Origin of the sequence: Pseudomonas sp. MWU13-2100 (assembly GCF_023242365.1) — a bacterium.
Lineage (GTDB): Bacteria > Pseudomonadota > Gammaproteobacteria > Pseudomonadales > Pseudomonadaceae > Aquipseudomonas.
The window spans coordinates 1-49647 of the sequence record NZ_JALLIX010000048.1 but is presented as its reverse complement, the minus strand read 5'-3'; the positions used below and the strand labels follow the sequence as shown (position 1 = coordinate 49647).

Below are 49647 nucleotides of genomic sequence, written 5' to 3'. Positions count from 1 at the left end.
TGTCCCGTGTCCGACGCAGGACCAGTGGGAGCGGAGCTTGCCCGCGAAGCTTCTGGCGGTCTTGAGGAGCGCATCGCTGGCAAGCCAGGCTCCTACAGGATTGTATCGTACGCAAATCCCGTGTCCGACGCAGGACCTGTGGGAGCGGAGCTTGCCCGCGAAGCTTCTGGCGGTCTTGAGGAGCGCATCGTTGGCAAGCCAGGCTCCTACAGGATCGTGTCGTACGCAAATCCTCTGTCCGACGCAGGACCTGTGGGAGCGGAGCTTGCCCGCGAAGCTTCTGGCGGTCTTGAGGACCCGCTCGCAATCAGCCTTCGAGCTTGCTCTTCAGCAGTTCGTTGACTTGCTGCGGGTTGGCCTTGCCCTTGGACGCTTTCATCGCCTGGCCGACAAAGAAGCCGAACATCTTGCCGCGCTTGGCTTCATCCGCCGCCCGATACTGCTCGACCTGCTCGGCGTTGGCCGCCAGCACTTCGTCCAGCACCTTCTCGATGGCACCGCTGTCCGTGACCTGCTTCAGGCCACGGGCCTCGATCACCTCGTCGGCGCTGCCTTCACCATTGGCCATGGCCTCGAAGACCATCTTGGCGATCTTGCCGGAGATGGTGTTGTCGCTGATCCGCAACAACATACCGCCCAGTTGCTCGGCCGTGACCGGCGCCTGGTCGATGTCCACGCCCAGCTTGTTCAGCAGGCTGCCCAACTCGACCATGACCCAGTTGGCCGCCAGCTTGGCGTCACCGCCGATGCTCACGACTTTTTCGAAGTAGTCCGCCTGCTCGCGGCTGGAAGCCAGCACGCTGGCATCGTAGACCGACAGACCGAACTGTGCCTGGAAGCGCTCGCGTTTCTGCGGTGGCAGCTCCGGCAACTGCGCGCGGACTTCATCGAGGAACGCATCCTCGATCACCACCGGCAACAGGTCCGGGTCGGGGAAGTAACGGTAGTCGTTGGCTTCCTCCTTGCTGCGCATGGCGCGGGTCTCGTCCTTGTTCGGGTCGTACAGGCGGGTCTGCTGGATCACCCGGCCGCCGTCCTCGATCAGTTCGATCTGGCGTTGTACTTCGGTGTTGATCGCCTTCTCGATAAAACGGAACGAGTTGACGTTCTTGATCTCGCAACGGGTGCCGAACTCGACCTGGCCCTTGGGCCGGACCGAGACGTTGCAGTCGCAACGCAACGAACCTTCGGCCATGTTGCCGTCGCAGATGCCCAGGTAGCGCACCAGCGCATGGATCGCCTTGACGTAGGCCACGGCTTCCTTGGCGTTGCGCATGTCCGGTTCGGAAACGATTTCCAGCAGCGGCGTGCCGGCCCGGTTCAGGTCGATGCCGGTGGCGCCGCTGAAGTCCTCGTGCAGGCTCTTGCCGGCGTCTTCTTCCAGGTGCGCTCGGGTGATCCCGACGCGCTTGACCGTGCCGTCTTCCAGGGTGATGTCCAGATGGCCCTTGCCGACGATCGGCAGTTCCATCTGGCTGATCTGGTAGCCCTTGGGCAGGTCCGGGTAGAAGTAATTCTTGCGCGCGAACACGTTGTGCTGGCCGATCTCGGCGTCGATCGCCAGGCCGAACTTCACCGCCATGCGCACCGCTTCCTGGTTCAGCACCGGCAACACGCCGGGCATGCCCAGGTCTACCAGGCTCGCCTGGGTATTCGGCTCGGAACCGAAGGTGGTGGCGCTACCGGAGAAAATCTTCGATTGGGTGGCGAGCTGGGTATGAATCTCCAGCCCGATCACGACTTCCCATTGCATGTGTTTCTCCTCAGAAGCCTTCAGGTGTGCGGGTGTGCCAGTCAGTGTTGAGCTGATACTGGTGCGCAACGTTGAGCAGACGGCCTTCCTGGAAATACGGGGCCAGCAGTTGCACGCCCACCGGCAAGCCGTCGACGAAACCGGCCGGCATGGACAGGCCCGGCAGGCCCGCGAGGTTGGCGGTGATGGTGTAGACGTCTTCCAGGTACTCGGCGACCGGGTCGCTGTTTTTCGCGCCGATCTTCCACGCCGGGTTCGGTGTGGTCGGGCCGAGAATGATGTCGACCTCGTTGAAGGCGGCCATGAAGTCGTTCTTGATCAGGCGCCGGATCTTCTGTGCCTGCAGGTAGTAGGCGTCGTAGTAGCCGGCCGACAGCGCGTAGGCGCCGACCAGGATGCGGCGCTGGACTTCCGCGCCGAAACCTTCGCCACGGGAACGCTTGTACAGGTCGGTGAGGTCTTTCGGGTCTTCGCAGCGATAGCCGAAACGCACGCCATCGAAGCGCGACAGGTTCGACGAGGCTTCCGCCGGGGCGATCACGTAGTACGCGGGGATCGCGTGCTGCATGTTCGGCAGGCTGATCTCCTTGATGATCGCGCCGAGTTTTTCCAATGCCTTGATGCTGGCCTGGATCAGTTCGGCGATGCGCGGGTCGAGGCCGGCGCTGAAGTATTCCTTCGGCACGCCGATGCGCAGGCCCTGGATCGAGGTGCCGAGGCTGGCGGAGTAATCCGGTACCGGCTCATCAATGCTGGTGGAGTCCTGCGGGTCGAAGCCGGCCATGCCTTGCAGCAGCAGGGCGCAGTCTTCGGCGGTGCGCGCCAGCGGGCCACCCTGGTCGAGGCTGGAGGCGTAGGCGATCATGCCCCAGCGCGAGACGCGACCATAGGTCGGTTTCAGCCCGGTGAGGTTGGTCAGCGCCGCCGGCTGGCGGATCGAGCCGCCGGTGTCGGTGCCGGTGGCCGCCGGCAGCAGGCGCGCGGCAACCGCCGCCGCCGACCCGCCGGACGAACCGCCCGGCACATGTTCCAGGTTCCACGGGTTTTTCGCCGGGCCGTAGTAGCTCGATTCGTTACCCGAGCCCATGGCGAATTCGTCCATGTTGGTCTTGCCCAGGGTCACGGTGCCGGCGGCGGCCAGCTTGGCGACCACGGTGGCGTCATAGGGCGCCTTGAAGTTGTCGAGCATCTTCGAGCCGCAGCTGGTGCGGATGCCCAGGGTGCAGAACAGGTCCTTGTGGGCAATCGGCGCGCCGAGCAGGGCACCGTTCTCGCCGGCGGCACGGCGGGCGTCGGCGGCCTTGGCCTGGCTCAGGGCCAGGTCCTCGGTGAGGCTGATAAAGCTGTTGAGCTGCGGGTCGAGCTCGGCGATACGCGCCAGCAGGGTCCGGGTCAGCTCTTCGGAGGAGAATTTCTTGTCGGCGAGGCCACGGGCGATCTCGGCCAGGGTCATCTGATGCATTGCAGGCTCTTTCCCTTTAGTCGATGACTTTCGGAACCAGGTACAGGCCGTTTTCGACCGCTGGCGCGATGGACTGATAAGCCTCGCGGTGATTTCGCTCGGTGACGACGTCGGCGCGCAGGCGCTGATTCGCTTCCAGAGGGTGGGCAAGCGGTTCGATGCCGCTGGTATCGACAGCCTGCATCAGGTCGACCAGGCCCAGAATGCTGTTCAGGGCTTCGGTGGTGCGTGGAAGATCGGCTTCGACCAGGCCCAGGCGGGCCAGGTGAGCGATTTTTTCCACGTCGGAGCGTTCAAGCGCCATGGGGATCTCCAGTGGAAAACCGGACGGAAGGTGTCCGTTCGGTTAGGCAATACACAATAAAGAGTGTCAATAAGTGCGGGCGCGACTTACGATTGTCGGAACACTACCGCATTTCTACGGTCACATGGCCGCGATTGTATGGGATGGTGCTCGGAAAAACGCCTAATTTAACATATTGGCGCCTTGCCCAAAATCCCCGTCGTTGTTAGAGTTTGCCGCACTTTTTTACCCACGCGTTGCCCAGGGTCCCTTTCCAATGTTCAAGAAACTGCGTGGCATGTTTTCCAGCGATCTCTCCATCGACCTGGGCACAGCCAACACCCTTATCTACGTGCGCGAGCGCGGTATCGTCCTGAATGAGCCATCGGTTGTTGCGATTCGCACCCATGGCAACCAGAAGAGCGTCGTCGCCGTCGGCACCGAGGCCAAGCGCATGCTCGGCCGTACGCCGGGCAACATCGCCGCCATTCGTCCGATGAAAGACGGCGTGATCGCCGACTTCAGTGTCTGCGAGAAGATGCTGCAGTACTTCATCAACAAGGTGCATGAAAACAGCTTCCTGCAGCCCAGCCCTCGGGTGCTGATCTGCGTACCGTGCAAATCGACCCAGGTCGAGCGTCGTGCCATCCGTGAATCGGCCCTTGGCGCCGGTGCCCGGGAAGTGTTCCTGATCGAAGAACCGATGGCCGCCGCCATCGGTGCCGGCCTGCCGGTGGAAGAAGCCCGCGGTTCGATGGTTGTCGATATCGGTGGTGGTACCACTGAAATCGCACTGATCTCCCTGAACGGCGTGGTCTATGCCGAATCCGTGCGGGTTGGCGGCGACCGCTTCGACGAAGCGATCATCACTTACGTGCGTCGCAACTACGGCAGCCTGATCGGTGAATCGACCGCCGAGCGCATCAAGCAGGAAATCGGTACCGCCTATCCAGGTGGCGAAGTGCGTGAAGTCGACGTGCGTGGCCGTAACCTGGCCGAAGGCGTGCCACGTGCCTTCACCCTGAACTCCAACGAAGTCCTGGAAGCCCTGCAGGAATCCTTGGCGACCATCGTCCAGGCGGTCAAGAGCGCCCTGGAGCAGTCGCCTCCGGAACTGGCCTCGGACATCGCCGAGCGTGGCCTGGTGCTGACCGGTGGTGGCGCCTTGCTGCGTGACCTCGACAAGCTGCTGGCCCAGGAAACCGGGCTGCCGGTGATCGTTGCCGAAGACCCGCTGACTTGCGTGGCCCGTGGCGGCGGTCGTGCCCTGGAAATGATGGATAAGCACACCATGGATCTGCTTTCCAGCGAGTAAGTTCGCTGAGAAGCTCTATGCTGTTCGGCTCACAGGCAGCACTTTGCAGTGCTGCCTGTTGCGTTTATCTTCTGTCAATCTTCATCCAGGCCGGTGTGATGCCGTATGAATAAAATGACTCATTGCCTGGGAGGAGCGGCTCATTAAACCGCTTTTTGCCAAAGGCCCCTCATTGGGCGTGCGCTTGCTGGTGCTGGTCGTGCTATCGGTCTCGCTGATGGTGGTCGATGCCCGGTTCACGCTGCTCAAACCGGTGCGCAGCCAGATGTCGCTGGTGCTGATGCAATCGTACTGGATCACCGACCTGCCGCAACGCTTGTGGCAAGGCGTGGCCAGTCAGTTCGGCAGTCGTACCGAGCTGGTCGCCGAAAACGAAAAACTCCAGACCGAAAACCTGCTGTTGCAAGGGCGCCTGCAAAAACTCGCGGCCTTGACCGAGCAGAACGTACGCCTGCGCGAGTTGCTCAACTCCTCGGCACTGGTCAACGAGAAGGTCGAGGTGGCCGAGTTGATCGGTATGGACCCGAACCCCTTCACCCATCGCATCATCATCAACAAGGGTGAGCGCGACGGTGTGGTCCTTGGCCAGCCGGTGCTCGATGCCCGTGGCCTGATGGGCCAGGTGGTCGAGTTGATGCCCTACACCTCGCGCGTGCTGTTGCTCACCGACACCACCCACAGCATTCCGGTGCAGGTCAACCGCAACGGCTTGCGGGCGATTGCCAGCGGTACCGGCAACCCCGAGCGCCTGGAACTGCGCCATGTCGCCGACACCGCTGATATCAAGGAAGGCGACCTGCTGGTCAGTTCCGGCCTGGGCCAGCGCTTCCCCGCGGGTTACCCGGTGGCGACGGTCAAGGAAGTGATCCACGACTCCGGCCAGCCTTTCGCCATTGTCCGCGCCGTGCCGACCGCCGCGTTGAACCGCAGCCGCTACCTGTTGCTGGTGTTCAGCGACAGTCGTACCCCGGAAGAGCGCGCCAACGAAGCGGCCCAGGCCCAGGAAGCGGATCGCCAGGGCGGTGACGGCGCGCCGGTAGTACCGGCCACCGTGCCCAAGCCCGCGGCCACGACACCGGCCAAGCCGAGCGCACCCGCCGCACCTGCCGCTGCACCGGCAACCCCGGCCAAGCCGGCAGCCCATGCCGTCAAGCCATCCGCTGCCAAGCCCGCCGCCGGCAAACCGTCGGCGGCGACACGGGCAGCCCCCCGGACGGAGCAATAATGGCTGATACCTTTTCCCGCAATGGCTGGATCGTCTGGCTGACTTTCGCCATCGGCCTGCTGCTCAGCGTCTCGCCACTGCCGCAATTCATGGAGATCCTGCGCCCGCTGTGGCTGGCACTGTTGCTGGCGTTCTGGGCGTTGTACCTGCCGCACAAGATCGGCATGGTCACCGCGTTCCTGCTGGGCTTGGCCGAAGACGTGCTCTACGGCACCCTGCTGGGGCAGAACGCATTGATCCTGACCCTCATCACTTTCCTTGTACTGTCGCTGCAACAGCGCTTGCGGATGTTCCCGATGTGGCAACAGAGCCTGGTGCTCCTGGTGATCTTCGGCCTGGCGCAGTTGGTGCAACTCTGGCTCAGCGCCTTGACCGGCAACCGCCAACCGACCCTGGCGCTGGTGCTGCCGGCCCTGGTCAGCGCCTTGCTCTGGCCTTGGGTCAGCTTCGGTCTGCGGGGGCTGCGCCGGCGCTACAAAATCAACTGACGGGATTTGCCTGCCATTTGCGGGTGAGCTGCTGATTCTGCTGACATGGCTCCTATAAAGAGCCCGACACGGAGATGTCTTGATGACCTCGCTCTACCTGGCTTCCGGCTCGCCGCGTCGGCGTGAATTGCTGACGCAGATCGGCGTGCCGTTCAGCGTCATCAGTGCCGAGATCGACGAAACCCCATTGCCTGATGAAAGCCCGCTGGCCTACGTCGAGCGTCTGGCGCGCGGCAAGGCCGCGGCCGGTCGTGCGCGGTTGGGGGCCGGGCAAGCGGCAGCCGGGACCTGCGTGCTGGGGGCCGACACCGCCGTGGTGCTGGACGGTCGGATTCTCGGCAAACCGCTGGATGAAGCCGATGCGCTGGCCATGTTGCAGGCCCTGTCCGATCGCGAACACGAAGTGCTGACTGCCATTGCCGTGCTCGACGGCGAGCGCTGTGAGTCGCGGGTGGTGCGCAGCCTGGTGAAATTTCGTGCAATACACCCAGAAGAAGCTCATCGCTACTGGTCCAGCGGCGAACCGCGGGACAAGGCGGGCGCCTATGCTATTCAAGGCCTGGCGGCGGTTTTCGTTGTGGGCTTGAATGGCAGTTATTCCGCCGTTGTCGGCCTGCCCGTTTGCGAAACCGCAGAACTGCTTGGCCATTTCGGCATACCCTGTTGGCAAAACCTTGTCGTGCGCTGATTGCCGCACGCCCGCGATATGGCAATTTTATTGTGAATACGCCTGAACGAGACCCAGCCATGAGTGAAGAGATCCTGATCAACATCACGCCGATGGAATCGCGCGTGGCGGTGGTAGAAAACGGCGTGTTGCAAGAGGTTCATGTCGAGCGTACGCAGAAACGCGGGATCGTCGGCAATATCTACAAGGGCAAGGTGGTGCGGGTGTTGCCGGGCATGCAGGCGGCGTTCGTCGACATCGGCCTGGACCGGGCGGCGTTTATCCACGCCTCGGAAATCTCCATGCGCGAAGGGCCGGCCGTCGAAAGCATCAGCGCGCTGGTGCACGAAGGGCAGAGCCTGGTGGTGCAAGTCACCAAGGATCCCATCGGCACCAAGGGCGCGCGCCTGACCACGCAACTGTCGATCCCCTCGCGTTACCTGGTGTACATGCCGCGTACCGCGCATGTCGGCATTTCCCTGAAGATCGAGGACGAAGCCGAGCGCGAGCGCCTCAAGCAGGTGGTCAGCGATTGCGTGGCCCGCGAAGGCATCACCGAAGCCGGCGGCTTTATCCTGCGCACGGCGGCCGAGGGTGCCGGGGCCGATGAGATCATGATGGACATCCGCTACCTGCGGCGCCTGTGGGACCAGATCGGCGCGCAGATCAAGACCATCGGCGCCCCCAGCGTGATCTACGAAGACCTGGGGCTGGCCCTGCGCACCCTGCGCGACCTGGTCAGCCCGAGGATCGAGAAGATTCGCATCGACTCGCGGGAAACCTTCCAGAAGACCACGCAGTTCGTCGCCGAACTGATGCCGGAAATCGCCGACCGCCTGGAGCACTACCCCGGCGAGCGGCCGATCTTCGACCTGTACGGTGTCGAGGACGAGATCCAGAAGGCCCTGGAGCGCAAGGTGCCGCTCAAGTCCGGCGGCTACCTGGTGGTCGACCCGGCCGAAGCCATGAGCACCATCGACGTCAACACCGGGGCCTTCGTCGGTCATCGCAACCTTGAAGAAACCATCTTCAAGACCAACCTCGAAGCGGCCACCGCGATTGCCCGGCAACTGCGCCTGCGCAACCTCGGCGGAATCATCATCATCGACTTCATCGACATGGAAGACGAGGAGCATCAGCGCCAAGTCCTGCGGACCCTGGAAAAGCAGCTGGAGCGCGATCACGCCAAGACCAACATCATCGGCATCACCGAGCTGGGCCTGGTGCAGATGACCCGCAAGCGCACCCGCGAAAGCCTCGAGCAGGTATTGTGCGAGCCCTGCGGCAGTTGCCAGGGGCGCGGAAAGTTGAAGACCCCGGAAACAGTTTGCTACGAGATTTTTCGTGAAATCTTGCGTGAGGCCCGCGCCTACCAGGCCGAAGGTTATAGAGTGTTGGCCAACCAGAAGGTCGTCGACCGTCTGCTGGACGAGGAGTCCGGCAATGTCGCCGAGCTGGAAGGCTTTATCGGCCGCACCATTCGTTTCCAGGTCGAGACCATGTATTCCCAGGAACAATATGACGTGGTGCTGCTCTGATTTCCTGTACTGAGAACCTGCAAGCCCGGTCCTGCGTCGACCTGTTCACTGAACCTTGCCTGAGGGGGCACTGACATGGAGCGTCTGACACGCTTTGTTGCCGGCCTGACCCGCTGGAGCATGGGCCTCGGTGCGTTGTTGCTGGTACTGGTGGCATTGTATGTCAGCCTGGGCCGGCAACTGGTGCCGCTGGTGGCCGAGTACCGCACCGAAATCGAAAGCAAGGCCCAGGCCGCCGTCGGCCTGCCGCTGTCCATTGGCAGGCTGGAAGGGCGCTGGCAGGGCTTGACGCCGGTGCTGCTGGCCCACGATGTAAGAGTTGGCGAGGGCGCTTCGGCGCTGTTGCTGGACAAGGTCCAGGTGACTCCCGATCTCTGGGCCAGCCTGCGGGCCCGCGAAGTGCGGATTGCCCATCTTGAGCTCAGTGGCCTGCAACTGAGTTTGAAGGAAGACCAGGACGGCCACTGGGCCCTCCAGGGTTTTCCGGTGCAGGACGACCAGCCGCTGGATCCCGCGCAGTGGCTGACCCGTGCGCAGATGATCAAGCAGTTGTCGGTGCTCGACAGCCAGTTGACCTTGCAGCCGTTCGGCCGATCACCGCTGAGCCTGACTTACATCGGTCTCAACCTGGAAAGCGGTGTGTCCCGCCAGCGCCTCGACCTGCGCTTGAATTTGCCCGACGGCCAACCCCTGGCCCTGAACCTGAAAACCCGCCTGCGCGCCAGCGACTGGCGCAATGGCACGGCGCAAGCCTACCTGAGCCTGCCGCAAAGCGACTGGGCGCACTGGCTGCCGACGCGGCTGACCGGGCAGATGAACATCACCGAGCTCAAGGCCGGTGGCGAGTTCTGGTTGAACTGGGCCAATGGTACGGTGCAGAGCGCCGTGGTCCGGCTCAATGCGCCGCAATTCCGGGGCGCCTATGCCCAGCGCAAGGCGGTCAGCATCGACAACCTGGCCCTCAACGCCTATGTCCAGCACACCGGGCAGGGGTTTGACGTGCAGCTCAACTCCCTGGCGATGAGCCTGGGCAAGACGCGCTGGGAAAGCCACTTGCAATTGCAGCAACTCGCCGCCACCGACAAAGAACCGGAGCGCTGGCACTTGCAGGCCGATCGCCTGGACCTGACGCCGCTCACCCCCTTGCTCGACGCCCTGGCGCCCCTGCCTGAAGGCCTGGCCACGACCATCGATCACCTGAACGTCAGCGGCGCCCTGCGCAACGTGCTGCTGGATTACCGGCCCCAGGAAACCGGCGATCAAAAGCTGAGTTTCGCCGCGAACCTGGAACGGGTCGGCTTCGATGCCTACCACGGCGCCCCGGCGGCGCGTAATGTCAGCGGCAGCATCAGTGGCGACCTCGGCCAGGGCGAACTGCGCATGGACAGCAAGGATTTCTCCCTGTACCTGTACCCGATTTTCAACAAACCCTGGCAGTACCTGCAAGCCAATGCGCGCCTGACCTGGCGCCTGGACCAGGAAGGTTTCACCCTGATCGCGCCCTACATCAAGGTGCTCGGGGAAGAAGGCAAGATCGCCGCCGACTTCCTGATTCGCCTGCACTTTGCCCAGGGCACGGAAGACTACATGGACCTGCGGGTCGGCCTGGTGGATGGCGAAGGTCGTTTCACCCCCAAGTACCTGCCGGCGGTGTTGAGCCCGGCGCTGGACGAATGGTTGCGCAGTTCGATCCTGCATGGCGCGGTGGAGCAGGGCTTCTTCCAGTACCAGGGCTCGCTGAACCACGACGCCGTGGCCGCGGCGCGCAATATCAGCCTGTTCTTCAAGGTCCATGATGCCGAGCTGGCGTTCCAGCCGGGCTGGCCCCATGTCAGCAAGGTCAAGGGTGATGTCTTTATCGAGGACAGCGGGGTGCGGATCAACGCCAGCGAAGGCCAGTTGCTCAACACCCAGGTCAGCGACATCATGGTCAATATTCCCCATGTGCCCAGCGGGCAACACAGCCATATGTTCCTCGACGGCAACTTTGCCGGTGGCCTGGGCGACGGCCTGAAGATTCTCCAGGAAGCACCGATCGGCACTGGCGCGACCTTTGCCGGCTGGCAGGCCACGGGTGACCTGTCGGGCAAGGTGAGCCTCGATGTGCCACTGGTCAAGGCCGAGGAACCGAAGATCCTGGTGGATTTCAAGACCGACAAGGCCACGCTCAAGCTGCCTGATCCGGCGTTGGAACTGAGCCAGCTCAAGGGTGATTTCCGCTTCGACAGCGCCAAGGGCCTGAGTGCCGGAAATATCAGTGCCCAGGCATTCGAGCGGCCCATCAGCGCGCAGATTTTCGCCGACGGCAAACCGGGCAGCCTCAATACCCGGGTGGTGGCCAAGGGGCAGGTGGCGATCAAGAAGCTCAGCGATTGGCTGAATGTCAGCCAGCCGTTGCCGGTCTCGGGTGACCTGCCTTACCAGTTGCAACTGACCCTGGACGGTGCCGACAGCCAGTTGATGATCAACTCCAGCCTCAAAGGCGTTGCCGTCGACTTGCCGGCGCCGTTCGGCATGCCGGCCAGCCTGGGGCGCGACAGCGTGTTCCGCATGACCTTGCAAGGTGCCGAGCGGCGTTACTGGTTCAATTACGGCAACCTGGCCAACTTCACCTTTGCCGCGCCGAGCGGCAGGTTCGGCGAGGGCCGTGGCGAATTGTTCCTCGGCGACGGCTCCGCGCAACTGCCGACGGCCCAGGGCCTGCGGATCCGTGGAGTGTTGTCGGAGCTGGACCTGGAACCGTGGAAAGCCGTCGCTGACCGGTATGCCGGCCAGGACCCGGGCGGCAGTGCCAAGCAATTGCTCAGCAGCGCGGATTTCAAGGTCGGCAAGCTCAGCGCTTTCGGTAGCCGGTTCGACCAGGTGAATCTGCAGATGGCCCGCAGCGCCAATGCCTGGGGCTTGCGGATCGACAGCCAGCAGGCCAAGGGCAGCGTGACCTTGCCGGATGCCAAGGATGTGCCGATTGGCGTCAAGCTGGCCTATGTGCGCCTGCCGGCGCCGGACCCGAGTGTAGTCGCCGATGAGAATGCCCCGGACCCGTTGGCCTCGGTCGATCCCCGACAGATTCCAGCCGTGGACGTGAGCATCGAGCAACTGTTCCAGGGCAATGACCTGGTCGGTGCCTGGTCGCTCAAGGCGCGCCCGACCCCCAAGGGCATCAGGCTCAATGACCTCAATCTCGGCCTCAAAGGCTTGCAACTGCAAGGCTCTGGTGGCTGGGAAGGGCTTCCCGGCAGCAGCGGCAGTTGGTTCAACGGGCGCCTGGAAGGCAAGAACCTGGCGGACGTGCTCAAGGCCTGGAGCTTTGCCCCGACTGTCACCAGTGAGGATTTCCAGGTCGATGTCGATGGCCGTTGGCCCGGCTCGCCGGCCTGGGTCGGGCCCAAGCGCTTCTCGGGCAGTATCGATGCGACCCTGAACAAGGGCCAGTTCGTCGAGGCTGACGGCGGTGCCCAGGCCCTGCGGGTATTTGGCCTGTTGAACTTCAACTCCATCGGCCGCCGCCTGCGCCTGGACTTTTCCGACCTGTTGGGCAAAGGCCTCAGCTACGATCGGGTCAAGGGCCTGCTGGTGGCCAGCGATGGCGTGTATGTGACGCGCAATCCGATCACCCTGACGGGGCCTTCGAGCAACCTGGAACTCAATGGCACCCTCGATATGGTTGCCGACCGGGTCGATGCCAAGCTGCTGGTGACCTTGCCGGTGACCAACAACCTGCCGATTGCCGCGTTGATCGTCGGTGCGCCGGCCATCGGCGGCGCGCTGTTCCTGATCGACAAGTTGATCGGTGACCGCGTGGCGCGCTTCGCCAGCGTCAAATACAGCATTACCGGCCCCTGGAAAGAACCGAAGATCACTTTCGACAAGCCGTTTGACAAGTCGAAGTAAGGCTCCGGCGCAAACGGGTTGCGCCGGCATTTTTCGTACTGGGCATGCCGCTGCATGGAGTAGCATGACGCTATGTCTTTGAAGGAGTGCGCCATGACCTTTTCCGTCATCCAGATGGTCAGCCAGAGCGATGTCCTGGCCAACCTGGCCCAGGCACGCGCGCTGCTGGAGCGGGCTGCCGAAGGCGGGGCCCGGCTGGCCGTGCTACCGGAGAACTTCGCCGCCATGGGCCGTCGCGACATCGCCGAGATCGGCCGCGCCGAAGCCTTGGGTGAAGGACCGATCCTGCCCTGGTTGAAACAGGCCGCCCGCGACCTCAAGTTATGGATAGTGGCGGGCACCTTGCCATTGCCGCCTGTCGACCAGCCGCGCGCCAAGGCCAACGCCTGTTCGCTGTTGATCGATGAGCAGGGCGAGGCGGTGGCGCGTTACGACAAGCTGCATCTGTTCGATGTGGACGTGGCGGATACGCGCGGGCGTTATCGCGAATCCGATGACTATGCTTATGGCAGCCAGGTGGTGGTGGCCGATACCCCGGTAGGACGCCTGGGCCTGAGTGTGTGTTACGACCTGCGCTTTCCCGAGCTCTACAGTGAGTTGCGCAAGGCCGGTGCCGAATTGATCACCGCACCCTCGGCCTTTACCGCTGTGACGGGGGCGGCGCACTGGGAGGTGCTGATTCGCGCCCGGGCCATCGAGACCCAGTGCTACCTGCTGGCGGCAGCCCAGGGCGGGGTGCATCCGGGGCCGCGGGAAACCTTTGGCCACGCGGCGATTGTCGACCCCTGGGGGCGCATCGTCGCCGAACAGGATCAAGGCGAAGCGGTGTTGCTGGCCGAACGCGACAGTAATGAACAGGCGTCCATCCGGGCGCGGATGCCGGTGGCGAGCCATCGGCGCTTTTTCTCGCAGGGCGCGCAGCGACCTGCATCGGAATGACGAAATAAGGCGCAAAACTATGAGCGAGTTGTTGTCCTCAGTCAGCGAACACCTGTTGGCGCCGGGTGGCGTAACCATCGAAAGCCTGCAGGCGGTGCTGGGCGATCTGGCCGGGCCGGGCATCGATGCCGCCGACCTGTATTTCCAGGGGCAGATTTCCGAGTCCTGGGCCCTGGAAGACGGCATCGTCAAGGAAGGCAGTTTCAACCTTGACCAGGGTGTCGGCGTGCGCGCCCAGTCCGGTGAAAAAACCGGTTTTGCCTACAGCAACGCCATTACCCTCGAAGCCCTGGGCTCGGCGGCGCGTGCCGCCCGTTCGATTTCCCGGGCCGGGCAGCATGGCAAGGTGCAGGTGTTCAGCAGCCAGGAAGTGACGCAGTTGTATGCGCCGGATAACCCGCTGGACGTCATGAGCCGTGCCGAGAAGGTCGAATTGCTCAAGCGTGTCGATGTCGCCACCCGTGCCCTGGATCCGCGTATCCAGCAGGTCTCGGTGAGCATGGCCGGGGTCTGGGAGCGGATTCTTGTCGCCTCCACCGACGGCGGCCTGGCGGCGGATGTGCGGCCGCTGGTGCGCTTCAATGTCAGCGTGATCGTCGAGCAGAACGGCCGGCGTGAACGCGGCGGGCACGGCGGTGGCGGGCGTACCGACTATCGTTATTTCCTCACTGAAGACCGGGCCATGGGGTATGCCCGCGAGGCCCTGCGCCAGGCGCTGGTCAATCTCGAAGCGATTCCCGCGCCGGCCGGCACCTTGCCGGTGGTGCTTGGTTCCGGTTGGTCCGGGGTGCTGCTGCACGAAGCGGTCGGCCACGGCTTGGAAGGCGACTTCAACCGCAAGGGCAGTTCGGCCTATAGCGGGCGGATGGGCGAGATGGTTGCGTCGAAGCTCTGCACCATCGTCGATGACGGCACCCTGGCGGGCCGCCGCGGCTCCCTGAGCGTCGATGACGAAGGCACGCCGACCGAGTGCACCACGCTGATCGAAAACGGCGTGCTCAAAGGTTATATGCAGGACAAGCTCAATGCCCGGCTGATGGGCGTGGCGCGTACCGGCAACGGTCGTCGCGAGTCCTACGCGCACCTGCCGATGCCGCGCATGACCAACACCTACATGCTCGGTGGCGAAAGCGATCCGGCGGAAATCATCGCTTCGGTGAAACGCGGCATCTACTGCGCCAACCTCGGCGGCGGCCAGGTCGACATCACCAGTGGCAAGTTCGTGTTCTCCACCAGCGAGGCCTACCTGATCGAAGACGGCAAGATCACCGCACCGGTCAAGGGGGCGACGCTGATCGGCAACGGCCCGGAAGCCATGAGTCGGGTGTCGATGGTCGGCAACGACCTGGCGCTGGACAGCGGCGTGGGCACGTGCGGCAAGGATGGGCAGTCGGTACCGGTGGGGGTTGGTCAGCCGACCTTGAAGATCGATGCGATCACCGTGGGTGGCACGGGGTCGTAGGAAGAGGTGGAGCGTCGGGTGAGCGCCAGATGGGCTCACCCGGGGCGAAGCTCAACGCAGGCCGCGTTGAGTTTCGTCCAGCTCACGGATGTACTTGAAGATTTTACGGCTGGCGGCCGGCGCCTTGTTCTGCGCAAGCTCGTGTTGAGCCTGGCGGATCAGGGAGCGCAGTTGCTGGCGATCAGCGTCCGGGTAGTCGATGACGAACTTTTCCAGAACATCGTCGGCACCTGCGATCAGGCGATCGCGCCAGCGTTCGAGATTGTGGAAACGTTCGTTGTATTGCCGAGTGGAGGCATCGAGTTGGTCCAGCAGCATCAGGATGGCGTCAGTGTCCTGATCGCGCATCAGCCGGCCGATGAACTGGATATGCCGTTTCCGCGCGATATTCGCGGTGTGCTTCGGCGCTTCGGCCAGGGCACGGCGCAAGCCGTCGGTTAGTGGCAGTTTTGCCACCAGGTCCGGCTTGAGTGTTGTCAGGCGCTCGCCGAGATCAACCAGAGCATGCAGCTCGCGTTTGACCTGGGTTTTGCTTTTCTCCCCATCGAGGGAGTCGTCGTAAGAATCAACCATGGTGGCAGTCCGCAAAGAAACGCCGCCATGATAACCAGTCGGGGGCCGCTTGTCCGGCCCGGTCGCTCGAAGACCTTGACCGAAAGCAGAATTTGAGTGGAGAAAGCCATGAGTTCAGCACAAAGCGTCGGCCCGCAGGCATTGCCGGTCCTGCAGGAGCAGGTCGAGCAGATTCTCGCCGAAGCCAAACGCCAGGGCGCCAGTGCCTGTGAAGTGGCGGTATCCCTGGAGCAGGGACTGTCGACTTCAGTGCGCCAGCGGGAAGTGGAAACCGTCGAGTTCAACCGTGACCAGGGCTTCGGCATCACCTTGTACGTGGGGCAGCGCAAGGGCTCGGCCAGCACCTCGGCCAGTGGCCCCGAAGCAATTCGCGAAACCGTGGCGGCGGCCTTGGCCATCGCCAAGCACACCTCGGAAGACGAGCATTCGGGCCTGGCTGATGCCGCCCTGATGGCCAAGGAACTCAAGGACTTCGACCTGTTCCATGCCTGGGACATCAGTCCTGAGCAGGCCATCGAGCGCGCGTTGATCTGTGAGGCGGCGGCGTTTGACGCCGACAGTCGGATCAAGAACGCCGACGGTACCACCCTGAGCACTTCCCAAGGCTGCCGCGTGTATGGCAACAGCCATGGGTTTATCGGCGGTTCGGCCTCGACCCGGCACAGCCTCAGTTGCGTGATGATCGCCGAAGGCGACGGTCAGATGCAGCGCGACTACTGGTATGACGTCAATCGCCAGGGCGAATTGCTCGCGGATGCCGCGAGCATTGGCCGCAAGGCCGCGCAACGGGCGGCCAGCCGCCTGGGTGCGCGTCCGGTACCGACCTGCGAAGTGCCGGTGCTGTTTTCGGCGGAATTGGCCGGCGGCTTGTTCGGTAGCTTTCTCTCGGCGATTTCCGGCGGCAACCTGTACCGCAAGTCTTCGTTCCTTGAAGGCGCGATGGGTCAGCGCCTGTTCCCGGAGTGGCTGACCCTCGACGAGCGTCCGCACCTGATGCAGGGCATGGGCAGCTCGGCCTTTGACGGCGATGGCCTGGCAACCTATGCCAAGCCGTTCGTCGAAAATGGCACCCTGGTCTCCTATGTGCTGGGCACCTACTCGGGCCGTAAGCTGGGCCTGCCGAGCACCGCCAACGCCGGTGGTGTGCACAACCTGTTCGTCACCCATGGGGTTGAGGATCAGGACGCGCTGATCCGGCGCATGGGCCGCGGCCTGCTGGTGACCGAGTTGATGGGCCAAGGCCTGAACATGGTCACCGGGGATTATTCGCGCGGGGCGGCGGGCTTCTGGGTCGAGAATGGCGAGATCCAGTTCCCGGTCCAGGAAGTGACCATTGCCGGCAATATGCGCGATATGTTCAAGCAGATCGTTGCCGTGGGCAGTGATCTGGAACTGCGCAGCCATATCCGTACCGGCTCGGTGCTGATCGAGCGGATGACCGTCGCCGGTAGCTGATAGCTCTGATTAAAAAGGCGCGCCATCCGCTGGATGGCGCGCCTTTTTTTGATCGCTATGACCGCTCGGCGTTATTCGCCTTCGTCGAAATAGTTGGTGATCAGCTTGACCAGCGCGGCCATGGCCTCATCTTCCTGCTCGCCCTCGGTTTTCAGATGAATCCGGGTGCCCTTGCCGGCGGCCAGCATCATCATGGCCATGATGCTCTTGCCGTCGACCATGCTTTCCGGTGTACGCCCGGCGCGGATCTGGCAGGGGAACTGGCCGGCAACGCCGACGAACTTCGCCGAAGCGCGGGCATGCAGGCCCAGTTTGTTGATGATTTCAATTTCCAGAGCGGGCATCGCGGTGGTGGTCCTTTCAGCTAAGGTCGCGGTGGCGGACCTGGACGTTCTTCAGGGATTGTTGCAGGGCCTTGCCCAAGCGTTCGGTGAGGTAGACGGAGCGGTGATGCCCGCCCGTGCAGCCGATGGCAATAGTGACATAAGCCCGGTTGCTGGCGGCAAAACGCGGCAACCATTTAAGCAAATAACTGGAAATATCCTGGTACATCTCCTCGACGTCGGCTTGTGCGGCCAGGTAGTCGACCACCGCCTGGTCTAGCCCGGACTGCTCGCGCAGTTCCGGTTTCCAGTAGGGGTTGGGCAGGCAGCGCACGTCGAACACCAGGTCGGCATCCACCGGCATGCCGCGCTTGAAGCCGAACGATTCGACGAGGAAGGCGGTGCCCGGCTCCGGCTGGTTCAGCAGGCGCAGCTTGATGGTGTCGCGCAACTGATAGAGGTTCAGGTGGGTGGTATTGACCTTGAGGTCGGCCAGGTCCGAGATCGGTCCCAGCAGGTTGCTTTCGTCGCGGATGGCCTCGGCCAGCGAGCGATTGGCGCTGCTCAGCGGGTGGCGCCGACGGGTTTCGGAAAAGCGTTTGAGCAGGGTTTCTTCGTCGGCATCCAGGTACAGCACGTCACAGTGGATATGCCGGCTGCGCACTTCATCGAGCAGTTCCGGGAAGCGCGACAGGTGGCTGGGCAGGTTGCGCGCGTCGATGGAGACGGCGACCAGCGGTTGCGCCAGCTCGGTATGGATCAGCGCGCGCTCGGCCAGTTCCGGCAGCAGGCCCGCCGGCAGGTTGTCGATGCAGTAGTAGCCGTTGTCCTCGAGGACATCGAGGGCAGTGCTTTTACCCGAGCCGGAGCGGCCGCTGACGATGATCAAGCGCATGGTTAGTGACCGTTCTGCTCGTCCAGGACCACCTGATACAGGGCCTGGTTGGAAGTCGCACCGCGCAGCTTGTCACGTACGTCCTTGCGGTCGAGCATGCTGGCAATCTGCCGCAGCAGCTCCAGATGGGCATCGGTGGCGGCTTCCGGGACCAGCAGGACGAACAGCAGGTCAACCGGCGCGCCATCGATGGCGTCGAAATCGATGGGGGCGTCCAGGTGCATCAGGGCGCTGATGGGCGCCACGCAACCCTTCAGGCGGCAGTGTGGGATGGCAATGCCATTGCCGAAACCGGTCGAGCCGAGTTTCTCGCGCGCGACCAGGGCGTCGAAGACATCCTGCATGGCCAGGTAAGGGACTTCTTGGCTGATCAGGTTGGCAATTTGCTCGAGGGCTTTCTTTTTACTGCCGCCCGGCACGTTCACCAGGGAACGGCCGGGGGTCAGGATGCTTTCAAGTCGGATCATGGATGGGTGTCAGCGACCTGTACCTTGGAGCAGGTGCAGGTTCTTTTCCTTATGCTTTTTCAGTTGTCGGTCCAACTTGTCGGTGAGCAGGTCGATCGCCGCATACATGTCGTCATGCTCGGCGTTGGCGACCACTTCACCGCCGTGGATATGCAAGGTGGCTTCGATTTTCTGCTTCAGTTTTTCGACAGCCATGGTCACCTGTACGTTGGTGATCTTGTCGAAATGACGCTCCAGTCGGTCGAGCTTCTCGCCGATGTAAGCACGCAGGGGTTCGGTCACTTCCAGTTGGTGTCCACTGATATTGACTTGCATACAGCCTCTCCTTCGTTGCCAGTGCATAACGCAGCAGGCGATTGCCTGCCACAGAGCACGCTCTGAAACTTAGCGGTTTCAGAACGCAGCCCAGACGCTGTAACGGGGCCCTGTCTACTACATCAGTCGTTTCCGTTCACTGGAGGGGGCGATCCCCAGAGACTCACGGTATTTGGCGACGGTTCGACGGGCCACCTGAATGCCTTGTGCCTCCAGTAAACCAGCGATCTTGCTGTCACTCAACGGCTTTTTCTGATTTTCCGCCGCGACCAGTTTTTTGATGATCGCGCGGATCGCCGTGGACGAGCATTCGCCGCCTTCGGAGGTGCTGACGTGGCTGGAGAAAAAGTATTTCAGTTCGTAGATACCACGGGGGGTATGCATGAATTTTTGCGTGGTGACCCGGGAAATCGTCGATTCGTGCATGCCTACCGCTTCGGCGATGTCATGCAGGACCAGCGGCTTCATCGCCTCGTCACCGTATTCCAGGAAGCCGCGCTGGTGTTCGACGATCTGGGTGGCGACTTTCATCAGGGTTTCGTTGCGGCTCTGCAGGCTCTTGATGAACCAGCGGGCTTCCTGCAACTGGTTGCGCATGAAGGTGTTGTCGGCGCTGGTGTCGGCGCGGCGGACAAAACCGGCGTACTGCGGGTTGACCCGCAGGCGCGGCACCGACTCCTGGTTCAGCTCCACCAGCCAGCGCTCGTTGTCCTTGCGCACGATCACGTCGGGGACGACGTATTCGGCTTCGCTGGACTCGATTTGCGAGCCCGGGCGCGGGTTGAGGCTCTGCACCAGTTCGATGACCTGGCGCAGTTCGTCTTCCTTGAGCTTCATGCGCCGCATCAACTGGCTGTAGTCGCGGCTGCCGAGCAGGTCGATGTAGTCGCTGACCAGGCGCTGGGCTTCGGCCAGCCAGGGCGTGCGGGCCGGCAGCTGGCGCAATTGCAGCAACAGGCATTCGCCCAGGTTGCGCGCGCCGATGCCGGCCGGTTCGAATTGCTGGATGCGATGCAGTACCGCTTCGATCTCGTCCAGCTCGATATCCAGTTCCGGGTCGAAGGCATCGAGGATTTCCTCGAGGGTTTCGTCCAGGTAGCCCTGATTGTTGATGCAGTCGATCAGGGTCACGGCGATCAGTCGATCGGTGTCGGACATCGGCGCCAGGTTCAGTTGCCAGAGCAGATGGCTCTGCAGGCTCTCACCGACCGAGGTGCGGGTGGTGAAGTCCCACTCGTCGTCATCGTTGCTCGGCAGGCTGCTGGCGCTGGTCTGGTAGACATCTTCCCAGGCGGTGTCGACGGGTAGTTCGTTGGGAATGCGCTCGTTCCAGTCGCCTTCCTCGAGGTTGTCCACCGTCGGCGCGGTTTCCTGCTGGAAGGAGGGTTCCTGGATTTCAGTGTTGGGTTTGTGCTCGGCGTTGTCGGCCAGCGGGTCGGTATTGTCGAAGTCGTCGCCTTCTTCCTGGCGTTCGAGCATCGGATTGGACTCCAGGGCCTCCTGGATTTCCTGCTGAAGGTCCAGGGTCGACAATTGGAGCAGGCGGATGGCCTGTTGCAGCTGCGGTGTCATCGTCAGCTGCTGGCCCATTCTCAGGACTAGCGATGGTTTCATGGCAGGGGCTTAACACCTTATTCGCCGGCGCGCATGCGCCATCCACTCTACAGGGCGCCGGGGCGCCAAACATAAGCAAATTATATGCCTGAAACCCGAGCCTTTGCCTAGAGCGCTGTAACAATAAAATTCTTGTGGTTTTTATTGAACAGGTTGCGCTCTGGCGCTTGATCCGTTACCTCGATGTTTACAGGCGGAATTCATGGCCCAGGTAGACTTCCTTGACCAGTTCGTTGGCCAGGATAGTGGCCGAATCGCCTTCGGCGATCAGCTGTCCATCATTGACGATATAGGCGGTTTCGCAGATGTCCAGGGTCTCGCGGACGTTGTGATCGGTGATCAGCACACCGATGCCCTTGGCCTTGAGGTGATAGATGATCTGTTTGATATCGCCAACGGAAATCGGGTCGACCCCAGCGAAGGGCTCATCGAGCAGGATGAATTTCGGCGCGGTAGCCAGGGCGCGGGCGATTTCCACGCGACGCCGTTCGCCACCGGACAGGCTCATGCCGAGGTTGTCGCGGATGTGGCTGATGTGGAACTCCTGCAGCAAGCTTTCCAGCTCCTTGCGGCGGCTGTTCTTGTCGAGTTCCTTGCGGGTCTCGAGGATCGCCATGATGTTGTCCGCCACCGACAGCTTGCGGAAAATCGAGGCTTCCTGAGGCAGGTAGCCGATCCCGGCGCGTGCACGACCGTGCATCGGCTGGTGGCTGACATCCTGGTCGTCGATCAGCACACGACCCTGGTCGGCCTGGACCAGGCCGACGATCATGTAGAAGCAGGTGGTCTTGCCGGCGCCGTTGGGGCCGAGCAAGCCGACGATCTGCCCGCTGTCGATCGACAGGCTGACATCACGCACCACCTGGCGACTTTTGTAGGCCTTGGCCAGATGCTGGGCTTTCAGGGTTGCCATTACTGCGCCTTCTGCTGGTCGGTTTTCGGCTTCGGCTGGATGACCATGTCGATGCGTGGGCGCGGGGCGGTGATCTTGCTGCCGTTGGCGCGACCGGCCTGGGCGATCTGCTTCACCGTGTCGTAGACGATTTTCTCGCCTTCGGTGGTGTTGCCGTCGTTGATCACCTTGGCCTTGTCGATCAGGATGATGCGGTTCTGCTGGGCGTGATACTGGATCGTCACGCCATAACCCTGCACCGGCTTCGGATCACCGACTTTCTGCAGTTGCTCGAAGTAGGCCAGGTTGCCCACGGAGGTCACCACGTCGATGGCGCCGTCCTTGGTCCGGGTCAGCGTCACGGTGTTGCCCTTGACGATCATCGAACCTTGGGTAATGACCACGTCACCCTTGTAGGTGGCGATGCCTTGCTTGTCGTCCAGTTGAGCGTCGTCGGCCTGGATGCGGATCGGCTGCTGGCTGTCGGTCGGCAGTGCCCAGGCGTTCACGCTTCCCAGTGCCGCACCGAGGCCAAGCAAAATAGGGAGGGTTTTAACGAGACTCATACTGTCCTCTTACATTGGACAGCAGGTGTATCCGGCTGTCGTTCAAATACGCTTTCATTCCATTGCCAGTGGTCACGCCGTCGGCCCCGTCGATTCTAACGGCTTGCTCGGTCTGCGCATATTGCTTCTGTGGGAATACTGTCATTCGGCTGCTGGTAATGATGACTTCCCGCTGTAGTTCGTCGGTTCGTGCCACCCGTACCGAGTCGATCAGCTCGATTTCGGTGCCGTCCGGGTTGACCTCGGCGTGCTCGCTCTGGACATGCCACGGATAGACTGTGCCGCGGTAGATGTGCATGTCGGGCTTGGTCACCAGGGTCACGTCGGAAGCCTTGAGGTGTTCGACCTTGTCGCCGGTCAAGTCGTACTGTACGCGACCGTCTGGCATGTACTGAATGCTGTGGGCGTTGATAGCGTAGTAGTCGATCTGGGTTTCATCGACTGGCGCCACCGGGCGATCGAGGAAGCGTTCCGGGCTGATGTTCCAGTAGCCAACGGCCGCGAAAATAGCGGCGATGACTGCGAACAGCAGAATATTGCGAATTTTCTTGCTCAGCATAAATAGCTCTACAGGTAGGCGGCGTGAGCCGCTTCAAGGCTGCCCTGGGCTTGCAGGATCAGCTCGCAGAATTCGCGGGCGGCGCCATCGCCGCCCCGGGCCCGGGTGATGCCGTGGGCGTGTTCGCGGACGAAGCCGGCGGCGTTGGCTACGGCCATGCCCAGTCCGACGCGGCGGATCACCGGCAGGTCCGGCAGGTCGTCACCCAGGTAGGCGACCTGTGCATAGCTTAGATTGAGCTGGGCGAGCAGAGCGTCGAGCACCACCAGCTTGTCTTCGCGGCCCTGGTAGACATGGGGGATGCCGAGGTTCTGCGCGCGGCGCTCGACCAGTGCGGTCTTGCGACCGCTGATAATAGCGGTTTGCACGCCGGCGGCCATCAGCATCTTGATGCCCTGGCCGTCTAGGGTGCTGAACGACTTGAATTCGCTACCGTCTTCGAGGAAGTACAGGCGACCGTCGGTCAGCACGCCGTCGACGTCGAAGACCGCCAACTTGATGGCCTTGCCACGTTGCAACAGATCGTCATTCATTTACATCACTCCCGCGCGCAGCAGATCGTGCATGTTCAGGGCGCCCACCGGGCGATCTTCGCTGTCGACCACCACCAGCGCGCTGATCTTGTGGTCTTCCATGATTTTCAGGGCTTCGGCGGCAAGCATCTCGGCCCGGGCGGTCCTGCCGTGGGGCGTCATGACGTCTTCGATCAGGACCGTGTGGATATCGATGGGGCGGTCCAGGGTTCGGCGCAGGTCACCGTCGGTGAAGATCCCGGCCAGGCGCCCGTCGGCTTCGACGATCACGGTCATGCCGAGACCTTTGCGCGTCATTTCCATGAGCGCGTCTTTCAGCAGGGTGCCACGCAGTACTTGTGGCAACTCGTCGCCGGCATGCATGACATTTTCCACTTTCAGCAGCAGGCGCCGGCCCAGGGCGCCGCCCGGGTGGGAAAAGGCGAAGTCTTCGGCGGTGAAGCCGCGGGCCTCGAGCAGGGCCACCGCCAGGGCATCACCCATCACCAGGGCCGCGGTGGTGGAGGAGGTCGGCGCCAGGTTCAGCGGGCAGGCCTCATGCTCGACATGCACGTTCAGGTTGACTTCGGCGGCCTTGGCCAGTGGTGAGTCGGGGTTGCCGGTCAGGCTGATCAACTGGATGCCCAGGCGTTTGATCAACGGCAGCAGGGTGATGATTTCCGCGGTCGAGCCGGAGTTGGACAGGGCCAGGATGATGTCGTCTCGGGTGATCATGCCCATGTCGCCGTGGCTGGCTTCGGCGGGGTGGACGAAAAACGCCGTGGTGCCGGTGCTGGCCAGGGTCGCGGCGATCTTGTTGCCGATGTGTCCGGACTTGCCCATGCCGACCACGACCACACGGCCTTTGCTGGCCAGAATCATTTCGCAAGCGCGTACGAAATCAGCGTCGATATGGGCGAGCAGGCCTTCTACGGCTTCTCGTTCGAGGCGGATGGTGCGTTGTGCTGATTGAATCAGGTCGCTGGATTGGCTCATGTCAGAAATCGTATAGCCTGATGAAAAGGCGCGATTATAGCGGCAATGCCCTCGTCACTCACACTAGATCATTGCGTTTTGCGTGGTGCCTGTAGGAGTTTGCCTTCAGTTTTTGTCTCGCAAGCCCTCAAGCCCGGCTGTATTTATCCTGAACAAGGGTGGCTTCGGCCTTGGGCGGCTCGTATCAGCGGTGATATAGTTCGCGGCTAGTTCGGCCCGCTCAGGAAGTATGCGCCTCTTTCAAGAGAGGTCTGGTGTCCGAGTCCGAGGCTGCATCGCAAGGAGTTTAGATGAGCGCCGATAACGCCTACGCGGTCGAGCTGAAGGGTGTGACCTTCAAGCGCGGTGCGCGCAGCATCTTCAATAATGTCGACATTCGTATCCCGCGAGGCAAGGTCACCGGCATCATGGGGCCTTCCGGGTGCGGCAAGACCACCCTGTTGCGGCTGATGGGCGCGCAACTGCGCCCCAGCGGCGGCGAAGTATGGGTCAATGGTCAGAACCTCCCCACCCTGTCGCGCGGCGATCTGTTCGACGCGCGCAAGCACATGGGGGTGCTGTTCCAGAGTGGTGCGCTGTTCACTGACCTGGACGTTTTCGAGAACGTTGCCTTTCCGTTGCGGGTTCACACTGAACTGCCGGAAGAAATGATCCGGGACATTGTGCTGCTCAAATTGCAGGCAGTCGGTCTGCGCGGAGCGGTCGACCTGATGCCCGACGAGTTGTCCGGCGGTATGAAACGGCGTGTGGCCCTGGCCCGGGCGATTGCCCTGGACCCGCAGATCCTCATGTACGACGAACCGTTCGTCGGCCAGGACCCGATCGCCATGGGTGTCCTCGTGCGCCTGATCCGTCTGCTCAATGATGCCCTGGGCATCACCAGCATCGTGGTGTCCCACGATCTGGCCGAAACCGCCAGCATCGCCGACTACCTTTATGTGGTCGGTGATGGCGAGGTGCTCGGGCAAGGCACCCCGGAAGAGCTGATGAATGCCGATAACCCGCGTATCCGCCAGTTCATGAACGGCGATCCTGACGGTCCCGTACCGTTCCACTTTCCGGCGGCGGACTACCGCACTGACCTGTTGGGGAAGCGCTGACAATGCGCAAGAAATCACTTATCGAGAGAGTGCGTCTGTTCGGTCGTTCGGGCCTGGACGTGCTCGCCGTGCTCGGTCGCTCGACATTGTTCCTCTCCCATGTGCTGTTCGGCCGTGGCAGCATCGGCGGCGGCTTCGGGCTGCTGATCAAGCAATTGCATTCCGTGGGCGTGATGAGTCTGGTGATCATTGTCGTCTCCGGGGTTTTCATCGGCATGGTCCTGGCCCTGCAGGGTTTCAATATCCTCTCCAGCTACGGTTCCGAACAGGCGGTGGGGCAAATGGTCGCCCTGACCCTGTTGCGTGAACTCGGGCCGGTGGTCACCGCGCTGCTGTTCGCCGGGCGTGCCGGTTCGGCGCTGACCGCCGAAATCGGCAACATGAAGTCCACCGAGCAACTGTCCAGCCTGGAGATGATCGGTGTCGATCCACTCAAGTACATTGTCGCGCCGCGGCTCTGGGCCGGCTTCATTTCCCTGCCGGTGCTGGCAATGATCTTCAGCGTGGTCGGGATCTGGGGCGGTTCATGGGTGGCGGTGGACTGGCTGGGGGTCTATGACGGCTCCTACTGGGCTAACATGCAGAACAGCGTGACATTCAACAGTGATGTGCTGAACGGCATCATCAAAAGTATCGTGTTCGCCTTCGTGGTGACCTGGATTGCCGTGTTTCAAGGCTACGACTGCGAACCCACTTCCGAAGGGATCAGCCGTGCCACGACCAAGACCGTGGTCTATGCCTCCCTGGCAGTGCTGGGCCTTGACTTTATTCTGACCGCCTTGATGTTTGGAGATTTCTGATGCAAAACCGCACCCTGGAAATCGGTGTCGGCCTTTTTCTGCTGGCTGGCATCCTGGCTTTGCTGCTGCTTGCGTTGCGGGTCAGCGGGCTGTCCCCTACGACAAACACTGAAACGTATAAATTATATGCGTACTTCGACAATATCGCCGGTTTGACTGTCAGAGCTAAAGTCACCATGGCCGGTGTCACCATCGGCAAGGTGACGGCGATCGATCTGGACCATGACAGTTTCACCGGCCGGGTGACCATGCAAGTTGAGAAACGCGTGAACAACCTGCCGACTGATTCCACTGCGTCTATCCTCACGGCGGGCTTGCTCGGTGAGAAGTACATCGGCCTCAGCGTGGGCGGGGACGAGACCCTGCTCAAGGATGGTGGGACTATCCACGACACCCAGTCGTCGCTGGTGCTGGAAGATCTGATCGGTAAATTCCTGCTCAATACCGTGAACAAAGACGCCAAATGAGGAGTTTTTCCATGATCTCGATGTTGCGACGCGGTCTGCTGGTGTTGCTGGCGACTTTGCCCTTGATGGGCAACGCCCTGGCGACAACGTCGGCCCATGACCTGGTCAAGAACACCACCGACCGGATGCTGGCCGACCTGGCAGCCAACAAGGCCCAATACAAGCAAAACCCCAGTGCTTTCTATGATGCGCTCAATACCATCGTCGGTCCGGTAGTCGATGCCGACGGCATTTCCAAAAGCATCATGACGGTCAAGTATTCGCGCAAGGCCACGCCCGAGCAAATGAAGACCTTCGCGGAGAACTTCAAGAAGGGTCTGTTCCAGTTCTATGGCAATGCCTTGCTGGAGTACAACAACCAGGGCATCACTGTCGATGCGCCCAAGGATGAGTCGGGTGACCGCACCAGTGTCGGCATGACCGTCAAGGGTAGCAACGGCACCATCTATCCGGTTTCCTACACTCTTGAGAAAATCAACGGCGAGTGGAAACTGCGTAACGTGATCATCAACGGCATCAATATCGGCAAGCTGTTCCGCGATCAGTTCGCCGATGCGATGCAGCGCAACGGCAACAACCTGGATCAGACCATCAACAACTGGGCCGGTGAAGTGGAGAAGGCCAAGGCCGAATCCGAGAAGAGTCCGCAGAAGGCCGCACAGAATGAGTGAAGCCAGCGTTCGCGCCGGTGAGGCAGGTGAAGTGCTGCTGGCCGGCGTGATCGACTACAGCACCGGCCCGGCCTTGCGCAAGGACGGGCAGGCGCTGATCAAGGCCAGCACGGCGCCGGCCCTGGTGGTCGACTGCTCCGCCGTGGAGAAATCCAGCAGTGTCGGCCTGGCCTTGCTGCTGGCGTTCATGCGGGACGCCGCCGACGGCGGCAAATCCCTGAGCATTCGCGCCATGCCGCAAGACATGCGCGAAATCGCCGAGGTTTCCGAGTTGACGGAGATCCTCGGCGTTCATTGACAGGGCCATGAATAAAGAAGCCCCCCGTCAGAGTCCTGCAATGCGGGGTTCGCAGGCGCGGGGCTTTTTTGTATGATGGCCGACCCGCGCGCGTTGGGCGCCGATTGAGGTTGAGCATGCAGGCCTACGAAGTAAAGAGCTTCCTTGAAGAAAAGCTGTCAGGCACTCTTTCACAGGTGCAGGTTGAAGTTGAAGGCGAAGGCTGCAATTTCCAACTGAACGTGATTAGCGACGAACTGGTGGCCCTGAGCCCGGTGAAGCGTCAGCAGAGCATCTATGCCCATTTGAACCCGTGGATCGCCGATGGCAGCATCCATGCGGTCACTATGAAATTTTTCAGCCGCGCGGCCTGGGCCGAGCGCACCTGAGCCTGAATTGGCGTCGAGACCCTTATGGACAAACTGATTATTACTGGCGGCGTTCGTCTTGATGGCGAAATCCGCATTTCCGGGGCGAAGAACTCCGCCTTGCCGATCCTGGCCGCCACGTTGCTGTGCGATGGCCCGGTGACCGTGGCCAACCTGCCGCACCTGCACGACATCACCACCATGATCGAGCTGTTCGGGCGCATGGGCATTGAGCCGGTGATCGACGAGAAGCTCAGCGTGGAAATCGATCCACGCACCATCAAGACCCTGATCGCGCCGTACGAGCTGGTGAAAACCATGCGCGCCTCGATCCTGGTGCTGGGGCCGATGGTCGCCCGTTTCGGCGAAGCCGAAGTCGCCCTGCCTGGCGGTTGCGCCATCGGCTCGCGTCCGGTTGACCTGCACATCCGTGGCCTGGAAGCCATGGGCGCGGTCATCGACGTCGAAGGCGGCTACATCAAGGCCAAGGCGCCGGAAGGCGGTCTGCGCGGGGCGAACTTCTTCTTCGACACCGTTTCCGTGACCGGTACCGAGAACATCATGATGGCCGCTGCCCTGGCCCGTGGCCGCAGCGTGCTGCAGAACGCCGCGCGCGAGCCGGAAGTGGTCGACCTGGCGAACTTCCTCAACGCCATGGGCGCCAAGGTCAGCGGTGCCGGTAGCGATACCATTACCATCGACGGTGTCGAGCGCTTGCACTCGGCCACCTACAAGGTGATGCCGGACCGTATCGAGACCGGCACCTACCTGGTGGCCGCGGCCGCTACCGGTGGCCGGGTCAAGGTCAAGGACACCGATCCGACCATTCTTGAAGCCGTGCTGGAGAAGCTGAAAGAGTCCGGTGCTGAAATCACCACCGGTGAGGACTGGATCGAGCTGAACATGCATGGCAAGCGACCGAAAGCCGTCAACGTGCGCACTGCGCCGTACCCGGCATTCCCGACCGACATGCAGGCCCAGTTCATTTCGCTCAACGCCATCGCCGAAGGTACTGGCGCGGTGATCGAGACGATATTCGAAAACCGGTTCATGCACGTTTACGAACTGCATCGCATGGGCGCTAAAATCCAGGTTGAAGGCAACACCGCCATCGTCACCGGCACCGAACGCCTGAAAGGCGCGCCGGTCATGGCCACCGACCTGCGGGCTTCGGCCAGCCTGGTGATTTCGGCCCTGACCGCTGACGGCGACACGCTGATCGACCGCATCTACCACATCGACCGTGGTTATGAGTGCATCGAAGAGAAGTTGCAGATGCTCGGTGCCAAGATCCGCCGCGTTCCGGGCTAGTGTTGTCCCCCTTTGCCGGTGCGAGCCTGCTCGCGCCGGCAAGGGAGAATGAGCCTTACTGATACAGGTTGAAGGACTTAGTTTCCCCATGCTGACCATTGCACTGTCCAAGGGCCGCATTCTCGATGACACCCTGCCGCTGCTCGCTGAAGCGGGCATCGTGCCGACCGAGAATCCGGACAAGAGCCGCAAGCTGATCATCCCCACGACCCAGGACGACGTTCGCCTGCTGATCGTACGGGCCACCGACGTGCCGACCTATGTCGAGCATGGCGCGGCCGACCTCGGTGTGGCCGGTAAAGATGTGCTGATGGAATACGGCGGCCAGGGTCTGTATGAACCCCTGGACCTGCAGATCGCCCAGTGCCGGCTGATGACCGCGGGTGCCATCGGTGCCGTCGAGCCCAAGGGCCGCCTGCGGGTGGCGACCAAGTTCGTCAACGTCGCCAAGCGCTACTACGCCGAACAGGGCCGTCAGGTCGATATCATCAAGCTCTATGGCTCGATGGAACTGGCACCGCTGATCGGCCTGGCCGACAAGATCATCGACGTCGTCGACACCGGCAATACCCTGCGGGCCAACGGCCTGGAACCCCAGGAACTGATCGCGACCATCAGCTCCCGCCTGGTGGTGAACAAGGCGTCGATGAAAATGCAGCACGCCCGTATCCAGTCCCTGATCGACACCCTGCGCAAGGCAGTGGAGTCGCGACACCGCAACTGATTCAATTGCGCGGCCTTGAGCCGCGCCCATCTATCCGTGTCATAGCCAGAATTCTCAGGTGCCCACGCGGATGGCTTGGTAGTCTTGCGGCGCCTGAGATCTGCTGTTCCCAAGCATTCGCCAATTATTGAGGCCCACGCTATGACCACGTCCAACGCAATTCGCCGACTCAACGCTGCCGATCCTGACTTCGCTCATCATCTGGATCATCTGCTGAGCTGGGAAAGTGTGTCCGACGACTCGGTCAACCAGCGGGTGCTCGACATCATCAAGGCCGTGCGCGAGCGCGGCGATGCCGCGCTGGTGGAGTTCACCCGGCGCTTCGACGGCCTGGAAGTCGCTTCCATGGCCGAGCTGATCCTGCCCCGTGAGCGCCTCGAACTGGCCCTGACGCGGATTACCGCACCACAGCGCGAGGCCCTGGAAAAAGCCGCCGAGCGCGTGCGCAGCTACCACGAAAAACAGAAGCAGGACTCCTGGAGCTACACCGAGGCCGATGGCACGGTACTGGGCCAGAAGGTCACGCCGCTGGATCGTGCCGGCTTGTATGTGCCGGGTGGCAAGGCGTCCTATCCGTCGTCGGTACTGATGAACGCGATTCCGGCCAAGGTGGCGGGGGTGGCCGAAGTGGTGATGGTGGTACCGACACCCCGTGGTGAAATCAACGAACTGGTGCTGGCGGCGGCGTGCATCGCCGGGGTCGACCGGGTATTCACCATCGGCGGCGCCCAGGCGGTCGCGGCGTTGGCCTACGGCACCGAGAGCGTGCCCAAGGTCGACAAGGTGGTCGGCCCCGGCAATATCTACGTGGCCACGGCCAAGCGTCACGTATTCGGCCAGGTCGGTATCGACATGATCGCCGGCCCCTCGGAGATCCTCGTGGTCTGCGACGGCCAGACCGACCCGGACTGGATTGCCATGGACCTGTTTTCCCAGGCCGAGCATGATGAAGATGCCCAGGCGATCCTGGTCAGCCCGGATGCCGGGTTCCTCGACCAGGTCGCCGCGAGCATTGCCAAGTTGTTGCCGACCATGGAGCGCGCCGCCATTATCGAAACCTCGATCAATGGCCGTGGCGCCTTGATCCAGGTGCGTGATATGCAGCAGGCGATTGACGTGGCCAACCGCATTGCCCCGGAACACCTGGAGCTGTCGGTCGCCGACCCGCAGGCCTGGCTGCCGCAGATTCGTCACGCCGGGGCTATCTTCATGGGCCGGCACACCTCCGAGGCCCTGGGCGACTACTGCGCCGGTCCCAACCATGTGTTGCCGACCTCCGGTACCGCACGCTTCTCGTCACCACTGGGGGTCTATGACTTCCAGAAACGTTCGTCGATCATTTTCTGCTCGGAGCAGGGCGCGTCCGAACTGGGCAAGACCGCTTCGGTACTGGCCCGTGGCGAGTCGTTGAGCGCTCACGCCCGCAGTGCGGAATATCGGATCGTCGCTGATAAGGAACAGGGGAAACCAGCATGAGCAAGTTCTGGAGCAAATTCGTCAAGGACCTGGTGCCCTATGTGCCGGGTGAACAACCGAAGCTGAGCAAGCTGGTCAAGCTCAACACCAACGAGAATCCGTACGGTCCTTCGCCCAAGGCGCTGGCCGCGATGCAGGCAGAAGTGAACGACAATCTGCGCCTGTACCCGGACCCCAACGGTGACCTGCTCAAGCACGCCGTGGCCGAGTACTACGGCGTGAAGACCAACCAGGTGTTTCTCGGCAACGGTTCCGACGAAGTCCTGGCGCACATCTTCTACGGTCTGTTCCAGCAGGATCGCCCATTGCTGTTCCCGGATATCAGCTACAGCTTCTACCCGGTGTATTGCGGTCTTTACGGTATCAGCTTCGACGCTGTGCCACTGGACGAGCAGTTCCAGATCCGTGTGGCGGACTACGCGCGGCCCAACGGCGGGATCATTTTCCCCAACCCGAATGCGCCAACCGGTTGTCTGCTGGCACTGGACGCCGTGGAGCGGATCCTCAAGGCCAGCCCGGATTCGGTAGTGGTGGTCGACGAGGCGTATATCGACTTCGGCGGCGAAACGGCCATCGGCCTGGTGGATCGTTACCCGAACCTGCTGGTGACCCAGACCCTGTCCAAGTCGCGTTCCCTGGCGGGTCTGCGAGTCGGCCTGGCGGTGGGACATGCGGACCTGATCGAGGCCCTGGAACGGATCAAGAACAGCTTCAACTCCTACCCGCTGGACCGCATGGCGATTGCCGGTGCGGCGGCGGCGTTCGCGGACCGGGCCTACTTCGAAGAGAGTTGCCGCAAGGTCATCGAGAGTCGCGAGTGGCTGGTGGCGCAATTGCAGGCCAAGGGGTTTGAGGTGCTGCCGTCGGCGGCGAACTTCATCTTTGCCCGTCACCCGCAACACGACGCGGCGGCGCTGGCGGCCAAGGTCCGCGAGCAGGGTGTGATCGTGCGGCACTTCAAGCAGGAGCGCATTGCTCAGTTCCTGCGGATCACCATCGGGCTGCCGGCTCAGAACCAGGCCCTGATCGACGCGCTGGGCGACCTTTAAACCGTCTTCGCGGGCAAGCTCCGCTCCCACAGGCTCCGAGTCGTACGCGGGATTCGGAGCCCCTTCAGTTTCTGTGGGCGCGGAGCTTGGTCCGGACGGCGTTCCGATGCGGCTTTTGCCTTATTCCTCTTCCTGCGGCGGCGTCTGCTGCGGTGGCCGCAGGCCGATTTCCGCCATCAGCTTGAGCTCCTTGCCGTTGCGCAGTACCTGGATGGCCACCTTGTCGGTCGGCTTGATCCGCGCCACCTGATTCATCGAGCGACGACCGTCCGTGGCCGGCTCGCCATCGATGCTGAGAATCACATCCCCCAGTTGCAAACCGGCCTTCTGCGCCGGACCGTCGCGGAACACCCCGGCCACCACGATGCCCGGACGCCCGCTGAGGCCGAACGACTCCGCCAGGTCCTGGGTCAAGGGCTGCACTTCGATCCCCAGCCAGCCACGAATCACCTGGCCGTGCTCGATGATCGCCTTCATCACCTCCACCGCCAGATTGATCGGAATCGCAAAACCAATGCCCTGGGAACCGCCGGATTTGGAGAAGATCGCCGTATTGATCCCGGTCAGGTTGCCGCTGGCATCCACCAGCGCGCCGCCGGAGTTGCCCGGGTTGATCGCCGCGTCGGTCTGGATGAAGTCTTCATAGTTGTTCAGCCCCAGCTGGTTGCGGCCGGTGGCGCTGATAATGCCCATGGTGGTGGTCTGGCCGACCCCGAACGGGTTGCCGATGGCCAGGGCGATATCGCCGATGCGGATCTGGTCGGAGCGACCGATGGTGATCGATGGCAGGTTCGGCAGGTCGATCTTGAGCACCGCCAGGTCGGTTTCCGGGTCGCTGCCGACCACCTTGGCCAGGGTTTCGCGGCCATCCTTGAGGGCGACCACTATCTGGTCGGCCCCGGCGGTCACGTGGTTGTTGGTCAGCAGGTAGCCGGTCGAGCTCATGATCACCGCCGAACCCAGGCTCGACTCCATGCGCTTCTGCTTGGGCAGGTTGTCGCCGAAGAAGCGCCGGAATTGCGGGTCCTCGAACAGCGGATGAGTGTTCTTGTTGACCATCTTGGTGGTGTACAGGTTGGCCACCGCCGGTGCGGCCAGGTCCACCGCATCGGCATAGGAAGACGGACCCTGCTGATGGAAGGTGGTCTGCGGCGCCTGTTGCAGGTTCACATCGAGGTTGGGCAGGCCGACCCATTGCGGGTAACGCTGGATGATCAGCAAAGCGACCAGCACACCGGCCAGCAACGGCCAGCCAAAGAAACGCAGAGCCTTGAGCATTGAGCAAAGTCCTGGAAGGTTGCAGGCCATGTCGGACGGCCCATAATGTGGCGCATTATACGAGGCCACGGGCGCCTCTGAATGGGATATTCAGGAGTTTTTATGGCGGTTTCATTGAATACGCTGGTCGAGGAAGCGGATCGCTTTCTCAATAGTGCACGGATTGCCGATTATTGCCCCAACGGCCTGCAGGTCGAGGGCCGGCCGCAGGTGATGCGTATCGTCAGCGGCGTCACCGCCAGCCAGGCGCTGCTGGATGCGGCCGTCGAGGCCCAGGCCGACCTGATCCTGGTGCATCACGGATATTTCTGGAAGGGCGAGGACCCTTGTGTCACCGGGATGAAGCAGCGCCGATTGAAGACCCTGCTCAAGCATGACATCAGTCTGTTGGCCTATCACCTGCCCTTGGACCTGCATCCTGAAGTTGGTAACAACGTGCAGTTGGCGCGGCAGCTGGAGATTACCGTGGAAGGCCCGCTGGATCCGGAAAACCCGAAGATAGTCGGACTGGTGGGCTCCTTGAACGAGCCGCTGACGGCCCGTGATTTCGCGCGCAAGGTCCAGGACGTCCTGGGCCGCGAGCCGTTGCTGATCGAAGGCGACGACATGATCCGCCGGATCGGCTGGTGCACCGGCGGCGGCCAGGGTTATATCGACCAGGCGGTGTTGGCCGGGGTGGACCTGTACCTGAGTGGCGAGGCCTCCGAACAGACCTTCCACAGTGCTCGGGAGAACGGCATCAGCTTTATCGCCGCCGGTCATCACGCCACCGAGCGCTATGGCGTGCAGGCGTTGGGTGACTACCTGGCGCGGCGTTTTGCCCTGGAACACCTGTTTATCGATTGCCCGAATCCGATCTAGCAACTGCCGACTGGCCCTTGTGGGAGCGGAGCTTGCCCGCGAAGCTTTGAGCGTTCTCGCGGTCCCTTTCGCGGGCAAGCTCCGCTCCCACAAGGACGGCGCTCACACAGACCCGATCGGGCCAAACAGGGGGGTATATTCTTATACCGTTTCGATCTAGTCAGCCCCCTCAATAGAATAGGGTGCTGTGCTAGCATGCCTCGCTCGAACACGGCCCGCTGGCCGTCCATAAGAACGCTTTTCGTGAGTAGCCATGGTCGACAAACTGACGCATCTGAAACAGCTGGAGGCGGAAAGCATCCATATCATCCGCGAGGTGGCCGCCGAGTTCGATAACCCGGTGATGCTGTACTCCATCGGTAAAGACTCCGCCGTGATGCTGCACCTGGCGCGCAAGGCGTTTTTCCCGGGCAAGCTGCCGTTTCCGGTGATGCATGTCGACACCCGCTGGAAATTCCAGGAGATGTACAGCTTCCGCGACAAGATGGTTGCCGAGCTGGGCCTGGACCTGATCACCCACGTCAACCCGGACGGCGTGGCGCAGGGCATCAACCCCTTCACCCATGGCAGCGCCAAGCACACCGACATCATGAAGACCGAGGGCCTCAAGCAGGCCCTGGACAAGTACGGCTTCGACGCGGCCTTCGGCGGCGCCCGGCGTGACGAAGAGAAGTCGCGGGCCAAGGAGCGCGTGTACTCCTTCCGCGACAGCAAGCACCGCTGGGACCCGAAAAACCAGCGTCCGGAGCTGTGGAACGTTTACAACGGCAAGGTCAACAAGGGCGAGTCGATCCGCGTCTTCCCGTTATCGAACTGGACCGAGCTGGACATCTGGCAATACATCTACCTCGAAGGCATCCCGATCGTGCCGCTGTATTTCGCCGCCGAGCGCGACGTCATCGAGAAGAACGGCACCCTGATCATGATCGACGACGAGCGGATCCTCGAGCACCTGTCCGATGAGGACAAGGCGCGCATCGTCAAGAAGAAGGTGCGTTTCCGTACCCTTGGCTGCTACCCGTTGACGGGCGCGGTGGAGTCCGAGGCTGAAACCCTCACGGACATCATTCAGGAAATGCTCCTGACGCGTACTTCCGAGCGCCAGGGCCGGGTCATCGATCACGATGGCGCAGGCTCAATGGAAGATAAAAAACGTCAGGGCTATTTCTAAGTAGGGTCTAAGCATGTCGCATCAATCTGATTTGATCAGCGAGGACATCCTCGCCTACCTGGGCCAGCACGAGCGCAAGGAACTGCTGCGTTTCCTGACCTGCGGTAACGTCGACGACGGCAAGAGCACCCTGATCGGGCGCCTGCTGCACGACTCCAAGATGATCTACGAAGACCATCTGGAAGCCATCACCCGCGATTCGAAGAAAGTCGGCACCACCGGTGACGACATCGACCTGGCGTTGCTGGTCGACGGCCTGCAGGCCGAGCGTGAGCAGGGCATCACCATCGATGTCGCCTACCGTTATTTCTCCACCGCCAAGCGCAAGTTCATCATCGCCGACACCCCCGGCCATGAGCAGTACACCCGCAACATGGCCACCGGTGCTTCCACCTGTGACCTGGCGATCATCCTGGTGGACGCCCGCTACGGCGTGCAGACCCAGACCCGTCGTCACAGCTTTATCGCCTCCTTGCTGGGGATCAAGCACATAGTCGTGGCCATCAACAAGATGGACCTCAAGGACTTCGACCAGGGCGTGTTCGAGTCGATCAAGGCCGACTACCTGAAGTTCGCCGAAGGCTTGAAGCTGAAGCCGACCAGCATGCACTTCGTGCCGATGTCGGCCTTGAAGGGCGATAACGTGGTGAACAAGAGCGAGCGTTCGCCCTGGTACACCGGCCAGTCGTTGATGGAAATCCTCGAAACCGTGGAAGTGGCGGGCGACCGCAACTTCACCGACCTGCGTTTCCCGGTGCAGTACGTCAACCGGCCGAACCTGAACTTCCGTGGCTTTGCCGGCACCCTGGCGAGTGGCATCGTGAAGAAGGGCGACGACGTGGTGGTGTTGCCTTCGGGCAAGAGCAGCCGGGTGAAGTCCATCGTCACCTTCGAAGGCGAGCTGGAAAGCGCCGGTCCCGGCCAGGCCGTGACCCTGACCATGGAAGACGAGATCGACATCTCCCGAGGCGACCTGCTGGTGCATGCCGACAATGTGCCGCCGGTGACCGACAGCTTCGAGGCCATGCTGGTCTGGATGGCTGAAGAACCGATGCTGCCGGGCAAGAAGTACGACATCAAGCGGGCTACCAGCTACGTACCGGGTTCGATTGCCAGCATCGTCAACAAGGTCGATGTGAACACCCTCGAAGAAGGTCCGGCCAGCGCCCTGCAACTGAACGAGATCGGCAAGGTCAAGATCGCCCTGGATGCGCCGATTGCCCTGGACGGTTACGAAAGCAACCGCACCACTGGCTCGTTCATCATCATCGACCGCCTGACCAATGGCACCGTGGGGGCCGGCATGATCGTCGCCCAGCCGCTGGTCCATGGCAGCACCACGCACCATGGCAAGCTGGCCCATGTCGCCACCGAGGAGCGTGCCCAGCGTTTCGGCCAGCAACCGGCGACGCTGCTGTTCACCGGTTTGTCGGGTGCCGGCAAGAGCACCCTGGCTTACGCCGTGGAACGCAAGTTGTTCGACCTGGGGCGTGCGGTGTTCGTGCTGGACGGCCAGAACCTGCGCCATGACCTGAACAAGGGCTTGCCGCAGGATCGTGCCGGGCGTACCGAGAACTGGCGACGTGCCGCCCACGTGGCGCGCCAGTTCAACGAGGCGGGCCTGTTGACGCTGGCTGCGTTCGTGGCCCCGGATGCCGAGGGCCGTGAACAGGCCAAGGCGTTGATCGGTGCCGAGCGTATGTTGACGGTCTATGTCCAGGCTTCGCCGCAGGCTTGCCAGGAGCGTGATCCCCAAGGCTTGTATGCGGCCGGTGGCGATAACATTCCGGGCGAGTCGTTCGCCTACGATGTGCCGCTCAATGCCGACCTGGTGGTGGACACGCAGGCCTTGTCGTTGGAAGACAGCGTGAAGAAAGTCCTCGAGCTGTTGCGCCAGCGCGGCGCGATCTAAGGATCGGCGGCAGCAAAAAGCCCGCAGTCGAGTGATCGGCTGCGGGCTTTTTTGCACCTGTCGGGAAGCGACTTGTGGCGAGGGGGCTTGCCCCCGTCGGGGCGCGAAGCGGCCCTGAATTCAGGCACCGCATGCGTTCAGAAAAACCGCGGACATCGGTTTGCGACCGCTTCGCGGCCGAACGGGGGCAAGCCCCCTCGCGACAAAGGTTCCTTGGTGCCTCAAGACTTGGCGCGATACTCGCGATGCATCTGCGCCAGCAAGGCGTCCTTGTCTTGCCACAGTTGGTTGATCCAGCCCTGGAACTCCAGGCGGTATTCGCCGTCCTGGTCATAGTTCCTGCCGACAAACTGCGGCGGGACCTTCAGCTCCTGGAAATGCACCACCACATCGCGCACGTTGCCACACAGCAGATCCCAATACCCCGGCTTGCCCCCCGGATAGTGGATGGTCACGTTAACGATGGACTCCAGCTGCTCGCCCATGGCATCCAGCACAAAGGCGATGCCGCCGGCCTTGGGCTTCAACAGATAACGGAACGGCGACTGCTGCTGCGCATGCTTGGCCTTGGTAAAGCGCGTGCCCTCGGCGAAATTGAAAATACCCACCGGGTTGTCACGAAACTTCGCGCAGGTCTTGCGGGTGGTTTCCAGGTCCTTGCCTTTCTTTTCCGGGTGCTTCTCCAGATAGGCCTTGGAGTAGCGCTTCATGAAGGGAAAACCCAGGGCCCACCAGGCCAGGCCGATCACCGGGACCCAGATCAGCTCCTGCTTGAGAAAGAACTTCAACGGCTGGATCTTCCGGTTGAGCACGTACTGCAAGACCATGATGTCGACCCAGCTCTGATGGTTGCTGGTGACCAGATAGGAATGCTGGTAGTCCAGGCCTTCCAGGCCGCTGAGGTGCCAGCGGGTGCGGCGGACCAGTTGCATCCAGGCCTTGTTGTTGCTGACCCAGGCCTCATGGGTATGGTTCATCAGCCAGTGGGTCAAGCGCTGGGTCAACGCAAAAGGCAGCACCTTGAGCAGCGCCACGCAGAACAGGAACGAACACAGCAGCAAGGTATTCAGCGTCAACAGCAGCGAGGCGATCACGCCGCGCAGGGGCGCAGGGAGAAAGTCTAACATTCAGATATCCACCGGTCGGTTGGCGGCTTGGATCGCGGTGAGGGCGATGGTGTAGACGATATCGTCCACCTGGGCGCCGCGTGGCAGGTCGTTGACCGGCTTGCGCAGGCCTTGCAGCATCGGCCCCAGGCTGACGCAGTCGGCGCTGCGTTGCACCGCCTTGTGGGTGGTGTTGCCGGTGTTCAGGTCGGGGAACACGAACACCGTGGCACGTCCCGCCACCTGGCTGTTGGGTGCCAGTTGCCGGGCCACGGCTTCGTTGGCCGCGGCGTCGTACTGCAACGGGCCGTCGATCAGCAAGGTGCTTTGCGACTCATGGGCGAGCAGGGTGGCTTCGCGGACTTTCTCCACCTCTTCGCCGCTGGCCGATTCGCCGCTGGAGTAGCTGATCATCGCCACCCGTGGGGTGATGCCGAAGGCCTGGGCCGAGTCGGCACTTTGCAGGGCGATTTCCGCCAGCTCCGCCGCAGACGGATGGGGGTTCATCACGCAGTCGCCATAGACCAGCACCTGGTCCGGGAACAGCATGAAGAACACCGACGACACCAGGGTGCAGCCCGGCGCGGTCTTGATCAACTGCAGGGCCGGGCGGATGGTGTTGGCGGTGGAGTGGATCACTCCGGACACCAGCCCGTCGACTTCGTCCAGCGCCAGCATCATGGTGCCGATCACCACGGTGTCTTCCAGTTGCTGCTCGGCCATCGGCGTGTTCAGGCTCTTGCTCTTGCGCAGGGCCACCATGGGCTCGGCGTAGCGCCCGCGAATCAGGTCCGGGTCAAGGATCTCCAGCCCCGGCGGCAGTTCGAAACCATGGGCCCGGGCCACCGCCTCGACTTCCGCCGGCTTGGCCAGCAACACGCAACGGGCGATGCCCCGGGCCTGACAGATGGCGGCCGCCTGCACGGTGAGCGGTTCGCTGCCTTCGGGCAGGACGATGCGTTTGTTGGCTTGCTGGGCGCGCTGGATCAGCTGGTAGCGGAACACCGCCGGAGTCAGGCGCATCTCTCGTGGAGTACCGCAGCGCTGGTGCAGCCAGTGGGCATCGAGGTGGCTGGCGACGAAATCGGTGATGATCTCCGCGCGCTCGCGGTCATCAATGGGGATTTCCTTGTTCAGGCCATTGAGCTGGTTGGCGGTTTCGTAGGAGCCGGTGCTCACCGACAACACCGGCAGGCCCGCGGCCATCGCACCGCGACAGAGTTCCATGATGCGCGGATCGGGCAGGGTGTCGCTGGTCAGCAACAGGCCGGCCAGGGGCACGCCGTTCATCGCGGCAATGCTCACGGCGAGGATGATGTCGTCGCGGTCGCCCGGGGTTACCACCAGTACGCCGGGTTTGAGCAGGTCGATGGTGTTGCGCACCGTGCGGGCGCAGATGATGATCTTGTTCATGCGCCGCTGCTCGTAGTCTCCGGCGTTGAGCACCTGGGCGCCGAGCAGTTCGGCGACGTCGCGGGTGCGCGGCGCGTTGAGATCCGGCTGGAACGGAATGCAGCCGAGCAGGCGGAAGTCACCACTGCGCAGCAGCGGCGAATGCTCCTTCAGGCGGGCGGAGAAATCGACGATGCTCTCGTCGGTACGGACCTTGTTGAGAATCACCCCGAGCACTTTCGGGTCCTTGGGACCGCCGAACAGTTGCGCCTGCAATTCCACCCGCCCGGAGAGTTCACTCAGTACTTCGTTTTCCGCCGCCGAGACCAGGATCACCTCGGCATCCAGGCTCTTGGCCAGGTGCTGGTTGACCCGCGCGGCGTAACTGGCGCTGCGGGTCGGAACCATGCCTTCGACCACCAGCACGTCCTTACCGACCGCAGCCTGCTGGTAGAGGGTGATGATTTCTTCCAGCAGCTCATCGAGCTGGCCGTCGCCGAGCATCCGCTCGACATGAGCCAGACCCAGGGGCTGTGGCGGTTTCAGACCGTGGGTGCGGGCCACCAGTTCGGTGGAGCGCTCCGGGCCGAGGTCGCCGGGATGGGGCTGGGCGATGGGTTTGAAAAAGCCGACTTTCAGCCCGGCGCGTTCCAGCGTACGTACCAGCCCGAGGCTGATCGAGGTCAGACCCACACCAAAATCGGTGGGCGCGATAAAAAAAGTTTGCATGCGTATTCTCTTGAGGAAGCGCAAGTGCGACGGCCTATGTCTGGCTGTCTGCGAAGTTCAGTCGCCAAGGTTATCGTTAACCGAGCCCTGTGCGCACCAACCACATTCAAAGGGCTGGGCGATTTTTTCCGCACGCTGCCCCGGATCGAGCACCCAGGCGCGCGACTGCCAGGGCGGCTGATGGCGCAGGTGCTGGGTATGGCCACAGGATAGTTCGGCAACCCAGTGCCCGTCCTCGTCCTGATGAAAGCCGATAATAATGACAGGCGTGGCCTTGGGCCGTCTGTCCGGGTTCAGTTCGCTTTCGGACGAATCCTTGTTTAGACTTGTCCGCTCTTTATTCCTATGCAAAAGGTCTCGCTCATATGACGATCGCTGCCAACAAGGCTGTCTCCATCGACTATACCCTTACCAACGATGCTGGTGAGGTCATCGACAGCTCTGCCGGCGGCGCCCCGCTGGTGTACCTGCACGGTGCCGGCAATATTATCCCAGGTCTGGAAAAGGCCCTGGAAGGCAAGAAGGTCGGCGACGAGCTGAACGTGGCCGTCGAGCCGGAAGATGCCTACGGCGAATATTCCGCTGAACTGGTCAGCACCCTGAGCCGCAGCATGTTCGAAGGTGTCGACGAGCTGGAAGTCGGCATGCAGTTCCACGCTTCCGCTCCGGATGGCCAGATGCAGATCGTCACTATTCGCGACCTGGACGGCGACGATGTCACCGTTGACGGCAACCACCCGTTGGCTGGCCAGCGCCTGAACTTCAAGGTCAAGATCATTGAAATCCGTGATGCCAGCCAGGAAGAAGTCGCCCATGGCCACGTCCATGGCGAAGGCGGCCATCACCACTGATTTCTGCTGCTAAGCTCTGGTAGTTGGAAGGCGCCCACGGGCGCCTTTTTTAGTCCGCCGCGGTTTTTAACTGGAAACCGGTCAGGCGGTCAGGCAACAATGTTTGCGTATAAGTCCGGAAAAACGGGAGTTCGTCATGAGTGCTTTTCACGATCTGACACTAAAAGCGCTGGATGGTCAGGAACTGCCGCTGGCGCCTTTCAAGGGACAGGTAGTGCTGGTGGTCAACGTGGCTTCCAAGTGCGGCTTGACGCCGCAGTACGCCGCCCTTGAGAACCTCTATCAGCAATACAAGGCCCAGGGCTTCAGCGTGTTGGGCTTGCCGTGCAATCAGTTTGCCGGACAGGAGCCGGGCTCCGAGGAGGAGATCCAGGCATTCTGCAGCCTGAACTATGGCGTGAGCTTTCCCTTGAGCAGCAAGCTGGAGGTCAACGGTCATGACCGTCACCAGCTGTACCGTCTGCTGGCGGGCGAGGGGGCGGAGTTTCCGGGGGACATTACCTGGAATTTCGAGAAGTTCCTCATGGGCAAGGACGGCCGCGTATTGGCGCGTTTCTCGCCGCGTACCGTTCCGGATGATCCGGCGGTGATCCAGGCGATCGAAAAAGCCCTGGCTTGATGCCGGTACTCAACTGGGCGGGCTCTCCTGGCACTTCTAAAGCTTAATCACTCAGATCAATAGTGCTGGGCGGTGTGCGCAAGGCGGAATATTATCCTGATCATAAATTCCCCTTGCGCCGTGGAGTGCTCCCATGCCCGTTAAAGCCCTGTTCCGTCCTTTCCATCTTGGCGCGCTGGAGTTGCCGACCCGTGTGGTCATGGCACCGATGACCCGTTCGTTTTCCCCGGGTGGCGTGCCCAATTCGAAAGTCATCGAGTACTACCGCAAGCGCGCGGCGGCCGGTGTCGGCCTGATCGTCACCGAAGGCACCACGGTCGGTCACCAGGCGTCCAACGGTTATCCGAACGTGCCGCACTTCTACGGCGAAGCGGCCCTGGCCGGCTGGAAAAAAGTCGTCGATGCGGTACATGCCGAGGGTGGCAAGATCGTTCCGCAGCTCTGGCACGTGGGTAATGTGCGGCGCCTGGGCACCGAGCCGGACGCCAGCGTGCCGGGTTATGGCCCGAGCGAGAAACTCAAGGACGGTCAGTTGGTGGTGCACGGCATGACCCAGCAGGACATCGACGAGGTGATTGCGGCATTCGTCCAGGCCGCCCGTGATGCGCAAAGCATCGGTATGGACGGTGTTGAGATCCATGGCGCCCACGGCTACCTGATCGACCAGTTCTTCTGGGAAGGCACCAACCTGCGGACCGACCAATACGGCGGCAGCCTGGCCAACCGTTCGCGTTTTGCCATTGAGCTGATCCAGGCCGTGCGCGCGGCGGTGGGGCCGGACTTCCCGATCATCTTCCGCTTTTCCCAATGGAAACAGCAGGACTACAGCGCCCGTCTGGTGCAGACGCCTGAGGCCCTCGGTGAGTTCCTCAAGCCGTTGTCCGACGCCGGCGTGGATATTTTCCACTGTTCCACACGGCGTTTCTGGGAGCCGGAGTTCGACGGTTCCGAACTGAACCTGGCGGGCTGGACCCGCAAGCTGACCGGCAAGCCGACCATCACCGTGGGCAGCGTCGGCCTGGACGGCGAGTTCCTGCAGTTCATGGTCAACACCGACAAGGTCGCACAGCCGGCGAGCCTGGAGAACCTGCTGGAGCGCCTGGGCAACCAAGAGTTCGACCTGGTTGCCGTGGGTCGTGCCCTGCTGGTGGACCCGGATTGGGCGGTGAAAGTGCGCGACGGTCGCGAGCAGGACATCCTGCCGTTCAGCCGTGAGGCGTTGATGAGCCTGGCGTAAGCCGCCGCGCCGACGATGGTGAATGTTTGATCGCCATCGCCGGCCAGTCGGCTCCTGCACGGTCCTGGAGCTGACGGTATTCCTTGGTGAAACACCGTCCTGTAGGAGCCTGGCTTGCCAGCGAAGAGGCCTGTGAGGCCGCCCAAAGCTCCGTGGGCAAGCCAGCGCCTACAGATTGCGTGGTGTTTTCAGAAGGGCGGTTGTCGGCACGACATCCGCCGGCAGGGCCGCGACGCGTTGCGCCACCGGCGGCGCGTCACAGGCCCCGCGCAACTGCTTCTCGAACTGCTCGACAATCGCCCCCCAACCTTGCCGGCTGGCATGCTGGCGGGCGTTGAGGCGGACATTGCGCAAGGTTTCCCGGCCTTCCAGCAACCAGCAGGCGGCATCGCAGAACGCCTCCTCGTCGCCGGGCATGGCCAGCACGCCGTTGTAGCCATGGCGGATATGCTGGGCCGCCGCGGCCTCGTCGTACGCTACCACCGCCAACCCTGACGCCAGTGCCTCGAGCACCACATTGCCGAAGGTTTCGGTAAGGCTGGGGAACAAGAACAGATCCGCCGATGCGTAGTGGCAGGCCAGTGCCTCGCCCCGCTGCGTGCCGCAGAAAACCGCCTCGGGCAGTTCCTTTTCCAGCGCGCCACGTTGCGGACCGTCACCGACCACAACCAGTTTCATCCGCCGTTGTGGATAAGTTTCCCGCAGGCGCTCAAAGGTCTGCTTGAGCAAACCAAGGTTTTTCTCGGTCGCCAGCCGCCCGACATACAGCAAGGCGATATCGCTGTCCGCCAGCCCCCAGCTGTCGCGCAGGGCGCTCAAGCGCTTGGCCGGATGGAACAACTGACTGTCGACGCCCCGGGAGAGCAGTTCCAGGCGTTCGAAATGCCGCCGCTCCAGCTCCACGCGCTGGCTGACGCTGGGCACCAGGGTCAGCTTGGAACGGTTGTGGAACCAGCGCAGATAATGAGTCAGCACCCGCGTCAGCAAACCCATGCCGTATTGATGGGAATACTGCTGGAAGTTGGTGTGGAAGCCGCTGACCACCGAAATCCCCAGGCGCCTGGCCGCGCGCAGGGCGGACAAGCCGAGCGGGCCTTCGGTGGCGATATACAGCACGTCCGGACGCTGGCTCTTCCAGCGCCGCAGCAGCTTGTGCATCGACGACTGGCCCCATTGCAGGCCGGGATAGCCGGGCAGCGGCCAGCCCCGGCAAAGCAGCAGTTCGGTATCGCTGGGGCGGGACTGGTCGCAGCTCTGGCGCGGGCGGACCAGTTCGATCTGGTGCCCGCGGGCGCGCAGTCCGTCGCACAAGCGGCCAAGGGTATTGGCCACGCCATTGATTTCCGGTGGGAAGGTTTCGGTGATCAGGGTGATATGCAGAGCTGTCGTCATGTTTACAGTGTCGCCCCGGGCGGTTGCGACACTGTGGCTGTTTGATGATGGATTTGTGACGCGGCAGCGTTCCTGCCGCCTCAGCGCTTCTCGCCGGCCACCGCCTCTTCGCCGCGCTCGCGGACCCAGAACAAGGTCGCCCCGGCCACCGCCGCCGGCATCATCAGCAGGTTGACCACCGGCACCAGCAGCACCAGGTAGACGATCCCGCCAAAACTCATGCACTGCCAGCGCTTCTGCCGCAGCCAGGCGAGCATGCCGTTCCAGCTCAGATTGTGGTTGTCCGCCGGGTAGTCGATGTACTGGATCGCCATCATCCACACCCCGAACAGCAGCCACAGCGGTGCGGCAATGATATTCACCACCGGAATGAACGACAGCACCAACAGCGCGATGGCCCGCGGCAGGAAGTAACCGAGCTTGCGCATTTCCCGCGCCAGGGTGCGCGGAATCATCGCTAGCAGTTCGGCCCAACTGAAGGCCGGGAAATTGTCGGTGCCGCGCACCACCACTTCGACCTTTTCGGCAAGAAAGCCGTTGAAGGGCGCGGCGATCACGTTGGCAATCATGGTGAAGGTGAAAAACACCATCAGCACCACCAGCGCCACGAACAGCGGCCAGAGGATGTAGTTGAGGAAACTCAGCCAGCCGGGCAGGGTCGGCATCAGGGTATCGACCCAGAGACTGAAATAGTGGCCGGCCAGGTAGATCAAGCCGACGAACAGCACCAGGTTGATCGCCAGCGGCAGCAGGACGAACAGGCGCAGGCCCGGGCTGAGGACCAGCTTCAGGCCCTCGCGCAGATATTGCGGGCCGGACAGGACGGGTGCGGGCATAACGTGCTCCGAGAAGGGGGGGGGAACGCGCCGACCTTACCGATTTTGCGAGGCCGGTGAAAGGGTCGACATTTGCAGTAACAAAGGCGTCCCGAAGAGCGCCGTTGAGGATAGAGACCCGCTATGAGCTGGATTGTTATTGCGTATTTCCTTAATCTTCGCCTCCTCGATACGCTGCACCACATTATTTTTCAGGACTGTGTGCTACAAGCCTTCCCCAAGTGCTTTCGCGGTTCTTTTTTATTCCAGCCGGTCCGCCGGCGCTCCGCACCGGTAGCTGACGGGCGGTCGATAGGAGTGAGTCATGTCTGAAGTACGCCATTCGCGAGTGATTATTCTCGGTTCCGGCCCTGCCGGTTACAGCGCCGCGGTCTATGCCGCGCGTGCCAACCTCAAGCCGCTGCTGATCACCGGCATGCAGGCCGGCGGCCAGTTGACCACCACCACCGAAGTCGACAACTGGCCCGGCGACGTGCATGGCCTGACCGGTCCGGCACTGATGGAGCGGATGAAAGAACATGCCGAACGTTTCGAAACCGAAATCGTCTTCGATCACATCAACGCGGTAGACCTGGCGAAGAAGCCCTACACCCTGGTGGGCGACAGCGGCACTTTCACCTGTGACGCACTGATCATCGCCACTGGCGCCAGCGCTCGTTACCTGGGCCTGCCGTCGGAAGAGACGTTCATGGGCAAGGGCGTTTCCGCTTGCGCCACCTGCGACGGTTTCTTCTATCGCAACAAGGAAGTCGCCGTGGTCGGTGGTGGTAACACCGCCGTGGAAGAGGCGCTGTACCTGGCCAATATCGCCAGCAAGGTGACCCTGGTGCACCGTCGCGAGACCTTCCGCGCCGAGAAGATCCTGATCGACAAGCTGCATGCCCGCGTCGCCGAAGGCAAGATTGTCCTCAAGCTCAACGCCACCCTGGACGAGGTACTGGGCGATAACATGGGCGTGACCGGTGCCCGCCTGAAGAACAACGACGGCAGTTTCGACGAGCTGAAAGTTGACGGCGTGTTCATCGCCATCGGCCATACCCCGAACACTTCGCTGTTCGAAGGTCAACTGACCTTGAAAGACGGCTACATGGTGGTGCAGGGCGGCCGTGACGGCAATGCCACCGCGACCAGCGTAGAGGGTGTGTTTGCCGCCGGTGACGTGGCTGACCACGTTTACCGTCAAGCCATCACCTCGGCCGGCGCCGGCTGCATGGCGGCACTGGACGCCGAGCGTTACCTCGACGACCTGCAGAACGCTTGATCCTGACGGTGTGGAAGCGGTGCTCGTCGGATCGCCGCACCGCCGCGAAGAGTCCCCTGAGGGCGCTAAAAAGCTTCGCGGGCAAGCACCGCTCCCACATCAGCGATTGTGTGGTAATGAAAAAACCGGCCGAGGCCGGTTTTTTTCTTCCCGCGGGTTTCAGGCCAGCCTGGCCAGGCTGGCCTCAAGGATATCCAATCCTTCCTCCAGCACCGCCGCCTCGGTGGTCAAGGGCGCCAGCAGGCGAATGATGTGCCGCGACTTGCCGCTGGGCATCAGCAGCAAACCAGCGTCGCGGGCCAGGGCCAGCAATTGCGTCAACTGTGCCGATGCAGGGCTGCCGTCGGGGTTGAGCAACTCGATGCCGCGCATGGCGCCGATGCCGGTCAAACGCCCCAGATAGGGTGACAGCTGGTTGGCACGCCAAGCCTGGTGACGGCTGACTATCGCCTCTTCCTGTTGCGCCCCCCAGGCGTGCAAGTTTGCGTCGGTCATTTCGTCCAGGGTTGCCAGGGCTGCGGCGCAGGCGATCGGGTTGCCCGAATAGGTGCCGCCCAACCCGCCTTTGGGCAAGGTGTCGAGCAGCGCTTTGCGTCCAACCACCGCCCCCAGCGGTACGCCGCCGGCAATGCTTTTGCCGAGCAGGATCAGGTCCGGCTCGATCCCCAGCCGCGAGAACGCGAAACGCTGGCCGGTGCGGCCGAAACCGGACTGGATTTCATCGGCGATCAGCAGGATCTTTTTCTCATCGCAGAAGCGCCGCAGGGCCTGGGCGAACTCCACGTCCAGGGCCAGGAAGCCCGCTTCACCCTGCACCGGCTCGACAATAAAACAGGCGATGTCCTCGACGTCGATCTCGACGCTGAACAGCCGTTCCATCGCTTTCAGCGCCTCGGCACAGCTCACGCCGTTGTCTTTGCTGGGGAAGGGCAGGTGATACACCGGCCCTGGCAGCACCCCGACTTTCTGTTTGTAGGGCGTCACCTTGCCGTTGAGATTGAGGGTGGCGAGGGTGCGGCCGTGGAAGGCCCCATCAAAGGCGATCACGGCGGTGCGGCCGGTGGCGCCACGGACGATCTTCAGGGCATTTTCCGCCGCCTCCGCGCCGCTGTTGGTGAGCATGCCGCTGACCGGGTAGCTCACCGGAATAAACGCCGTCAGCCGCTCCATCAGTTCGAGGTAGGGCGCATGGGGCGCGGCGTTGAAGGCGTAGTGGGTCAGGCGGGTGGCTTGTTCGCGAATGGCCTCGACGATGCGCGGGTGGCAATGACCGAGGTTGAGTACGCCGATGCCGCCGACAAAATCGATATAGCGCTTACCGGTGCTGTCCCAGACCTCGGCGTTCTTGCCGTGGCTGAGGCTGATGGGATGAACGATGGAAATCGACTGGCTGATGGTTTCGCTGCTCATGAAGACCTGGCTCGGAAGTAGGAAGACTTCTTTTTATCTAAGCCGTGAGCAGCGCTCCCCGGCAAACGAAATAAAGTCGCCGGGTCAATCTTAAAAGTCGCGATGTGTTTGCCGGGCCTTGAATCAGCGCCGAGTCAGCGGGGCCTGGGTGAACTTCACGCCGGCCAGGCCATGGGCGATCAATGCGCGGATATTGCCGTGGTCGCTGCCTTCAGGGGTGGCCAGGACCGAACGGTAATGCTCGCCGAAGGCCAGCAAGGCTTCCTGATCGCTCAAGCCTTCCAGCAGGGCCAGGCCCAGGGTCTTGCACGAGCCTTCGTTCTGCCCGGCGGTGTTTTCCACGCCACCGTTGTTGAAGGCTTGCGGCTGATAGTGGTAACCGGCGGCAATGAAGGCCAGGGTATCGGCGAAAACATGTTCGCCGCTGTTGAGGCTGGCGCGCAGGGTGTTCAAATCACTCATCGATTACGGTTCCTTCTTAACTGTTACATGTGATATTCACAAACATATTCAGGCACTTACATATAGTAACTTTTTTATTTGGCGGCCACAAAAACCGAGTGTAACACCTGACCTTTCCGGTACGGTGTCGTCCCTGTGTCCTATCACGAACTCAGCCTTGAAGAATGCGTCACCGTCCAACTGGGCCTGGAACACGGTTTCAATCAGAGAAGGATCGCCCAGTTGATCAACCGAGCGCCCTCGACCATCAGCCGAGAACTGCGCCGCAACCGAGAGGATGGTATACGTAAAAGCATGACCTACGACCAGGGGCGGGAAATGGCACGGGACGCCGAAATCACCCAGAAGACCGGTGTGGCGATTTATTTCTGCGACCCGCGCAGCCCCTGGCTGCGTGGCAGTAACGAGAACATCAACGGCCTCGCCAGTACCTGCCCAAGGGAACGGACCTGTCAGCCCACGGCCAGGAAGACCTCGATGCCATCGCCTTGCAACTGAACATGCGCCCGTGAAAACGTTTCGATTTCAAATGCCCAATCGAGGTCATGAGCGAAGTGATGCAAAAGGCCACGCTCAGGCGTCATGATGCCCTGACTTCTATTCAATAGCTGTGTTGCACTCAGCTCCTGCAACCGCCCGCTTGATCAGTGCGTTGTATTCATGACTCAACTTGAACTTCTGGTGCTTTCTGACGACC

The 49647-nt window shown here is 62.1% G+C and carries 48 protein-coding genes and 2 pseudogenes; 28 read left to right on the top strand and 22 right to left on the bottom strand.

Features of this window, described 5'->3' with window-relative positions:
* Positions 1-307 precede the first annotated feature (307 nt).
* Genes gatB through gatC form a run of 3 tightly spaced genes read right to left on the bottom strand, consistent with a single transcriptional unit; the run spans position 308 to position 3519 of the window.
* A complete protein-coding gene (gene gatB, locus M5B99_RS25480; protein ID WP_248806651.1) occupies positions 308-1753 on the bottom strand; it encodes an Asp-tRNA(Asn)/Glu-tRNA(Gln) amidotransferase subunit GatB in 1446 nt (481 codons plus the stop codon).
* A gap of 10 nt (positions 1754-1763) precedes the next feature.
* Entirely contained in the window at positions 1764-3215 is a 1452-nt protein-coding gene (gene gatA / locus M5B99_RS25475; RefSeq protein WP_248806650.1) for an Asp-tRNA(Asn)/Glu-tRNA(Gln) amidotransferase subunit GatA, read from the bottom strand.
* A 16-nt stretch (positions 3216-3231) separates the two neighbouring features.
* A complete protein-coding gene (gene gatC, locus M5B99_RS25470; protein WP_152740064.1) occupies positions 3232-3519 on the bottom strand; it encodes an Asp-tRNA(Asn)/Glu-tRNA(Gln) amidotransferase subunit GatC in 288 nt (95 codons plus the stop codon).
* A gap of 256 nt (positions 3520-3775) precedes the next feature.
* On the opposite strand from gatC, the gene mreB reads away from it, so the two are divergent.
* The 8 genes from mreB to tldD all read left to right on the top strand — a co-directional run bounded on the left by mreB (position 3776) and on the right by tldD (position 15023).
* Complete coding sequence (gene mreB / locus M5B99_RS25465) at positions 3776-4813, top strand: rod shape-determining protein MreB (protein WP_002555108.1); 1038 nt, start codon at positions 3776-3778, stop codon at positions 4811-4813.
* Between the two features lie 142 nt (positions 4814-4955).
* Positions 4956-6038: a rod shape-determining protein MreC gene (mreC, locus tag M5B99_RS25460; protein ID WP_318654588.1), complete on the top strand. Its 1083-nt coding sequence runs from the start codon at positions 4956-4958 to the stop codon at positions 6036-6038.
* A complete protein-coding gene (gene mreD / locus M5B99_RS25455) occupies positions 6038-6526 on the top strand; it encodes a rod shape-determining protein MreD (RefSeq protein ID WP_248806648.1) in 489 nt (162 codons plus the stop codon). The genes mreC and mreD overlap by 1 nt, the downstream gene beginning before the upstream one ends.
* An 82-nt stretch (positions 6527-6608) precedes the next feature.
* A complete protein-coding gene (locus tag M5B99_RS25450; RefSeq protein ID WP_248806647.1) occupies positions 6609-7214 on the top strand; it encodes a Maf family protein in 606 nt (201 codons plus the stop codon).
* Positions 7215-7273: 59 nt separating this feature from the next.
* Positions 7274-8731 carry a ribonuclease G gene (gene rng, locus M5B99_RS25445; protein WP_248806646.1) on the top strand — a complete coding sequence of 486 codons (1458 nt, stop codon included), beginning with the start codon at positions 7274-7276 and terminating at the stop codon, positions 8729-8731.
* Between the two features lie 75 nt (positions 8732-8806).
* Positions 8807-12622, top strand: a complete 3816-nt coding sequence (locus tag M5B99_RS25440) for a YhdP family protein (RefSeq protein ID WP_248806645.1) — start codon at positions 8807-8809, stop codon at positions 12620-12622.
* A gap of 93 nt (positions 12623-12715) precedes the next feature.
* Positions 12716-13561, top strand: a complete 846-nt coding sequence (locus tag M5B99_RS25435; protein WP_248806644.1) for a carbon-nitrogen hydrolase family protein — start codon at positions 12716-12718, stop codon at positions 13559-13561.
* A 19-nt stretch (positions 13562-13580) separates the two neighbouring features.
* The gene (gene tldD, locus M5B99_RS25430; RefSeq protein ID WP_100942256.1) at positions 13581-15023 is read left to right on the top strand and encodes a metalloprotease TldD; all 1443 of its coding nucleotides are present in this window, start codon (positions 13581-13583) and stop codon (positions 15021-15023) included.
* Positions 15024-15074: 51 nt separating this feature from the next.
* Here tldD and yjgA read toward each other — a convergent pair whose 3' ends face one another.
* The gene (yjgA, locus tag M5B99_RS25425) at positions 15075-15596 is read right to left on the bottom strand and encodes a ribosome biogenesis factor YjgA (RefSeq protein ID WP_248794852.1); all 522 of its coding nucleotides are present in this window, start codon (positions 15594-15596) and stop codon (positions 15075-15077) included.
* Positions 15597-15704: 108 nt separating this feature from the next.
* Between yjgA and pmbA the strand changes: the two genes are divergently transcribed.
* Positions 15705-17051, top strand: coding sequence for a metalloprotease PmbA (pmbA, locus tag M5B99_RS25420; protein ID WP_248806643.1), 1347 nt, complete (start codon positions 15705-15707; stop codon positions 17049-17051).
* A gap of 71 nt (positions 17052-17122) precedes the next feature.
* Here pmbA and M5B99_RS25415 read toward each other — a convergent pair whose 3' ends face one another.
* The 10 genes from M5B99_RS25415 to M5B99_RS25370 form a co-directional block, all read right to left on the bottom strand.
* On the bottom strand, positions 17123-17395 hold the full coding sequence (locus M5B99_RS25415) for an HPr family phosphocarrier protein (protein ID WP_248806642.1): 273 nt from the start codon (positions 17393-17395) through the stop codon (positions 17123-17125).
* A 16-nt stretch (positions 17396-17411) separates the two neighbouring features.
* Complete coding sequence (gene rapZ, locus M5B99_RS25410) at positions 17412-18269, bottom strand: RNase adapter RapZ (protein ID WP_248806641.1); 858 nt, start codon at positions 18267-18269, stop codon at positions 17412-17414.
* 2 nt (positions 18270-18271) lie between these two features.
* A complete protein-coding gene (ptsN, locus tag M5B99_RS25405) occupies positions 18272-18736 on the bottom strand; it encodes a PTS IIA-like nitrogen regulatory protein PtsN (protein WP_248806640.1) in 465 nt (154 codons plus the stop codon).
* A 9-nt stretch (positions 18737-18745) separates the two neighbouring features.
* On the bottom strand, positions 18746-19051 hold the full coding sequence (gene hpf / locus M5B99_RS25400) for a ribosome hibernation-promoting factor, HPF/YfiA family (protein WP_017126531.1): 306 nt from the start codon (positions 19049-19051) through the stop codon (positions 18746-18748).
* A 117-nt stretch (positions 19052-19168) separates the two neighbouring features.
* On the bottom strand, positions 19169-20665 hold the full coding sequence (locus M5B99_RS25395; RefSeq protein WP_100942246.1) for an RNA polymerase factor sigma-54: 1497 nt from the start codon (positions 20663-20665) through the stop codon (positions 19169-19171).
* 187 nt (positions 20666-20852) lie between these two features.
* A complete protein-coding gene (lptB, locus tag M5B99_RS25390; protein ID WP_248806639.1) occupies positions 20853-21578 on the bottom strand; it encodes an LPS export ABC transporter ATP-binding protein in 726 nt (241 codons plus the stop codon).
* Positions 21578-22123: a lipopolysaccharide transport periplasmic protein LptA gene (gene lptA / locus M5B99_RS25385; protein WP_248806638.1), complete on the bottom strand. Its 546-nt coding sequence runs from the start codon at positions 22121-22123 to the stop codon at positions 21578-21580. Before lptA ends, lptB begins: the two co-directional genes overlap by 1 nt.
* Positions 22110-22682 carry an LPS export ABC transporter periplasmic protein LptC gene (gene lptC / locus M5B99_RS25380; RefSeq protein WP_248806637.1) on the bottom strand — a complete coding sequence of 191 codons (573 nt, stop codon included), beginning with the start codon at positions 22680-22682 and terminating at the stop codon, positions 22110-22112. Before lptC ends, lptA begins: the two co-directional genes overlap by 14 nt.
* An 8-nt stretch (positions 22683-22690) precedes the next feature.
* Positions 22691-23215 (bottom strand): KdsC family phosphatase, encoded by a 525-nt coding sequence (locus M5B99_RS25375; protein WP_248806636.1) that lies wholly within the window; start codon positions 23213-23215, stop codon positions 22691-22693.
* Complete coding sequence (locus M5B99_RS25370; protein WP_248806635.1) at positions 23216-24190, bottom strand: KpsF/GutQ family sugar-phosphate isomerase; 975 nt, start codon at positions 24188-24190, stop codon at positions 23216-23218.
* Between the two features lie 290 nt (positions 24191-24480).
* Here M5B99_RS25370 and M5B99_RS25365 point away from each other — a divergent pair, with 290 nt between their 5' ends.
* The 10 genes from M5B99_RS25365 (at position 24481) to hisC (ending at position 32433) form a co-directional block, all read left to right on the top strand.
* Positions 24481-25290, top strand: a complete 810-nt coding sequence (locus M5B99_RS25365) for an ATP-binding cassette domain-containing protein (protein ID WP_248806634.1) — start codon at positions 24481-24483, stop codon at positions 25288-25290.
* 2 nt (positions 25291-25292) lie between these two features.
* Complete coding sequence (gene mlaE / locus M5B99_RS25360; protein ID WP_248806633.1) at positions 25293-26090, top strand: lipid asymmetry maintenance ABC transporter permease subunit MlaE; 798 nt, start codon at positions 25293-25295, stop codon at positions 26088-26090.
* Positions 26090-26557 (top strand): outer membrane lipid asymmetry maintenance protein MlaD, encoded by a 468-nt coding sequence (gene mlaD, locus M5B99_RS25355; protein ID WP_248806632.1) that lies wholly within the window; start codon positions 26090-26092, stop codon positions 26555-26557. Before mlaE ends, mlaD begins: the two co-directional genes overlap by 1 nt.
* 11 nt (positions 26558-26568) lie before the next feature.
* Positions 26569-27228 carry a phospholipid-binding protein MlaC gene (locus M5B99_RS25350; protein ID WP_248806631.1) on the top strand — a complete coding sequence of 220 codons (660 nt, stop codon included), beginning with the start codon at positions 26569-26571 and terminating at the stop codon, positions 27226-27228.
* The gene (locus M5B99_RS25345) at positions 27221-27526 is read left to right on the top strand and encodes a lipid asymmetry maintenance protein MlaB (RefSeq protein ID WP_248806630.1); all 306 of its coding nucleotides are present in this window, start codon (positions 27221-27223) and stop codon (positions 27524-27526) included. The genes M5B99_RS25350 and M5B99_RS25345 overlap by 8 nt, the downstream gene beginning before the upstream one ends.
* Before the next feature lie 116 nt (positions 27527-27642).
* Positions 27643-27894: a BolA family protein gene (locus M5B99_RS25340; protein ID WP_248806629.1), complete on the top strand. Its 252-nt coding sequence runs from the start codon at positions 27643-27645 to the stop codon at positions 27892-27894.
* 24 nt (positions 27895-27918) lie between these two features.
* A complete protein-coding gene (gene murA, locus M5B99_RS25335) occupies positions 27919-29184 on the top strand; it encodes a UDP-N-acetylglucosamine 1-carboxyvinyltransferase (RefSeq protein WP_248806628.1) in 1266 nt (421 codons plus the stop codon).
* An 88-nt stretch (positions 29185-29272) separates the two neighbouring features.
* The gene (hisG, locus tag M5B99_RS25330; RefSeq protein ID WP_100942233.1) at positions 29273-29908 is read left to right on the top strand and encodes an ATP phosphoribosyltransferase; all 636 of its coding nucleotides are present in this window, start codon (positions 29273-29275) and stop codon (positions 29906-29908) included.
* A gap of 141 nt (positions 29909-30049) precedes the next feature.
* Positions 30050-31384 (top strand): histidinol dehydrogenase, encoded by a 1335-nt coding sequence (gene hisD / locus M5B99_RS25325; RefSeq protein WP_248806627.1) that lies wholly within the window; start codon positions 30050-30052, stop codon positions 31382-31384.
* Entirely contained in the window at positions 31381-32433 is a 1053-nt protein-coding gene (gene hisC, locus M5B99_RS25320) for a histidinol-phosphate transaminase (protein WP_248806626.1), read from the top strand. The genes hisD and hisC overlap by 4 nt, the downstream gene beginning before the upstream one ends.
* Before the next feature lie 120 nt (positions 32434-32553).
* Here hisC and algW read toward each other — a convergent pair whose 3' ends face one another.
* Complete coding sequence (gene algW / locus M5B99_RS25315; RefSeq protein ID WP_248806625.1) at positions 32554-33711, bottom strand: Do family serine endopeptidase AlgW; 1158 nt, start codon at positions 33709-33711, stop codon at positions 32554-32556.
* 102 nt (positions 33712-33813) lie between these two features.
* Between algW and M5B99_RS25310 the strand changes: the two genes are divergently transcribed.
* From M5B99_RS25310 to cysN, 3 genes are all read left to right on the top strand, one after another.
* Positions 33814-34572, top strand: a complete 759-nt coding sequence (locus M5B99_RS25310) for a Nif3-like dinuclear metal center hexameric protein (protein ID WP_248806624.1) — start codon at positions 33814-33816, stop codon at positions 34570-34572.
* A gap of 253 nt (positions 34573-34825) precedes the next feature.
* A complete protein-coding gene (gene cysD / locus M5B99_RS25305) occupies positions 34826-35743 on the top strand; it encodes a sulfate adenylyltransferase subunit CysD (RefSeq protein ID WP_100942227.1) in 918 nt (305 codons plus the stop codon).
* A gap of 13 nt (positions 35744-35756) precedes the next feature.
* Positions 35757-37655 (top strand): sulfate adenylyltransferase subunit CysN, encoded by a 1899-nt coding sequence (gene cysN, locus M5B99_RS25300; RefSeq protein ID WP_248806623.1) that lies wholly within the window; start codon positions 35757-35759, stop codon positions 37653-37655.
* Between the two features lie 221 nt (positions 37656-37876).
* Here cysN and M5B99_RS25295 read toward each other — a convergent pair whose 3' ends face one another.
* Genes M5B99_RS25295 through M5B99_RS25285 form a run of 3 tightly spaced genes read right to left on the bottom strand, consistent with a single transcriptional unit; the run spans position 37877 to position 41233 of the window.
* Positions 37877-38782 carry an acyltransferase gene (locus tag M5B99_RS25295; protein WP_248806622.1) on the bottom strand — a complete coding sequence of 302 codons (906 nt, stop codon included), beginning with the start codon at positions 38780-38782 and terminating at the stop codon, positions 37877-37879.
* Positions 38783-40882 (bottom strand): phosphate acetyltransferase, encoded by a 2100-nt coding sequence (gene pta / locus M5B99_RS25290; protein WP_248806621.1) that lies wholly within the window; start codon positions 40880-40882, stop codon positions 38783-38785.
* A gap of 57 nt (positions 40883-40939) precedes the next feature.
* Positions 40940-41233: a DUF3565 domain-containing protein gene (locus tag M5B99_RS25285; RefSeq protein WP_318654587.1), complete on the bottom strand. Its 294-nt coding sequence runs from the start codon at positions 41231-41233 to the stop codon at positions 40940-40942.
* 14 nt (positions 41234-41247) lie between these two features.
* Between M5B99_RS25285 and M5B99_RS25280 the strand changes: the two genes are divergently transcribed.
* The 3 genes from M5B99_RS25280 (at position 41248) to M5B99_RS25270 (ending at position 43589) form a co-directional block, all read left to right on the top strand.
* Entirely contained in the window at positions 41248-41733 is a 486-nt protein-coding gene (locus M5B99_RS25280) for an FKBP-type peptidyl-prolyl cis-trans isomerase (RefSeq protein WP_248806620.1), read from the top strand.
* 136 nt (positions 41734-41869) lie between these two features.
* On the top strand, positions 41870-42352 hold the full coding sequence (locus M5B99_RS25275) for a glutathione peroxidase (RefSeq protein ID WP_248806619.1): 483 nt from the start codon (positions 41870-41872) through the stop codon (positions 42350-42352).
* A gap of 133 nt (positions 42353-42485) precedes the next feature.
* On the top strand, positions 42486-43589 hold the full coding sequence (locus M5B99_RS25270; protein ID WP_248806618.1) for an NADH:flavin oxidoreductase: 1104 nt from the start codon (positions 42486-42488) through the stop codon (positions 43587-43589).
* A 168-nt stretch (positions 43590-43757) separates the two neighbouring features.
* Here M5B99_RS25270 and M5B99_RS25265 read toward each other — a convergent pair whose 3' ends face one another.
* A complete protein-coding gene (locus tag M5B99_RS25265; protein WP_248806617.1) occupies positions 43758-44981 on the bottom strand; it encodes a glycosyltransferase family 4 protein in 1224 nt (407 codons plus the stop codon).
* A gap of 80 nt (positions 44982-45061) precedes the next feature.
* A complete protein-coding gene (gene cysZ, locus M5B99_RS25260) occupies positions 45062-45817 on the bottom strand; it encodes a sulfate transporter CysZ (protein ID WP_248806616.1) in 756 nt (251 codons plus the stop codon).
* 304 nt (positions 45818-46121) lie between these two features.
* On the opposite strand from cysZ, the gene trxB reads away from it, so the two are divergent.
* Positions 46122-47078 carry a thioredoxin-disulfide reductase gene (gene trxB, locus M5B99_RS25255; RefSeq protein ID WP_248806615.1) on the top strand — a complete coding sequence of 319 codons (957 nt, stop codon included), beginning with the start codon at positions 46122-46124 and terminating at the stop codon, positions 47076-47078.
* Between the two features lie 159 nt (positions 47079-47237).
* Here the strand turns inward: trxB and M5B99_RS25250 are convergent, their stop codons facing one another.
* On the bottom strand, positions 47238-48488 hold the full coding sequence (locus M5B99_RS25250) for an aspartate aminotransferase family protein (protein WP_248806614.1): 1251 nt from the start codon (positions 48486-48488) through the stop codon (positions 47238-47240).
* Positions 48489-48611: 123 nt separating this feature from the next.
* Complete coding sequence (locus tag M5B99_RS25245) at positions 48612-48950, bottom strand: HopJ type III effector protein (RefSeq protein ID WP_248806613.1); 339 nt, start codon at positions 48948-48950, stop codon at positions 48612-48614.
* Positions 48951-49085: 135 nt separating this feature from the next.
* On the opposite strand from M5B99_RS25245, the pseudogene M5B99_RS30355 reads away from it, so the two are divergent.
* Positions 49086-49208, top strand: a pseudogene (locus M5B99_RS30355) (helix-turn-helix domain-containing protein); the annotation flags it as partial.
* Positions 49209-49232: 24 nt separating this feature from the next.
* Positions 49233-49558 (top strand): annotated as a pseudogene (locus tag M5B99_RS25235) (IS30 family transposase); the annotation flags it as partial.
* Between the last annotated feature and the right edge of the window lie 89 nt (positions 49559-49647).

Excerpts from the sequence above, each read along its gene's own strand:
- gatB (WP_248806651.1), bottom strand. The coding sequence starts at position 1,753 with ATGCAATGGGAAGTCGTGATCGGGCTGGAGATTCATACCCAGCTCGCC.
- gatA (WP_248806650.1), bottom strand. The coding sequence starts at position 3,215 with ATGCATCAGATGACCCTGGCCGAGATCGCCCGTGGCCTCGCCGACAAG.
- gatC (WP_152740064.1), bottom strand. The coding sequence starts at position 3,519 with ATGGCGCTTGAACGCTCCGACGTGGAAAAAATCGCTCACCTGGCCCGC.
- mreB (WP_002555108.1), top strand. The coding sequence starts at position 3,776 with ATGTTCAAGAAACTGCGTGGCATGTTTTCCAGCGATCTCTCCATCGAC.
- mreD (WP_248806648.1), top strand. The coding sequence starts at position 6,038 with ATGGCTGATACCTTTTCCCGCAATGGCTGGATCGTCTGGCTGACTTTC.
- M5B99_RS25450 (WP_248806647.1), top strand. The coding sequence starts at position 6,609 with ATGACCTCGCTCTACCTGGCTTCCGGCTCGCCGCGTCGGCGTGAATTG.
- rng (WP_248806646.1), top strand. The coding sequence starts at position 7,274 with ATGAGTGAAGAGATCCTGATCAACATCACGCCGATGGAATCGCGCGTG.
- M5B99_RS25440 (WP_248806645.1), top strand. The coding sequence starts at position 8,807 with ATGGAGCGTCTGACACGCTTTGTTGCCGGCCTGACCCGCTGGAGCATG.
- M5B99_RS25435 (WP_248806644.1), top strand. The coding sequence starts at position 12,716 with ATGACCTTTTCCGTCATCCAGATGGTCAGCCAGAGCGATGTCCTGGCC.
- tldD (WP_100942256.1), top strand. The coding sequence starts at position 13,581 with ATGAGCGAGTTGTTGTCCTCAGTCAGCGAACACCTGTTGGCGCCGGGT.
- yjgA (WP_248794852.1), bottom strand. The coding sequence starts at position 15,596 with ATGGTTGATTCTTACGACGACTCCCTCGATGGGGAGAAAAGCAAAACC.
- pmbA (WP_248806643.1), top strand. The coding sequence starts at position 15,705 with ATGAGTTCAGCACAAAGCGTCGGCCCGCAGGCATTGCCGGTCCTGCAG.
- M5B99_RS25415 (WP_248806642.1), bottom strand. The coding sequence starts at position 17,395 with ATGCCCGCTCTGGAAATTGAAATCATCAACAAACTGGGCCTGCATGCC.
- rapZ (WP_248806641.1), bottom strand. The coding sequence starts at position 18,269 with ATGCGCTTGATCATCGTCAGCGGCCGCTCCGGCTCGGGTAAAAGCACT.
- ptsN (WP_248806640.1), bottom strand. The coding sequence starts at position 18,736 with ATGATCCGACTTGAAAGCATCCTGACCCCCGGCCGTTCCCTGGTGAAC.
- hpf (WP_017126531.1), bottom strand. The coding sequence starts at position 19,051 with ATGCAAGTCAATATCAGTGGACACCAACTGGAAGTGACCGAACCCCTG.
- M5B99_RS25395 (WP_100942246.1), bottom strand. The coding sequence starts at position 20,665 with ATGAAACCATCGCTAGTCCTGAGAATGGGCCAGCAGCTGACGATGACA.
- lptB (WP_248806639.1), bottom strand. The coding sequence starts at position 21,578 with ATGGCAACCCTGAAAGCCCAGCATCTGGCCAAGGCCTACAAAAGTCGC.
- lptA (WP_248806638.1), bottom strand. The coding sequence starts at position 22,123 with ATGAGTCTCGTTAAAACCCTCCCTATTTTGCTTGGCCTCGGTGCGGCA.
- lptC (WP_248806637.1), bottom strand. The coding sequence starts at position 22,682 with ATGCTGAGCAAGAAAATTCGCAATATTCTGCTGTTCGCAGTCATCGCC.
- M5B99_RS25375 (WP_248806636.1), bottom strand. The coding sequence starts at position 23,215 with ATGAATGACGATCTGTTGCAACGTGGCAAGGCCATCAAGTTGGCGGTC.
- M5B99_RS25370 (WP_248806635.1), bottom strand. The coding sequence starts at position 24,190 with ATGAGCCAATCCAGCGACCTGATTCAATCAGCACAACGCACCATCCGC.
- M5B99_RS25365 (WP_248806634.1), top strand. The coding sequence starts at position 24,481 with ATGAGCGCCGATAACGCCTACGCGGTCGAGCTGAAGGGTGTGACCTTC.
- mlaE (WP_248806633.1), top strand. The coding sequence starts at position 25,293 with ATGCGCAAGAAATCACTTATCGAGAGAGTGCGTCTGTTCGGTCGTTCG.
- mlaD (WP_248806632.1), top strand. The coding sequence starts at position 26,090 with ATGCAAAACCGCACCCTGGAAATCGGTGTCGGCCTTTTTCTGCTGGCT.
- M5B99_RS25350 (WP_248806631.1), top strand. The coding sequence starts at position 26,569 with ATGATCTCGATGTTGCGACGCGGTCTGCTGGTGTTGCTGGCGACTTTG.
- M5B99_RS25345 (WP_248806630.1), top strand. The coding sequence starts at position 27,221 with ATGAGTGAAGCCAGCGTTCGCGCCGGTGAGGCAGGTGAAGTGCTGCTG.
- M5B99_RS25340 (WP_248806629.1), top strand. The coding sequence starts at position 27,643 with ATGCAGGCCTACGAAGTAAAGAGCTTCCTTGAAGAAAAGCTGTCAGGC.
- murA (WP_248806628.1), top strand. The coding sequence starts at position 27,919 with ATGGACAAACTGATTATTACTGGCGGCGTTCGTCTTGATGGCGAAATC.
- hisG (WP_100942233.1), top strand. The coding sequence starts at position 29,273 with ATGCTGACCATTGCACTGTCCAAGGGCCGCATTCTCGATGACACCCTG.
- hisD (WP_248806627.1), top strand. The coding sequence starts at position 30,050 with ATGACCACGTCCAACGCAATTCGCCGACTCAACGCTGCCGATCCTGAC.
- hisC (WP_248806626.1), top strand. The coding sequence starts at position 31,381 with ATGAGCAAGTTCTGGAGCAAATTCGTCAAGGACCTGGTGCCCTATGTG.
- algW (WP_248806625.1), bottom strand. The coding sequence starts at position 33,711 with ATGCTCAAGGCTCTGCGTTTCTTTGGCTGGCCGTTGCTGGCCGGTGTG.
- M5B99_RS25310 (WP_248806624.1), top strand. The coding sequence starts at position 33,814 with ATGGCGGTTTCATTGAATACGCTGGTCGAGGAAGCGGATCGCTTTCTC.
- cysD (WP_100942227.1), top strand. The coding sequence starts at position 34,826 with ATGGTCGACAAACTGACGCATCTGAAACAGCTGGAGGCGGAAAGCATC.
- cysN (WP_248806623.1), top strand. The coding sequence starts at position 35,757 with ATGTCGCATCAATCTGATTTGATCAGCGAGGACATCCTCGCCTACCTG.
- M5B99_RS25295 (WP_248806622.1), bottom strand. The coding sequence starts at position 38,782 with ATGTTAGACTTTCTCCCTGCGCCCCTGCGCGGCGTGATCGCCTCGCTG.
- pta (WP_248806621.1), bottom strand. The coding sequence starts at position 40,882 with ATGCAAACTTTTTTTATCGCGCCCACCGATTTTGGTGTGGGTCTGACC.
- M5B99_RS25280 (WP_248806620.1), top strand. The coding sequence starts at position 41,248 with ATGACGATCGCTGCCAACAAGGCTGTCTCCATCGACTATACCCTTACC.
- M5B99_RS25275 (WP_248806619.1), top strand. The coding sequence starts at position 41,870 with ATGAGTGCTTTTCACGATCTGACACTAAAAGCGCTGGATGGTCAGGAA.
- M5B99_RS25270 (WP_248806618.1), top strand. The coding sequence starts at position 42,486 with ATGCCCGTTAAAGCCCTGTTCCGTCCTTTCCATCTTGGCGCGCTGGAG.
- M5B99_RS25265 (WP_248806617.1), bottom strand. The coding sequence starts at position 44,981 with ATGACGACAGCTCTGCATATCACCCTGATCACCGAAACCTTCCCACCG.
- cysZ (WP_248806616.1), bottom strand. The coding sequence starts at position 45,817 with ATGCCCGCACCCGTCCTGTCCGGCCCGCAATATCTGCGCGAGGGCCTG.
- trxB (WP_248806615.1), top strand. The coding sequence starts at position 46,122 with ATGTCTGAAGTACGCCATTCGCGAGTGATTATTCTCGGTTCCGGCCCT.
- M5B99_RS25250 (WP_248806614.1), bottom strand. The coding sequence starts at position 48,488 with ATGAGCAGCGAAACCATCAGCCAGTCGATTTCCATCGTTCATCCCATC.
- M5B99_RS25245 (WP_248806613.1), bottom strand. The coding sequence starts at position 48,950 with ATGAGTGATTTGAACACCCTGCGCGCCAGCCTCAACAGCGGCGAACAT.